The organism is Citrobacter sp. GW821-FHT07H02 (assembly GCF_059418505.1).
In genome coordinates this window covers 1-56023 of the sequence record NZ_JBWKPZ010000024.1, presented here as the reverse complement: position 1 = coordinate 56023, position 56023 = coordinate 1, and the positions used below count along the sequence as shown (strand labels likewise).

The 56023-nt window shown below is 54.7% G+C and carries 56 protein-coding genes (1 of these 56 cut by a window edge); 31 read left to right on the top strand and 25 right to left on the bottom strand.

What is annotated here, in order from left to right; genetic code table 11:
• From AC07NP_RS19665 to AC07NP_RS19645, 5 genes are all read right to left on the bottom strand, one after another.
• A protein-coding gene (locus AC07NP_RS19665) for an Ldh family oxidoreductase (protein ID WP_494661490.1) crosses the window boundary here: on the bottom strand, positions 1–811 show its 5' portion. It extends 197 nt beyond the left edge of the window; the window shows 811 of its 1008 coding nt (coding positions 1–811); the start codon lies at positions 809–811; its stop codon lies off the left edge, out of view.
• 11 nt (positions 812–822) lie between these two features.
• Entirely contained in the window at positions 823–2424 is a 1602-nt protein-coding gene (locus AC07NP_RS19660; protein ID WP_490468724.1) for an APC family permease, read from the bottom strand.
• A gap of 11 nt (positions 2425–2435) precedes the next feature.
• The gene (locus AC07NP_RS19655; protein WP_494661489.1) at positions 2436–4043 is read right to left on the bottom strand and encodes an aldehyde dehydrogenase (NADP(+)); all 1608 of its coding nucleotides are present in this window, start codon (positions 4041–4043) and stop codon (positions 2436–2438) included.
• Between the two features lie 14 nt (positions 4044–4057).
• Positions 4058–4978, bottom strand: coding sequence for a dihydrodipicolinate synthase family protein (locus AC07NP_RS19650; RefSeq protein ID WP_494661488.1), 921 nt, complete (start codon positions 4976–4978; stop codon positions 4058–4060).
• A 172-nt stretch (positions 4979–5150) separates the two neighbouring features.
• Positions 5151–5978: a helix-turn-helix domain-containing protein gene (locus AC07NP_RS19645; protein WP_370552280.1), complete on the bottom strand. Its 828-nt coding sequence runs from the start codon at positions 5976–5978 to the stop codon at positions 5151–5153.
• Positions 5979–6287: 309 nt separating this feature from the next.
• Between AC07NP_RS19645 and AC07NP_RS19640 the strand changes: the two genes are divergently transcribed.
• From AC07NP_RS19640 to AC07NP_RS19625, 4 genes are read left to right on the top strand one after another with little or no spacing between them, the layout of a single operon-like run.
• Entirely contained in the window at positions 6288–7235 is a 948-nt protein-coding gene (locus tag AC07NP_RS19640; RefSeq protein WP_494661487.1) for a 4-hydroxyproline epimerase, read from the top strand.
• Positions 7232–8341, top strand: a complete 1110-nt coding sequence (locus AC07NP_RS19635) for an NAD(P)/FAD-dependent oxidoreductase (RefSeq protein WP_494661486.1) — start codon at positions 7232–7234, stop codon at positions 8339–8341. The genes AC07NP_RS19640 and AC07NP_RS19635 overlap by 4 nt, the downstream gene beginning before the upstream one ends.
• Positions 8338–8598 carry a (2Fe-2S)-binding protein gene (locus tag AC07NP_RS19630; RefSeq protein ID WP_494661485.1) on the top strand — a complete coding sequence of 87 codons (261 nt, stop codon included), beginning with the start codon at positions 8338–8340 and terminating at the stop codon, positions 8596–8598. The genes AC07NP_RS19635 and AC07NP_RS19630 overlap by 4 nt, the downstream gene beginning before the upstream one ends.
• Complete coding sequence (locus AC07NP_RS19625; protein WP_494661484.1) at positions 8579–9835, top strand: FAD-dependent oxidoreductase; 1257 nt, start codon at positions 8579–8581, stop codon at positions 9833–9835. Before AC07NP_RS19630 ends, AC07NP_RS19625 begins: the two co-directional genes overlap by 20 nt.
• Here AC07NP_RS19625 and hpaR read toward each other — a convergent pair whose 3' ends face one another.
• Positions 9836–10279 (bottom strand): homoprotocatechuate degradation operon regulator HpaR, encoded by a 444-nt coding sequence (gene hpaR / locus AC07NP_RS19620; RefSeq protein ID WP_192610952.1) that lies wholly within the window; start codon positions 10277–10279, stop codon positions 9836–9838.
• 272 nt (positions 10280–10551) lie between these two features.
• On the opposite strand from hpaR, the gene hpaG reads away from it, so the two are divergent.
• Genes hpaG through AC07NP_RS19600 form a run of 4 tightly spaced genes read left to right on the top strand, consistent with a single transcriptional unit; the run spans position 10552 to position 14547 of the window.
• Positions 10552–11841, top strand: a complete 1290-nt coding sequence (hpaG, locus tag AC07NP_RS19615) for a 4-hydroxyphenylacetate degradation bifunctional isomerase/decarboxylase (protein ID WP_494661483.1) — start codon at positions 10552–10554, stop codon at positions 11839–11841.
• Complete coding sequence (gene hpaE, locus AC07NP_RS19610) at positions 11838–13304, top strand: 5-carboxymethyl-2-hydroxymuconate semialdehyde dehydrogenase (protein WP_494661482.1); 1467 nt, start codon at positions 11838–11840, stop codon at positions 13302–13304. Before hpaG ends, hpaE begins: the two co-directional genes overlap by 4 nt.
• Position 13305: 1 nt before the next feature.
• Positions 13306–14157, top strand: coding sequence for a 3,4-dihydroxyphenylacetate 2,3-dioxygenase (gene hpaD, locus AC07NP_RS19605; RefSeq protein ID WP_494661481.1), 852 nt, complete (start codon positions 13306–13308; stop codon positions 14155–14157).
• A 9-nt stretch (positions 14158–14166) separates the two neighbouring features.
• A complete protein-coding gene (locus tag AC07NP_RS19600) occupies positions 14167–14547 on the top strand; it encodes a 5-carboxymethyl-2-hydroxymuconate Delta-isomerase (protein WP_494661480.1) in 381 nt (126 codons plus the stop codon).
• On the opposite strand, the gene AC07NP_RS19595 is transcribed toward AC07NP_RS19600, so the two are convergent.
• A complete protein-coding gene (locus AC07NP_RS19595; protein WP_494661479.1) occupies positions 14511–14861 on the bottom strand; it encodes a hypothetical protein in 351 nt (116 codons plus the stop codon). The two genes, AC07NP_RS19600 and AC07NP_RS19595, sit on opposite strands and share 37 nt — an antisense overlap.
• Positions 14862–14890: 29 nt before the next feature.
• Here AC07NP_RS19595 and hpaH point away from each other — a divergent pair, with 29 nt between their 5' ends.
• Positions 14891–15694, top strand: a complete 804-nt coding sequence (gene hpaH, locus AC07NP_RS19590) for a 2-oxo-hept-4-ene-1,7-dioate hydratase (protein ID WP_494661478.1) — start codon at positions 14891–14893, stop codon at positions 15692–15694.
• 10 nt (positions 15695–15704) lie between these two features.
• On the top strand, positions 15705–16499 hold the full coding sequence (hpaI, locus tag AC07NP_RS19585; RefSeq protein ID WP_494661477.1) for a 4-hydroxy-2-oxoheptanedioate aldolase: 795 nt from the start codon (positions 15705–15707) through the stop codon (positions 16497–16499).
• 27 nt (positions 16500–16526) lie between these two features.
• On the opposite strand, the gene AC07NP_RS19580 is transcribed toward hpaI, so the two are convergent.
• Positions 16527–16667: a hypothetical protein gene (locus tag AC07NP_RS19580; RefSeq protein ID WP_494661476.1), complete on the bottom strand. Its 141-nt coding sequence runs from the start codon at positions 16665–16667 to the stop codon at positions 16527–16529.
• Positions 16668–16717: 50 nt separating this feature from the next.
• Here AC07NP_RS19580 and hpaX point away from each other — a divergent pair, with 50 nt between their 5' ends.
• The 7 genes from hpaX to yjiA all read left to right on the top strand — a co-directional run bounded on the left by hpaX (position 16718) and on the right by yjiA (position 24990).
• On the top strand, positions 16718–18094 hold the full coding sequence (hpaX, locus tag AC07NP_RS19575) for a 4-hydroxyphenylacetate permease (RefSeq protein ID WP_494661475.1): 1377 nt from the start codon (positions 16718–16720) through the stop codon (positions 18092–18094).
• 9 nt (positions 18095–18103) lie between these two features.
• Positions 18104–18994, top strand: coding sequence for a 4-hydroxyphenylacetate catabolism regulatory protein HpaA (gene hpaA, locus AC07NP_RS19570; protein WP_494661474.1), 891 nt, complete (start codon positions 18104–18106; stop codon positions 18992–18994).
• A 221-nt stretch (positions 18995–19215) separates the two neighbouring features.
• Positions 19216–20778 (top strand): 4-hydroxyphenylacetate 3-monooxygenase, oxygenase component, encoded by a 1563-nt coding sequence (gene hpaB / locus AC07NP_RS19565; protein WP_203359043.1) that lies wholly within the window; start codon positions 19216–19218, stop codon positions 20776–20778.
• A 17-nt stretch (positions 20779–20795) separates the two neighbouring features.
• Positions 20796–21308 (top strand): 4-hydroxyphenylacetate 3-monooxygenase reductase subunit, encoded by a 513-nt coding sequence (locus tag AC07NP_RS19560; protein ID WP_203359044.1) that lies wholly within the window; start codon positions 20796–20798, stop codon positions 21306–21308.
• 271 nt (positions 21309–21579) lie between these two features.
• On the top strand, positions 21580–23730 hold the full coding sequence (gene btsT, locus AC07NP_RS19555; RefSeq protein WP_203359045.1) for a carbon starvation CstA family protein: 2151 nt from the start codon (positions 21580–21582) through the stop codon (positions 23728–23730).
• Positions 23731–23826: 96 nt separating this feature from the next.
• Positions 23827–24021: a YbdD/YjiX family protein gene (locus AC07NP_RS19550; protein WP_192610940.1), complete on the top strand. Its 195-nt coding sequence runs from the start codon at positions 23827–23829 to the stop codon at positions 24019–24021.
• A gap of 12 nt (positions 24022–24033) precedes the next feature.
• Entirely contained in the window at positions 24034–24990 is a 957-nt protein-coding gene (yjiA, locus tag AC07NP_RS19545) for a GTPase (RefSeq protein WP_192610939.1), read from the top strand.
• 104 nt (positions 24991–25094) lie between these two features.
• Here the strand turns inward: yjiA and AC07NP_RS19540 are convergent, their stop codons facing one another.
• The 4 genes from AC07NP_RS19540 to AC07NP_RS19525 all read right to left on the bottom strand — a co-directional run bounded on the left by AC07NP_RS19540 (position 25095) and on the right by AC07NP_RS19525 (position 27114).
• Positions 25095–25397 (bottom strand): BrnA antitoxin family protein, encoded by a 303-nt coding sequence (locus tag AC07NP_RS19540; protein WP_494661473.1) that lies wholly within the window; start codon positions 25395–25397, stop codon positions 25095–25097.
• Positions 25384–25671 (bottom strand): BrnT family toxin, encoded by a 288-nt coding sequence (locus AC07NP_RS19535; RefSeq protein ID WP_494661472.1) that lies wholly within the window; start codon positions 25669–25671, stop codon positions 25384–25386. The genes AC07NP_RS19540 and AC07NP_RS19535 overlap by 14 nt, the downstream gene beginning before the upstream one ends.
• 378 nt (positions 25672–26049) lie before the next feature.
• Positions 26050–26634 (bottom strand): OmpA family protein, encoded by a 585-nt coding sequence (locus AC07NP_RS19530; protein WP_494661471.1) that lies wholly within the window; start codon positions 26632–26634, stop codon positions 26050–26052.
• A 3-nt stretch (positions 26635–26637) separates the two neighbouring features.
• A complete protein-coding gene (locus AC07NP_RS19525) occupies positions 26638–27114 on the bottom strand; it encodes a hypothetical protein (RefSeq protein WP_494661470.1) in 477 nt (158 codons plus the stop codon).
• A 420-nt stretch (positions 27115–27534) separates the two neighbouring features.
• On the opposite strand from AC07NP_RS19525, the gene xapA reads away from it, so the two are divergent.
• The 3 genes from xapA to AC07NP_RS19510 are packed head-to-tail and all read left to right on the top strand — an operon-like array spanning position 27535 to position 30587.
• Positions 27535–28368 (top strand): xanthosine phosphorylase, encoded by an 834-nt coding sequence (gene xapA, locus AC07NP_RS19520; protein ID WP_494661469.1) that lies wholly within the window; start codon positions 27535–27537, stop codon positions 28366–28368.
• A gap of 39 nt (positions 28369–28407) precedes the next feature.
• A complete protein-coding gene (gene tsgA, locus AC07NP_RS19515; protein ID WP_494661468.1) occupies positions 28408–29613 on the top strand; it encodes an MFS transporter TsgA in 1206 nt (401 codons plus the stop codon).
• Positions 29614–29633: 20 nt separating this feature from the next.
• A complete protein-coding gene (locus tag AC07NP_RS19510) occupies positions 29634–30587 on the top strand; it encodes a LysR family transcriptional regulator (protein WP_494661467.1) in 954 nt (317 codons plus the stop codon).
• A 42-nt stretch (positions 30588–30629) separates the two neighbouring features.
• Here the strand turns inward: AC07NP_RS19510 and AC07NP_RS19505 are convergent, their stop codons facing one another.
• On the bottom strand, positions 30630–30983 hold the full coding sequence (locus tag AC07NP_RS19505) for a hypothetical protein (protein WP_494661466.1): 354 nt from the start codon (positions 30981–30983) through the stop codon (positions 30630–30632).
• Between the two features lie 477 nt (positions 30984–31460).
• Here AC07NP_RS19505 and AC07NP_RS19500 point away from each other — a divergent pair, with 477 nt between their 5' ends.
• Positions 31461–31991, top strand: coding sequence for an NlpC/P60 family protein (locus AC07NP_RS19500; protein WP_494661465.1), 531 nt, complete (start codon positions 31461–31463; stop codon positions 31989–31991).
• A gap of 212 nt (positions 31992–32203) precedes the next feature.
• Positions 32204–33484 carry a DUF445 domain-containing protein gene (locus AC07NP_RS19495; protein ID WP_494661464.1) on the top strand — a complete coding sequence of 427 codons (1281 nt, stop codon included), beginning with the start codon at positions 32204–32206 and terminating at the stop codon, positions 33482–33484.
• 203 nt (positions 33485–33687) lie between these two features.
• Here the strand turns inward: AC07NP_RS19495 and bglB are convergent, their stop codons facing one another.
• From bglB to AC07NP_RS19480, 3 genes are all read right to left on the bottom strand, one after another.
• The gene (gene bglB, locus AC07NP_RS19490) at positions 33688–34770 is read right to left on the bottom strand and encodes a beta-galactosidase BglB (protein ID WP_203359055.1); all 1083 of its coding nucleotides are present in this window, start codon (positions 34768–34770) and stop codon (positions 33688–33690) included.
• Positions 34767–35924 (bottom strand): hypothetical protein, encoded by a 1158-nt coding sequence (locus tag AC07NP_RS19485; RefSeq protein ID WP_494661463.1) that lies wholly within the window; start codon positions 35922–35924, stop codon positions 34767–34769. Before AC07NP_RS19485 ends, bglB begins: the two co-directional genes overlap by 4 nt.
• Positions 35925–36165: 241 nt before the next feature.
• Positions 36166–37839 carry a hypothetical protein gene (locus AC07NP_RS19480; protein ID WP_494661462.1) on the bottom strand — a complete coding sequence of 558 codons (1674 nt, stop codon included), beginning with the start codon at positions 37837–37839 and terminating at the stop codon, positions 36166–36168.
• A 247-nt stretch (positions 37840–38086) separates the two neighbouring features.
• Between AC07NP_RS19480 and AC07NP_RS19475 the strand changes: the two genes are divergently transcribed.
• From AC07NP_RS19475 to hypT, 5 genes are all read left to right on the top strand, one after another.
• The gene (locus tag AC07NP_RS19475) at positions 38087–39250 is read left to right on the top strand and encodes an MFS transporter (protein ID WP_494661461.1); all 1164 of its coding nucleotides are present in this window, start codon (positions 38087–38089) and stop codon (positions 39248–39250) included.
• Positions 39251–39435: 185 nt separating this feature from the next.
• Positions 39436–40122: a nucleoside recognition domain-containing protein gene (locus tag AC07NP_RS19470; protein WP_494661460.1), complete on the top strand. Its 687-nt coding sequence runs from the start codon at positions 39436–39438 to the stop codon at positions 40120–40122.
• A complete protein-coding gene (locus AC07NP_RS19465) occupies positions 40119–40580 on the top strand; it encodes a YjiG family protein (RefSeq protein ID WP_162380735.1) in 462 nt (153 codons plus the stop codon). The genes AC07NP_RS19470 and AC07NP_RS19465 overlap by 4 nt, the downstream gene beginning before the upstream one ends.
• Positions 40581–40592: 12 nt before the next feature.
• On the top strand, positions 40593–41759 hold the full coding sequence (gene iadA / locus AC07NP_RS19460) for a beta-aspartyl-peptidase (protein WP_494661459.1): 1167 nt from the start codon (positions 40593–40595) through the stop codon (positions 41757–41759).
• 68 nt (positions 41760–41827) lie between these two features.
• The gene (gene hypT, locus AC07NP_RS19455; protein WP_203359061.1) at positions 41828–42736 is read left to right on the top strand and encodes a hypochlorite stress DNA-binding transcriptional regulator HypT; all 909 of its coding nucleotides are present in this window, start codon (positions 41828–41830) and stop codon (positions 42734–42736) included.
• Between the two features lie 7 nt (positions 42737–42743).
• Here the strand turns inward: hypT and cuyB are convergent, their stop codons facing one another.
• The 4 genes from cuyB to AC07NP_RS19435 all read right to left on the bottom strand — a co-directional run bounded on the left by cuyB (position 42744) and on the right by AC07NP_RS19435 (position 46792).
• Positions 42744–43478, bottom strand: a complete 735-nt coding sequence (cuyB, locus tag AC07NP_RS19450; protein ID WP_494661458.1) for a cysteate racemase — start codon at positions 43476–43478, stop codon at positions 42744–42746.
• Positions 43479–43813: 335 nt separating this feature from the next.
• A complete protein-coding gene (locus AC07NP_RS19445; RefSeq protein WP_255565705.1) occupies positions 43814–43948 on the bottom strand; it encodes a hypothetical protein in 135 nt (44 codons plus the stop codon).
• A gap of 25 nt (positions 43949–43973) precedes the next feature.
• Positions 43974–45236: an aromatic amino acid transporter gene (locus tag AC07NP_RS19440; RefSeq protein WP_494661457.1), complete on the bottom strand. Its 1263-nt coding sequence runs from the start codon at positions 45234–45236 to the stop codon at positions 43974–43976.
• 185 nt (positions 45237–45421) lie between these two features.
• Entirely contained in the window at positions 45422–46792 is a 1371-nt protein-coding gene (locus AC07NP_RS19435; RefSeq protein WP_203359064.1) for a tyrosine phenol-lyase, read from the bottom strand.
• Between the two features lie 1041 nt (positions 46793–47833).
• Between AC07NP_RS19435 and AC07NP_RS19430 the strand changes: the two genes are divergently transcribed.
• The 3 genes from AC07NP_RS19430 (at position 47834) to AC07NP_RS19420 (ending at position 50889) form a co-directional block, all read left to right on the top strand.
• Positions 47834–48538, top strand: a complete 705-nt coding sequence (locus AC07NP_RS19430; RefSeq protein ID WP_203359065.1) for a GntR family transcriptional regulator — start codon at positions 47834–47836, stop codon at positions 48536–48538.
• An 8-nt stretch (positions 48539–48546) separates the two neighbouring features.
• Positions 48547–49503 (top strand): sugar phosphate isomerase/epimerase family protein, encoded by a 957-nt coding sequence (locus tag AC07NP_RS19425; RefSeq protein WP_203359066.1) that lies wholly within the window; start codon positions 48547–48549, stop codon positions 49501–49503.
• A gap of 132 nt (positions 49504–49635) precedes the next feature.
• Positions 49636–50889 carry an MFS transporter gene (locus AC07NP_RS19420; protein WP_203359067.1) on the top strand — a complete coding sequence of 418 codons (1254 nt, stop codon included), beginning with the start codon at positions 49636–49638 and terminating at the stop codon, positions 50887–50889.
• A gap of 143 nt (positions 50890–51032) precedes the next feature.
• Here AC07NP_RS19420 and AC07NP_RS19415 read toward each other — a convergent pair whose 3' ends face one another.
• The 5 genes from AC07NP_RS19415 to AC07NP_RS19395 are packed head-to-tail and all read right to left on the bottom strand — an operon-like array spanning position 51033 to position 54479.
• Positions 51033–51653, bottom strand: coding sequence for an HvfX family Cu-binding RiPP maturation protein (locus tag AC07NP_RS19415; protein WP_494661456.1), 621 nt, complete (start codon positions 51651–51653; stop codon positions 51033–51035).
• A 4-nt stretch (positions 51654–51657) separates the two neighbouring features.
• Positions 51658–52389 (bottom strand): HvfC/BufC family peptide modification chaperone, encoded by a 732-nt coding sequence (locus AC07NP_RS19410; protein ID WP_494661455.1) that lies wholly within the window; start codon positions 52387–52389, stop codon positions 51658–51660.
• Between the two features lie 12 nt (positions 52390–52401).
• The gene (locus AC07NP_RS19405) at positions 52402–53217 is read right to left on the bottom strand and encodes an MbnB/TglH/ChrH family RiPP precursor modification enzyme (protein ID WP_494661454.1); all 816 of its coding nucleotides are present in this window, start codon (positions 53215–53217) and stop codon (positions 52402–52404) included.
• A complete protein-coding gene (locus AC07NP_RS19400) occupies positions 53205–53531 on the bottom strand; it encodes a hypothetical protein (protein ID WP_494661453.1) in 327 nt (108 codons plus the stop codon). Before AC07NP_RS19400 ends, AC07NP_RS19405 begins: the two co-directional genes overlap by 13 nt.
• A 3-nt stretch (positions 53532–53534) precedes the next feature.
• Positions 53535–54479, bottom strand: coding sequence for an MBL fold metallo-hydrolase (locus AC07NP_RS19395; protein ID WP_494661452.1), 945 nt, complete (start codon positions 54477–54479; stop codon positions 53535–53537).
• 426 nt (positions 54480–54905) lie between these two features.
• Here AC07NP_RS19395 and AC07NP_RS19390 point away from each other — a divergent pair, with 426 nt between their 5' ends.
• On the top strand, positions 54906–55967 hold the full coding sequence (locus AC07NP_RS19390; RefSeq protein ID WP_494661451.1) for an alpha/beta hydrolase: 1062 nt from the start codon (positions 54906–54908) through the stop codon (positions 55965–55967).
• The last annotated feature ends 56 nt before the right edge of the window (positions 55968–56023 follow it).

Below are 56023 nucleotides of genomic sequence, written 5' to 3'. Positions count from 1 at the left end.
GGATCAGTTCGCCGCCATAAGGCAGCCCTCCGGCCCCGTCATCCCAGGCCAGCGACTCCGCGCTGGTCATGTCGCCAATCAACGGTCCGGCCAACAGTTCAACCATCGCCGCAAACGCCGAGCCTTTATGCCCGCCAAAGGTCAGCATCGCGCCATCCAGCACCGCCTGCGGATCGGTTGACGGCTGCCCATCGCTGTCTACCCCCCAGCCTTCGGGGATTGGTTTTCCGGCGCGTAAGTGAAGCTGGATCTCTCCCCGTGCCGCCGCGCTGGTTGCCATATCAAAGATAAACGGTGGTCTTTCGCCACGCGGCCAGCCAAACGCAATGGGGTTAGTACCAAACAGCGGTAGTGTGCCACCGGCAGGCGCGACCCAGGCGTGACTTGGCGTGCAGGCGTAGCCCACCAGTCCGGCGTCCGTGAGCGGTTCAATATCGGCAAACAGCGCCGAAAAATGAACGCAGCGATTGATAGCCAGCGCCGCGATACCGCAATGCCGTGTTTTCTCAATCAATAACGGTAACGCCTGTTCAAATGCCAGCAGCGAAAACGCGCCGCCGGCATCCGCCTTCACAATCGCCGGGGCGCTGTCGGTCACCACCGGCATGGCGTCTGGCGACACTTTACCTTTGCGTAAGGTGTCGACAATCCCCAACAAACGCCATAAACCGTGGGAAGCGCAGCCATCGCGCTCCCCGTTGGTCACATTGCGCGCCACAACAGCGGCATGTTCTTCACTGAATCCATTCCCGCGTAGCACCTGATGTGCCAGCGAGTAAGCCTCTGTTAACGAGAGGTTTACCATTGTCATTACCTTCTCCTTTACTCTTCTTCGTCTCCAGTAAAGTTAGCTTGTGGTAGACAAGTCCGCTCGCCCCAGTAGTAAATTCCCAGCGACATCACCGCGACAATCACTGTATCCCACGGATGGCCAATCACCCCTGTACCGCCAAAACTGCCTAACCAGGAGAACAGCATAATCAGCGCGTAAAACCCTACCAGCCACAGCGAAGACTTCACCTGCTGAGCCAGACTGACGGTATGCACCGGCACTTTGGATTTACACAGCACATACACCACGAACATGACGATCTGCAGCCCCAACAACCACGACAGCGTTCCCCAGCCGGACCAAAAGACAATCAGCGCGGAGATAACAAACGACAATGGACCGATAATATGAAATGCGCGAACGCGGAACGGACGCGGAAGATCCGGCGAATTCCGGCGCAGCCCTGCCGCCGTCACCGGCGCAATGGCGTAACTGAGCACCAGCGCGGCGGAGACGACGCTGATCAACTGCTCCCACGACGGGAACGGCAGCGTCCAGAAAATCGATAAACCAAACGTCAGCCACAACGCCGGACGAGGAATACCGGACTCTTTATCAATGTGGGTAAACGCTTTAAAGAAAGTGCCCGCTTTTGCCCAACCGTAAATCACGCGCGGCGTCGCGTTCATATAAATATTGCCGGTCCCGCTCGGGGAGACAATCGCGTCACTGACCACCATAAACGCCAGCCAGCCCATCCCCAGCGTAATAGCAATATCGCGATACGGCAAAGAGAACTGCTTACTGACTTCCGCCCAGCCGCCGTTCAGCATCTCAGTCGGGATACTGCCCAGAAACGCCACCTGCAGCAGCACATAGATAATGGTCGAGAGCACGACCGACAAAATCAGCGCCACCGGAATGGTTCGCTGTGGGTTTTGCACTTCACTGGCAACCGAGATAATCGGCGTTAGCCCCAGATAGGCAAAGATTATCCCGCCTGCGCTTATCGCCGCCTCTACCCCCGACATGCCAAACGGCGCAATCCCCTGCGCGTGCAGGTTTTCGGGTTTAAAGAAGGCAAACAGGGTGATCACTACCACCAGCGGCACGAGGAATTTCAGTACGCTGATGATGTTGTTCGAGCGGGCGAACGTTTTAACGCTGTAGTAGTTCAGCGCAAAGAAAAAGCAGAGCAACAAAAATTGCACCACCCAGCCGAGCAACGTCGGGTCACTGGAACCGGGCTGCGTCAATGCCGGGAACCAGGCTGCGGCATACTGACGCGCCGCGACGATTTCGATGGAGATCAGGCTGGAAAACGCAATAAGCGTAATAAAACCCAGCAGATACCCCATCAGCTCGCCGTGAGAAAACACCGGGTACCGAATAATGCCCCCGGCACGCGGCAACGCCGCGCCCAGCTCACAATAAACAATGCCCAGCAGCAACACGGCGATACCGCCGATCACCCACGAGGCGATACCGGCAGGTCCGGCAATCGAGGCGACATGGCTGGCGGCAAACAGCCAGCCAGAGCCAAAAATCGCCCCCAGTCCAATAAACGTCAGATCCGTTAACGTCAGCTGCTTTTTAAATTTCCCCGACTCAACAACCCGGGTCTGAGATTGAGGTGTAGAGTGAATCGTCATGATTGTGCCCTTCAGTTAACAGAGGGGGAAATCGCTTCCCGGGTCCACTGCCCGTTCACCAGGCGCAGCAGGTTTAATGGATTGGCATCCTGCACGGCAGGCGGCAACAGCGCGCCAGGGACGTTTTGCAAACACACCGGGCGCAGGAAACGCTCGATGGCTTTGCTGCCGACCGACGTGCCGCGCGCATCGGTGGTCGCTGGCCACGGACCGCCATGCACCATCGCGTCACACACTTCCACGCCGGTTGGGTAGCCGTTAAACAGTACGCGCCCGGCTTTCTCACCCAGCATCGGCAACAGTCGCGCCGCCAGCTGTCGGTCATCCGCTTCGGCATGCACCGTGGCGGTGAGCTGTCCCTGGATCACCCGCAGAATGGCGCACAGTTCGGCCTCATCCGCCACGCTCACCAGCACCGCCAGCGGCCCGAACACTTCTTCTTGCAACAACGGATCTTTCGCCAGCAACAGCGAAGCGGGCGCTTTGTATAAGCGTGCCTGCGCACGTCCGAAGACGTTCTCATTACGGCCCGCAATACGTTGAATATTCGGATGGGCGTCCAGCGCGCGAACGCCTTGCTGGTAATGCGTAAGCGTTGTGGCATTGAGCATCACCTGCGCCGGGGCGCGCTCCACCGCTTCGACTAACGCGTTGGAGAAACGGCTCTCCCCTTCCCCCTGCATCACCAGAATCAGCCCGGGCTTGGTACAAAACTGACCGCTGCCCAGCGTGAACGAGGCCACCAGATCGTTGGCAAGCGTTACGGCATTTTTCGCCAGCGCCTGAGGCAGAACAATCAGCGGATTTATGGCGGACATCTCCGCAAACACCGGAATCGGCTGCGGGCGCTGCTGCGCCAGTTGTTGCAACGCTTTCCCGCCGCGCAGAGAACCGGTAAAACCGACCGCCTGAATCGCCGGATGGCTCACCAGTTCTGCGCCGATATCGGTGCCAAAAATCATATTGAACACGCCTGCGGGCATGCCACATGCCTCTGCCGCGCGCAACACCGCCAGTGCGGTGTATTCCGCCGTCGCCATATGACCTGGATGCGCCTTCACCACCACCGGACAGCCTGCCGCCAGCGCCGCAGCGGTGTCGCCTCCGGCGGTCGAAAAGGCGAGCGGAAAATTACTGGCGCCAAAGACGGCAACCGGCCCGAGCGCCATCAGATACTGGCGCAAATCCGGACGCGGCAACGGCTGGCGGTCAGGTAATGCCGTATCAATGCGCACGCCATGCGTATCGCCGCGACGCAGAACCCCGGCGAACATCCGCAACTGGCCGCTGGTACGTGCCCGCTCGCCCTGCAAACGCGCCAGCGGTAAGGCCGTTTCCTGATGCGCGATGGCAAAGAACGCCTCGCCCAGCGCGTCCAGTTCAGCGGCGATAGCTTCCAGAAAACGCGCCCGTGCTTCAGGCGAGGTCTGTGAATACACCGCAAATGCCTGTTCTGCCGCCAGCGCCGCCTGTGTGGCCTCCTCGCGGGTGGCCGACAGGAAACGATAACCGGTGGCTTCGCCATCTTCAGCACGCAGGCTGAGCAGGGTGGCATCGCCACCCCCAACCCGCTGACCGGCAATAAACTGCAAGCCCTGTTCAGGCTGTCGTAATGTCATGTTCACTCCTGCGTTCAGAGACCGACATCCGGCAGTTGAGGACGGGTTGCCAGCGCCTGTTCAACCACCGCCACCACCTGCGCGCGGGTTTCACCTTCCAGCGCCAGGCGCGGCGGACGCGTCACGGCGCTACCGCGACCCAGCAGCTCTTCGCACAGCTTGATGCACTGCACCAGATCCGGACGCGCATCGAGGTGCAGCACCGGCATAAACCAACGGTACAGCGCCATCGCCTCTTCGTAGCGTTGCTGTTTTGCCAGACGGAACAGCGTCTCGCCTTCACGCGGGAAGGCGTTCGACATCCCGGAGATCCAGCCTTCAGCGCCCACCGCAATGCTCTCGACCACCACATCGTCCAGCCCGGCGAACAGCACAAAGCGGTCGCCCACGGCATTACGCAGATCGATAAAGCGGCGGGTATCGCCGGAAGAATCTTTAAAACAGACGATGTTGTCGCAGTCGGCGAGGGTCGCCAGGATATCTGGCGTGACATCGTTTTTGTAAATTGGCGGGTTGTTGTAGACCATAATCGGCAGGTCGGTGGCAGTCGCGACGCTACGGAAGTGGGCGGCAGTTTCATGCGGTTTTGAAGAGTAGACCAGCGCAGGCATCACCATAATGCCATCGACGCCCACCTTCTCAGCCTCTTTCGCCATCTTCTGGGCAAACGCGGTGGTGAACTCCGCCACCCCGGCAATCACCGGGATCTGGCCGCCAGCAGCGTCTTTCGCCACTTCGATAATTTGTAATTTTTCCTGGGTGGTCAGTGAGGTGTTCTCCCCGACGCTGCCGCAAACCACCAGACCTGAAACACCATCCTTGACCAGGTTTTTCATCACCGTGTGGGTGGCGTCCAAATCCAGTGAGTAATCGCTGCGAAACTGTGTGCTGACGGCCGGAAATACGCCGCTCCAGTGAATAGCTTTTTTGCTCATTTTCGATTCCTTGTCGTCAATTTGTTAAACATTGGTGAATGAATGGTGAATATTCACTGACAGATTGACGGCTAAGGCGTTCGGCGGCTTGTGGGTTTTCCTTTGCAAGGATGACGAAATTAGCACAGTGGCATTTTCCCCCTCTTCCCTGGGGGAGGTCGCAAATGGAAGATCAACCTGCCAGCGTCAGGCGAAAATCCCGTGGCGTAGAGCCGGTCATCGCTTTGAACTGGCGGCTAAAAGCACTGTGATCGGTATAGCCGCATTGCAATGCGATATCGGTGATGGGTGTCGTACCTGCCAGTAATTCGGTGGCTTTTTCGAGGCGGACTTTGTGGATCATCTGACGCGGCGTCAGGTGGAAAATGCGTTTGCAGTAGCGTTCGATCTGCGCCACCGACATCCCGCTCAGCACGGTCAACTCTTCCATTGCGATCGGGCGGTGGTAGTGTTTGCGGATATGATCGTCGACGATCGCCAGCCGTTGCCATGCGGGATGACGCGCCTGCGTCTCCAGCAGATCGTGGGAGATCCCGGCCATCCCGATCACACGCCCATGAACATCACGCAACGCCAGCTTCTGGGTCAGGCACCAGCCCCGTTCGCGACCGTTATACAGATGCATCTCCAACTGATCGCGCAGCGTCACACCGTCGCGCAGAACCCGCAGATCCTGCTCGGTATAACCCTGACCCAGCGCAGAAGGAAACACATCCGCCGAGGTTTTCCCCAGCAACGAAACCACATTCTTGAACCCACATCGACGGGCAAGCGTCATATTCACCAGCAGGTATCTTGCCTGCACATCTTTGATAAAAAAGACAACGTTAGGAATGGCGTTGAGTAATGGCGCAATCAGCGCCATCGCATTCAGCAAGGTCTGGATGTTTTCCGGGCGCTGGCGGGCCAGCCCCTCACATATCTGGCTGAGTTCACCCACCTCCATCCCCACCTCTTGCGCCGGGGCTTTCCCCGACACCTCTTCATAAGCACAGGACATAACGCTTCCTCACAATAAGTGACGAGGGATATTTATTAACTTTTTGTTAACTCAGCAAGCGCCAGTGATGCGTTTTGCGATCCTGCCTGTGGTTTACGATTTCCCCTGTTTCACGCACTGGCGCAGAGGCGTTCTTTGGTTTACCACGGCGGTAATAAAATGATTAATAAGAAATAAATATGAAGATCATGCAAAAACACGCGTATGCACTGTGCTGATTTCGTCATCTCAGGTGGTGAAAGCAGTCAAGCCGGAACGTCAGGGTTGCGCCAGCATTTAGAAACAAACATTTAACGTTTCGGAGATCTCATGACAACGACACAGCAGGAAAGCGAACTCAGAGTGATTGACTCACATACCGGCGGCGAACCGACGCGCCTGGTGGTTGCGGGTTTTCCGGATCTCGGTAACGGCACGATGGCGCAGCGTCGGGAACGCTTTGCCAAAGACTACGATGCGTGGCGCAAAGCCATCATCCTCGAGCCTCGCGGAAATGACGTACTGGTTGGCGCGCTGCTGTGCGAACCCGTCTCCCCCGAGGCCACCGCCGGGGTTATCTTTTTCAACAACGCCGGATTCCTGAATATGTGCGGTCACGGCACGATAGGGCTGATTGCTTCTCTGGCCTGGCTTGGGCGCATCAAACCCGGTCAGCACCGCATTGAAACGCCGGTGGGCGATGTCACCGCCACCCTCCACGACGACGGTAGCGTGTCGGTTGAAAACGTGCCGTCGTATCGCTGGCGTAAACAGGTCAGCGTGGTCACGCAACACGGCACCGTCACTGGCGATATCGCCTGGGGCGGCAACTGGTTTTTCCTCGTTAACGATCATCCCTTCGATATCACGCCAGAGCAGATCCCCGCCCTCACCGATTTTGCGTGGGCCATCCGTGAAGGACTGGAAGCCGCAGGGATCCGCGGCGAAAATGACGGCGTTATCGATCATATCGAGCTGTTTGCCAGTGACGATCGTGCCGACAGTCGCAGCTTTGTCCTCTGTCCAGGAAAAGCGTGGGACCGTTCGCCGTGCGGCACTGGCACCAGCGCCAAACTGGCCTGTCTGGCCGATGACGGCAAACTGCAGCCCGGAGAAATCTGGCGACAGGCGAGCATTATCGGCAGTCAGTTTACGGCCAGTTTTATCCGCAAAGGCGCTCAGGTCATTCCGACGATCCGCGGTGAAGCGTGGGTGTGCGGCGACAACCGTTTGATCCTCAATGCAGACGATCCTTTCCGCTGGGGGATCACCCTGTGACAGAAAGCGACGTCATTGTCATCGGTGCCGGGATTATTGGCGCAGCCTGTGCCTGGCAACTGGCGAAGCGCGGGCAACGCGTCACCCTTATCGACGACGGGCACGCTGGAGCAACCGCCGCCGGAATGGGGCATCTGGTCTGTATGGATGACGATCCCGCCGAACTGGCGCTGTCGGCCTGGTCGCTGGCACGCTGGCGGGAACTCACGCCACGGATGCCGCACACCTGCGCCTGGCACGGCTGCGGAACCTTATGGCTGGCGGAAAACGAACAGGAACTGGCCCTCGCCGAGGAAAAACAACAGCGCATGGCGACGCACCAGGTCGCCAGCGAGATGCAGACCCGCGCACAGGTTGCCGCGCGCGAACCGCTGCTGACGCCGGATCTGGCGGGAGGTTTGTGGGTGCCGGGCGACGGCATTGTTTACGCCCCCAACGTGGCGCGCTGGTTTATTGACGATGCGGCGCAGGCCATCACCTGTGTCAACGAAGGGGCCGTTTCAATCGATGCGCCCCAAGTGGTGCTGGAGAGCGGGAAACGTCTGCGGGCGCGCGCGATTGTGGTCGCCTGCGGCCTGGGCGCCAATACGCTGTTGCAGGAAAACTGGCTGCGCCCCAAAAAAGGCCAACTGGCGATTACCGACCGTTACGGCGCAACGCTGAACCACCAACTGGTGGAACTGGGCTACGGCGCCAGCGCCCACGCCGGGGGAACGTCGGTGGCGTTTAATGTACAACCGCGCCCCACCGGACAATGGCTGATTGGTTCCTCGCGCCAGTTTGACACCCTCGACCGTGAGCTGGATCTGCCGCTGCTGGCGATGATGCTCAAGCGCGCGCACCATTTTTTACCGGCCATCGCCAGTCTGAATATCATCCGTTGCTGGAGCGGTTTTCGCGCCGCCTCCGAAGACGGCAATCCGCTTATCGGTCCGCATCCTTCGCGCCCCGGCGTCTGGCTGGCGCTCGGTCATGAGGGGCTGGGCGTGACCACCGCACCGGCGACCGCCGAGCTGCTCTGCGCGCAGATCCTCGGCGAGCGACCCGCGTTCGCACCGGACGCCTGGCTGCCCGCACGCCTGATACGCCAGGAGGCCAGTGCATGAAAATCATTACCCTGTTTATCGACGGTCTGCCCTGCCAGATTCCGGTGGGCATCAGCGTCGCCGCTGCGCTGGCGATGAGCGGCAACCCCGTGACGCGCCGCTCGGTTCACGACCGCCCACGCGCCCCGTTTTGCGGAATGGGTGTCTGTCAGGAGTGTCGCGTGACGGTGAATGGACGCCGGGTGCTGGCCTGCCAGACGGAATGCCAGCCGGAGATGAAAATAGAAAGGAGCTGCCATGCGCACACTGCATTGTGACATTCTGATCCTGGGCGCCGGGCCTGCCGGGCTGGCGGCCGCGCTAGCGGCGGCGCAAAGCGGCAAGCAGGTGGTAATCCTGGATGATAACCCCCGACCCGGCGGGCAAATCTGGCGCGACGGGCCACAGGTCGCGCTCCCGCCGCTCGCCAGACGCTACCGTGACGCCGTGGAACGCGAATCGCGGATCACGCATTTGTCCGCTGCCCGTCTGATTGCCCGTCCCTCCTCACACAGCGTGCTGTTTGAAACCGCAGAAAGCGGCGGGATTGTCCACTGGCAGCGATTAATTTTATGCTGCGGCGCGCGCGAGCTATCGCTGCCCTTTCCCGGCTGGACGCTGCCTGGTGTCACCGGCGCTGGCGGTTTACAGGCGCAAATCAAACATGGGTTGCCGCTTAACGGCGAACGGGTGGTCATTGCCGGTAGCGGCCCGCTGTTGCTGGCGGTTGCCGATACGGTGCGCAAAGCGGGCGGCAATGTAGTCGCTATCGTGGAACAGGCGCCGCGTAGCGCGCTGGTTCGCTTTGCGATGGGGTTATGGCGCTGGCCAGACAAACTACGTCAACTTTTCACCGTCGCGCCAGCAGGTTACGCCACCGCAAGCCAGGTCACGCAGGCGCTGGGCGATGACAGACTACGGGCGGTCACAGTGCGTCAACACGGTAAAATTCGGGAAATCGCCTGCGACCGCCTGGCCATTGGCTATGGGCTGGTGCCCAACCTTGAACCGGCGCTGATTTTTGGTTGTGCGACAGCAAACAATGCCATCACCGTGGATGCGCAGCAGCGCACCAGCCAGCCCGATATTTTCGCCGCCGGGGAGTGTACGGGGTTTGGCGGCAGCGAACTGGCGCTGGCAGAAGGGGAAGTTGCCGGATATATCGCGGCACAGCGTCCGGACAGCGCGAGCGAAGCGCTCAAAAAACGCGATCGCTGGCAACGTTTTGCCAACGCGCTCAATGCCACGTTCGCCCTGCCCGACGCTCTTAAAGAGGTCGTCACGCCGGAAACATTGCTCTGTCGCTGTGAAGATGTGCGCTGCGGCGACGTTGCCGACGCGAAAAACTGGCAAACCGCAAAGCTGGCCTCACGTTGCGGCATGGGTGCCTGTCAGGGAAAAACCTGCGCCACCAGCGCCCGCTGGCTCTATCACTGGCCGCTTCCCCAGCCGCGTGAACCGCTTTCCCCTGCCAGAACCGAAACGCTGATTCATCTGGTGAACCCGGACGCGTAGTTACTCTTCTTCCCCGCGTTCGGCAATATGGCGGTTGCCGAGCGCAATAAACTCACCCAGCAGCGCCGTCAGTTGTTGCATCTTCTCTGGCGTGTATTCCGCTTCAATTTGTCGGTACGCCTCTTCCACCTGCGACTGCGCATGTTCATACAGCGCATTTCCGGCTTTCGTCAGCGACACATACAGTTTTCTCTGGTCATTCACCGGTTTTAATCGCAACACCAGTCCATCGCGTTCCATTCGCGTCAGAATACCGGTCAGGCTCGGGCGCAAAATGCAGGTACGAAACGCCAGATCGTGGAAGTCGATAGACGGATGTTCCGCCAGTACGCGCACGATGCGCCACTGCTGTTCCGTCAGATTATGCTGCTTCACGATGGGCCGAAAGTAAGACATTGCCGCTTCTCGTGCCTGCAACAGTGCAATGGTTAAAGAGTCATGCATGGTCTTCCCCTGGAAAAATCATTAACAGATAAACAATTCAATAATGATGATTTTATAAACAACCCGTTTTAGGCAAAAAAGTCTAACAGAAATCACACCATTTTGTTAATCACATGATAAATATAGACATTAATTTTAATATGTAAATTTATTGTTATTATCATCACAATTATTTCACTTCTATTTGCCAAACGCGCAGCAAAAGCATACAACCGAATCATTAACATATTAATGAAATCACAGTGTGGTATTTCACCCTGAGGAGTTTGTGTATGAAAGGTACTGTTTTTGCCGTCGCGTTAAACCATCGCAGCCAGCTTGATGCCTGGCGCGACGCGTTTACGCAAGCCCCGTATAACGCACCGCCGAAGACGGCTGTCTGGTTTATCAAACCGCACAACACCGTGATTCGTCACGGCGACGCCATCCCCCATCCACAGGGCGAGAAGGTGCAAAGCGGCGCGACGGTCGCGCTGGTGGTCGGCAAAACAGCCCGTAACGTCCCGGTTGAAGAGGCGGCAAACTATATCGCCGGTTACGCACTGGCCAACGAGGTTAGCCTGCCGGAAGAGAGTTTCTACCGCCCGGCCATCAAAGCAAAATGCCGCGACGGTTTCTGCCCGATGGGCGAAACGGTGGCGCTGAAAAACGTCGATAACCTGACGATCATCACCGAAATCAACGGTCGCGAAGCCGATCGCTGGAACACCGCCGACCTGCAACGCAGCGCTGCCGAACTGCTCAGCGCGCTCAGCGAATTCGCCACCCTAAACCCGGGCGACGCCATCCTGATCGGCACCCCGCAGGCACGCGTGGAAATTCGCCCCGGCGACCAGGTGCGTATTCTGGCAGACGGTTTCCCGCCGCTGGAAAACCCGGTAGTGGACGCGCGCGACATCACGGAAATCAGAACGCGGCCTGCGCTTTCGCACCCGCACGGCACCCTGTTCGCGCTGGGCCTGAACTATGCCGACCACGCCAGCGAACTGGAATTTACGCCGCCGGAAGAGCCACTGGTGTTTATCAAAGCGCCAAACTCGTTTACCGGCGACGGACAAACCTCCGTGCGCCCGAACAATGTCGAGTACATGCACTACGAGGCGGAACTGGTGGTGGTAATTGGCAAAACGGCGCGCAACGTCGTCGAAGCCGACGCGATGGACTATGTCGCGGGCTATACGATCTGTAATGACTACGCCATCCGCGACTACCTGGAAAACTACTACCGCCCCAACCTGCGGGTGAAAAGCCGCGACGGTCTGACCCCGATTGCCCCCTGGATCGTCGATAAAGCGGCGATCCCGGATCCGCACAACTTAACCCTGCGCACCTTCGTCAACGGCGAATTGCGCCAGCAGGGCACCACCGCCGATCTGATCTTCAACATCCCGTTTTTGATCGCTTACCTGAGCGAATTCATGACCCTGCAACCGGGCGACATGATCGCCACCGGCACGCCAAAAGGGCTGTCCGACGTGGTGCCGGGCGATGAAGTCGTCGTGGAAGTGGAAGGCGTGGGCCGCCTGGTCAACCGAATTGTGAGTGAGGAAACCGCAAAATGAAAAAAATAAACCATTGGATCAACGGCAAAAACGTGGCAGGCACCGACTATTTCCACACCACCAACCCGGCCAGCGGAGACGTGCTGGCGGAAGTGGCTTCCGGCGGTGAAGCGGAGATAAGCCAGGCGGTAGCGGCCGCGAAAGAGGCGTTCCCGAAATGGGCGAACCTGCCGATGAAAGAGCGCGCGCGCCTGATGCGTCGCCTCGGCGACCTGATCGATCAGAACGTGCCGGAGATCGCGGCGATGGAAACCGCCGACACCGGTCTGCCTATCCATCAGACCAAAAACGTGCTGATCCCGCGCGCCTCCCACAACTTTGAATTTTTCGCCGAAGTCTGCCAGCAGATGAACGGCAAGACCTATCCGGTCGACGACAAGATGCTCAACTACACGCTGGTGCAGCCGGTGGGCGTTTGCGCGCTGGTGTCGCCGTGGAACGTGCCGTTTATGACCGCCACCTGGAAAGTCGCGCCGTGTCTGGCGCTGGGTAACACGGCGGTACTGAAAATGTCTGAACTCTCGCCGCTGACCGCCGATCGCCTGGGCGAGCTGGCGCTGGAAGCCGGCATTCCAGCAGGCGTGCTAAACGTGGTGCAGGGCTACGGCGCCACCGCGGGCGACGCGCTGGTACGTCATCACGATGTGCGTGCGGTTTCCTTTACCGGCGGCACCGCCACCGGGCGCAACATCATGAAAAACGCCGGGCTGAAGAAATATTCAATGGAGCTGGGCGGCAAATCGCCGGTGCTGATTTTTGAAGACGCCGACATCGAGCGCGCACTGGACGCCGCGCTGTTCACCATCTTCTCGATCAACGGCGAGCGTTGCACCGCAGGCTCCCGCATCTTTATTCAGCAGAGCATCTACCCGGAATTCGTCAAACGCTTTGCCGAACGCGCAAATCGTCTGCGCGTGGGCGATCCGAACGATCCCAACACCCAGGTCGGCGCGCTGATTAGCCAGCAGCACTGGGAAAAAGTCTCCGGCTATATCCGTCTCGGCATTGAAGAAGGGGCAACTCTGCTGGCGGGCGGTCCGGACAAACCGACCGATCTGCCTGCTCATCTGAGAAACGGCAACTTCCTGCGCCCGACGGTGCTGGCGGACGTCGACAACCGGATGCGCGTAGCCCAGGAAGAGATCTTCGGGCCGGTCGCCTGCCTGATGCCGTTCAAAGACGAGGCGGAAGGTCTGCGTCTGGCCAACGACGTGGAGTACGGCCTTGCGTCTTACATCTGGACCCAGGACGTCAGCAAAGTGCTGCGTCTGGCGCGCAATATCGAAGCGGGCATGGTGTTTGTGAATACCCAAAACGTGCGCGACCTGCGCCAGCCGTTTGGCGGCGTAAAAGCCTCCGGCACCGGACGTGAAGGCGGGGAATACAGCTTTGAGGTGTTCGCCGAAATGAAGAACGTCTGCATTTCCATGGGCGACCATCCGATCCCGAAATGGGGAGTCTGATATGGGCACATTAGCGTTAGCCGCAAAAATCACCCACGTCCCGTCGATGTACCTGTCTGAGCTGCCGGGGAAAAACCACGGCTGCCGCCAGGCGGCGATTGACGGACACAAAGAGATCAGCCATCGCTGCCGCGAAATGGACGTCGACACCATTATCGTGTTCGACACCCACTGGCTGGTGAACAGCGCCTACCACATCAACTGTGCGGACCATTTTTCCGGCATTTATACCAGTAACGAACTGCCGCATTTTATCCGCGACATGACCTACGACTACGACGGCAACCCGGAACTGGGTCAGCTGATTGCCGACGAAGCGGTAAAGCTGGGCGTACGCGCCAAAGCGCACAACATTCCGAGCCTCAAACTGGAGTACGGCACGCTGGTGCCGATGCGCTACATGAACAGCGACAAGCATTTCAAAGTGGTGTCGATATCCGCCTTTTGTACCGTTCATGACTTTGCCGACAGCCGCAAGCTTGGCGAGGCGATCGTCAGCGCGATTGAGCAATACGACGGCACCGTGGCGGTGCTCGCCAGCGGCTCGTTGTCGCACCGTTTCATCGACGACCAGCGCGCGGAAGAAGGGATGAACAGCTACACCCGCGAGTTTGATCGTCAGATGGACGAACGGGTAGTCAAGCTGTGGCGCGAAGGGCAGTTCAAAGAATTTTGCTGCATGCTGCCGGAGTACGCCGACTACTGTTACGGCGAAGGCAACATGCACGACACGGTGATGCTGCTGGGGATGCTCGGCTGGGACAAATACGACGGCAAGGTGGAGTTCCTCACCGAGTTATTCGCCAGTTCTGGCACCGGCCAGGTGAACGCCGTTTTCCCGCTGCCCGCCTGAGGAGAGAAAATGCCGCACTTTATCGCTGAATGTACCGACAACATCCGTGAACAGGCCGACTTACCGGGGCTGTTCGCCAAAGTTAACGCCGCGCTCGCTGCCACGGGTATTTTCCCGCTCGGTGGTATCCGCAGCCGCGCGCACTGGCTGGAAACCTGGCAGATGGCCGACGGTCAACACGACTACGCGTTTGTCCATATGACGCTAAAAATCGGCGCGGGGCGCAGTCTGGAGAGCCGTCAGGAGGTGGGAGAGATGTTGTTTGCGCTGATTAAAACCCATTTCGCCGACCTGATGGCAAACCGCTATCTGGCGTTGTCGTTTGAAATCGACGAGCTGCACCCGACGCTGAATTACAAACAGAACAATGTGCACGCGTTATTTAAGTAGCGCGCTTTTTGCCCGGTGGCGCTGTGCTTACCGGGCCTACAACAGCACCAAACCGTAGGCTGGATAAGGCGCAACACCGAACCGTAGGCCGGATAAGGCTCAGCCGCCATCCGGCAAAAAAACAGCACCGAGCCGTAGGCCGGATAAGGCGAAACCGCCATCCGGCAAAAAAACAGCACCGAGCCGTAGGCCGGATAAGGCGAAGCCGCCATCCGGCAAAAAAACAGCACCGAGCCGTAGGCCGGATAAGGCGCAACCGCCATCCGGCAAAAAAACAGCACCGAGCCGTAGGCCGGATAAGGCTCAGCCGCCATCCGGCAACAGCAGCACAAAGGAAACTATCATGCTCGATAAACACACTCATACCCTGATTGCGCAGCGCCTGCATCAGGCGGAACAATCCCGCGAGCAGATCCGCCAGATCTCGCTGGATTATCCGGCGATCACCATCGACGACGCCTACGCCGTTCAGCGCGAATGGGTCAGCCTGAAAATCGCCGAAGGCCGCGTGCTGAAAGGCCACAAAATCGGCCTGACCTCGAAAGCAATGCAGGCCAGCTCGCAGATAAGCGAACCGGACTACGGCGCATTACTCGACGACATGTTTTTCCATGACGGCAGCGATATCCCGACCGATCGCTTTATCGTGCCGCGCATTGAAGTCGAACTGGCTTTCGTGCTGGCAAAACCGCTGCGCGGCCCGAACTGCACCTTATTCGACGTCTACAACGCGACAGATTACGTGATCCCGGCGCTGGAGCTGATCGACGCCCGCTGCCACAACATCGATCCGGAAACGCAGCGTCCGCGCAAAGTGTTCGACACCATCTCGGATAACGCCGCCAATGCGGGGGTGATCCTCGGTGGGCGTCCGATTAAACCCGATGCGCTGGATCTACGCTGGATCTCCGCCCTGCTCTATCGCAACGGCGTGATCGAAGAAACTGGCGTTGCGGCGGGCGTACTGAATCATCCGGCCAACGGCGTGGCATGGCTGGCGAACAAGCTGGCGCCATACGATGTGCAACTGGAGCCAGGGCAGATTATTCTCGGCGGCTCGTTCACCCGCCCGGTCACGGCCAGCAAGGGCGATACCTTCCATGTGGACTACGGCAACATGGGTTCGATCAGCTGCCGCTTTGTGTAAGGAGACGACCATGCAAAATGTATTCAAAGAGGCGCTGAAAGCGGGCCGTCCGCAAATCGGCCTGTGGCTGGGACTGTGCAGCAACTACAGCGCGGAACTGCTGGCGGGCGCGGGTTTCGACTGGCTGCTTATTGACGGTGAACATGCGCCGAATAACGTGCAAACGGTACTGACGCAACTGCAGGCGATTGCCCCCTACGCCAGCCAGCCGATCGTTCGCCCTTCGTGGAACGATCCGGTGCAGATCAAACAGTTGCTGGACGTGGGCGCGCAAACGCTGCTCGTTCCGATGGTACAAAACGCCGATGAAGCCCGTCTGGCGGTGAGCGCGACACGTTATCCCCCCGCCGGTATTCGCGGTGTCGGCAGCGCTCTGGCGCGCGCCTCGCGCTGGAATCGCATCCCGGATTATCTGCAAAAGGCGAACGATGAAATGTGCGTGTTGGTGCAGATAGAAACCCGCGAAGCGTTGAAGAATTTGCCACAGATTCTGGACGTTGAAGGGGTCGATGGGGTGTTTATCGGCCCGGCGGATCTGAGCGCCGATATGGGCTTTGCCGGTAATCCACAGCACCCGGACGTGCAGGCCGCCATTGAGCACGCCATTACGCAGATTCGGGCAGCGGGTAAAGCACCGGGCATTCTGATGGCTAATGAACAGCTGGCGAAACGCTATCTTGAACTGGGCGCGCTGTTTGTCGCCGTCGGCGTCGACACCACCCTGCTCGCCCGCGCCGCCGAAGCGTTAGCCGCACGGTTTGGCGCACACGCCAACACCAAACCGGCAGCGCCCGGCGTGTATTAACGCCGGATGGCGCTGCGCTTATCCGGCCTACAATGCATCCCGCTGGCCGGATAAGGCATCGCCGCCATCCGGCAGACAGCAGTACCAAACCGCAGGCCGGATAAGGCATCGCTGCCATCCGGCAAACAGCAGTAACGAACCGTAGGCCGGATAAGGCATCGCTGCCATCCGGCATAACCTATGTCGTACCCTACAAAATTCCCATTAGAGGAAAAACAATGAGCGACACCTCATCTGCAATCCCTGAGAAACAAAACCCTGCCAGTCAGCATAAACAACTGACGGCGCAGCAACAGTCGGTGATCAACAAACTGTTCCGCCGTCTGATCGTGTTTCTGTTCGTGCTGTTTATTTTTTCATTCCTCGATCGCATCAACATCGGCTTTGCCGGATTAACGATGGGCCGCGATCTGGGGCTAAACGCCACCATGTTCGGCCTGGCGACCACCCTGTTTTACGCCGCGTACGTTATTTTCGGTATTCCCAGCAACATCATGCTCAGTATTGTCGGCGCTCGCCGCTGGATTGCGACCATTATGGTGCTGTGGGGAATTGCCTCCACCGCGACCCTGTTTGCCACCGGGCCGAACAGCCTGTACATCCTGCGTATTCTGGTCGGCATCACCGAGGCCGGTTTTTTACCGGGCATTCTGCTCTATTTAACCTACTGGTTTCCGGCGTTTTTCCGCGCCCGCGCCAACGCCCTGTTTATGATCGCCATGCCCGTCACGACGGCGCTCGGCTCGATTGTCTCCGGCTATATTCTGGCTATGGACGGCCTGTTTGACCTTCGCGGCTGGCAGTGGTTATTCCTGCTGGAAGGGTTCCCGTCGGTTCTGCTGGGCGTCCTGGTCTGGTTCTGGCTGGACGACTCCCCGTCGAAGGCCAAATGGCTAACCGCAGAAGACAAAAAATGTCTGCAAGAGATGATGGACAACGACCGTCTGACGCTGGTGCAGCCGGAAGGCGCTGTCAGTCATCACGCCATGCAGCAGCGCAGCCTGTGGCGCGAAATCTTCACTCCGATTGTGATGATGTACACGCTGGCTTACTTCTGCCTGACCAATACCCTCAGCGCCATCGGCATCTGGACGCCGCAGATCCTGCAAAGTTTTAATCAGGGCAGCAGTAACATCACTATCGGGCTGCTGGCCGCCATTCCGCAGGTGTGTACTATTTTCGGGATGATCTTCTGGAGCCGCCATTCGGACAGCCGTCAGGAGCGTAAGCACCACACCGCCCTGCCGTATCTCTTCGCTGCCGCGGGCTGGCTACTGGCCTCCGCCACCGATAACAATCTGCTCCAGATGCTGGGGATCGTCATGGCCTCTACCGGATCGTTCTGCGCGATGGCCATTTTCTGGACCACGCCGGATCAGTCGATCAGCCTGCGGGCGAGAGCGATCGGGATTGCGGTGATCAACGCCACGGGCAATATTGGATCGGCGCTCAGCCCCTTTATGATCGGCTGGCTGAAAGATATCACCGGCAGTTTTAACAGCGGATTGTGGTTTGTGGCCTCGCTGCTGGTTGTCGGCGCCGTCATTGTCTGGTTAATTCCCATGCAGTCATCGCGCCCGCGCGCCACACCGTAAGGAGCGAGTATGTGCCAGAGTTCGATCACCAATATCGACATCAGCAAAGAGTATGACGAAAGCCTCGGCAGCGACGATGTGCATTACCAGTCATTCGCCCGCATGGCGGCGTTTTTTGGCCGGGATATGCAGGCGCATCGCCACGACCAGTTCTTTCAGATGCACTTTCTTGATACCGGGCAGATCGAACTCCAGCTCGACGATCACCGCTATTCGGTGCAGGCGCCGCTGTTTGTCCTGACGCCGCCCTCCGTACCGCATGCGTTTATTACCGAATCAGACAGCGACGGTCACGTGCTAACGGTGCGGGAAGCGCTGATCTGGCCGCTGTTAGAGGTGCTCTACCCTGGCACACGGGAGACGTTCGGCCTGCCGGGGATTTGCCTTTCGCTGGCGGATAAACCGGACGAACTCGCGGCGTTAGCCCATTACTGGCGGCTGATTGAGCGGGAATCGACTGAACAACTGCCCGGGTGCGAACACACGCTGGTACTTTTGGCGCAAGCGGTCTTCACCCTGCTGCTGCGTAACGCCAAACTCGACGACCATGCGGCAAGCGGGATGCGCGGTGAACTGAAGCTGTTCCAGCGTTTCACCCAGTTGATCGACACCCACTTCCACCAGCACTGGAGCGTGCCGGACTATGCCAGCGAGCTGCATCTGACGGAGTCCCGTCTGACCGATATCTGTCGCCGTTTCGCCAATCGGCCCCCTAAACGCCTGATCTTCGACCGGCAACTGCGCGAGGCCAAACGGCTGCTGCTCTTTTCTGACAGCGCGGTCAATGAGATCGCCTGGCAACTGGGGTTTAAAGATCCCGCCTATTTCGCCCGCTTCTTTAATCGGCTGGTGGGATGTTCGCCGAGTGCGTACCGGGCAAGTAAAGTACCCGTATCATGAATTTCCGGCGGGTAAGCGCAGCGCTGCCCGCCAAAAAGCCGCCTGGATCACAAAACACAATCCCGTCCGAAAAGTACCTGCCGTTGTCGCAATCGTCCCTTCACGCCGTTGCCTTATCACGCTTCAATTAAACAACAAAAACAAAACATAAATTTAACATTAAAGCCTGAAACGCCCACTGGCGCAGGCTTTCCATCCGATGACGAAAAGAGAGTCTGACTATGAAACCTGAAGATTTCCGCGCTGACGCCAAACGCCCATTAACCGGTGAAGAGTACTTAAAAAGTCTGCAGGACGGGCGCGAGATCTACATCTACGGTGAACGCGTGAAAGACGTCACCACGCATCCGGCGTTTCGCAACGCGGCGGCTTCCGTTGCCCAACTCTACGACGCACTGCACAAACCAGAGATGCAGGACGCCCTCTGCTGGGGCACCGACACCGGCAGCGGCGGCTACACCCACAAATTCTTTCGCGTGGCGAAAAGCGCCAACGACCTGCGCCAGCAGCGTGACGCCATCGCTGAGTGGTCCCGTCTGAGCTACGGCTGGATGGGACGTACACCGGATTACAAAGCCGCTTTTGGCTGCGCGCTGGGGGCGAATCCGGCGTTTTACGGCCAGTTTGAGCAGAACGCCCGCAACTGGTACACCCGCATTCAGGAAACCGGACTTTACTTTAACCACGCCATCGTCAACCCGCCGATTGACCGCCACAAACCGGCCGACGAAGTGAAAGACGTCTACATCAAACTGGAAAAAGAGACCGACGCCGGGATAATCGTCAGCGGCGCGAAAGTGGTGGCAACCAACTCAGCGCTGACCCACTACAACATGATCGGCTTTGGCTCTGCGCAGGTAATGGGCGAAAACCCGGACTTCGCGCTGATGTTCGTCGCCCCAATGGACGCCGACGGGGTGAAACTGATTTCCCGCGCCTCTTATGAATTGGTGGCAGGCGCAACCGGTTCTCCGTATGACTACCCGCTCTCCAGCCGTTTTGACGAGAACGATGCCATTCTGGTGATGGATAAGGTGCTGATCCCGTGGGAAAACGTGCTGATCTACCGCGACTTTGATCGCTGCCGTCGCTGGACGATGGAAGGCGGTTTCGCCCGCATGTATCCGCTGCAGGCGTGCGTGCGCCTGGCGGTCAAACTCGACTTCATCACCGCGTTGCTGAAAAAATCGCTCGAATGTACCGGCACGGCGGAGTTCCGTGGCGTGCAGGCCGATCTGGGGGAAGTCGTGGCCTGGCGTAACATGTTCTGGGCGCTGAGCGACTCCATGTGTTCTGAAGCGACGCCGTGGGTCAATGGCGCCTGGCTGCCGGATCACGCGGCGCTGCAAACCTATCGAGTGATGGCGCCGATGGCCTATGCGAAGATCAAAAACATTATTGAGCGTAACGTCACCAGCGGTCTGATCTATCTGCCTTCCAGCGCGCGTGATCTGAATAATCCACAGATCGATCAGTATCTGGCAAAATACGTGCGCGGCTCCAACGGGATGGATCACGTTGAACGCATTAAGATTTTAAAACTGATGTGGGACGCCATCGGCAGCGAATTTGGTGGACGCCACGAGTTATATGAAATCAACTACTCCGGTAGCCAGGACGAGATCCGCCTGCAGTGTCTGCGCCAGGCGCAGACCTCCGGCAACATGGACAAAATGATGGCGATGGTTGACCGCTGCCTGTCTGAATACGACCAGAACGGCTGGACGGTGCCACACCTGCACAACAACAACGATATCAACCTGCTGGATAAGCTGCTGAAATAACGCAGTCGGAGGTCAAAATGCAATTAGATGAACAACGTCTGCGTTTTCGTGATGCGATGGCCAGCCTGTCAGCGGCGGTCAATATTGTGACCACCGAAGGCGACGGCGGACGCTGCGGGATCACCGCCACCGCCGTGTGCTCGGTGACCGATACGCCACCGTCAGTGATGGTCTGCATTAACGCCAACAGCGCCATGAATCCGGTGTTTCAGGACAACGGGAAGCTGTGCGTCAACGTGCTGAACCACGAGCAGGAACTGATGGCGCGCCACTTCGCCGGCATGACCGGGATGGCGATGGACGAACGTTTCAACCTCTCCTGCTGGCAAAAAGGGCCGCTGGCGCAACCGGTGCTGAAAGGCGCGCTGGCCAGCCTCGAAGGGGAGATCCGCGATGTGCAGGCGATTGGCACGCATCTGGTTTATCTGGTTGAGATCAAAAATATTATCCTGGGCGAGGACGGTCACGGTCTGATCTACTTCAAGCGTCGTTTCCATCCAGTGATGACGGAAATGGAAACCACCGTCTAATCCTGTGAAGCCCAACGGGCGGCAGCACTGCCGCCCGCTTTCATTGTGACCCAAATCACACAATTTCCACCGCTTACGCCCTCTCTTTACCGCTCGCTGACACTCCTGACCGCTTAAGCTGACATATAACCACTCGCCTATTTACCTTACTTTACGCGCGCGTTTCTCTGGCAAGATCGTCCCCAGCATAACAGTCATATACCTCCTCAAACACACACTTGAACCCAAACGGCTTCGGCCAATTATTAATCTAAAGAAACCAGGTTTTACTATGGATACCAAAAAGATATTCAAGCACATACCCTGGGTGATTCTCGGAATCATCGGGGCACTCTGCCTCTCGGTAGTGGCATTACGTCGGGGCGAGCACATCAGCGCCCTGTGGATTGTGGCCGCTTCCGTCTCTGTATATCTGGTAGCGTACCGCTACTACAGTCTGTACATCGCTCAAAAGGTGATGAAACTTGACCCGACGCGTTCCACGCCAGCGGTCATCAATAACGACGGCCTGAACTACGTGCCGACCAACCGCTACGTGCTGTTCGGTCACCACTTTGCCGCCATCGCCGGTGCGGGTCCGCTGGTGGGTCCGGTTCTGGCCGCCCAGATGGGTTATCTGCCGGGTACGCTGTGGCTGCTGGCGGGTGTGGTGCTGGCCGGTGCGGTGCAGGACTTCATGGTACTGTTCATCTCGACCCGCCGTAACGGCGCATCTCTTGGTGAGATGATCAAAGGTGAGATGGGCCGCGTGCCGGGCACCATTGCCCTGTTCGGTTGCTTCTTAATCATGATCATCATCCTCGCGGTACTGGCGTTGATCGTGGTAAAAGCGCTGGCGGAAAGCCCGTGGGGCGTCTTCACCGTGTGCTCTACTGTGCCTATCGCGCTGTTCATGGGGATCTACATGCGATTCCTGCGTCCGGGTCGTGTGGGTGAAGTGTCGGTGATTGGTATCGTTCTGCTGGTTGCTTCTATTTACTTCGGCGGCGTGATTGCCCACGACCCGTACTGGGGCCCGGCGCTGACCTTTAAAGACACCACCATTACCTTCGCACTGATCGGCTACGCGTTTATCTCCGCGCTGCTGCCGGTATGGCTGATTCTGGCCCCGCGTGACTACCTGGCAACGTTCCTGAAAATCGGTGTTATCGTCGGTCTGGCGATCGGTATCGTTATCATCAACCCGGAACTGAAAATGCCCGCCATAACCCAGTACATTGACGGTACCGGGCCACTGTGGAAAGGCGCGCTGTTCCCGTTCCTGTTTATCACCATCGCCTGTGGTGCCGTCTCTGGCTTCCACGCGCTGATCGCCTCCGGCACCACGCCGAAGCTGATGGCCAACGAAACCGACGCTCGCTTTATCGGTTACGGCGCGATGCTGATGGAATCCTTCGTTGCGATTATGGCGCTGGTTGCTGCGTCCATCATCGAACCGGGTCTCTACTTCGCGATGAACACCCCGCCAGCAGGCCTTGGCATCACCATGCCGAACCTGCATGAAATGGGTGGCGAGAACGCGCCGCTGATTATGGCACAGTTGAAAGACGTGACGGCACACGCCGCTGCGACCGTCAGCTCCTGGGGCTTCGTGATTTCGCCTGAGCAGATCCTGCAAACCGCGAAAGACATCGGCGAACCGTCCGTTCTGAACCGCGCAGGTGGCGCACCGACGCTGGCCGTTGGTATTGCACACGTATTCCACAAAGTGCTGCCGATGGCGGATATGGGCTTCTGGTACCACTTCGGGATCCTGTTCGAAGCGCTGTTCATCCTGACCGCGCTGGACGCCGGTACCCGTGCTGGCCGCTTTATGCTGCAAGATTTGCTCGGTAACTTCGTGCCGTTCCTGAAGAAAACCGACTCTCTGGTGGCGGGCGTTGTGGCAACCGCGGGCTGTGTTGGTCTGTGGGGCTACCTGCTGTATCAGGGCGTGGTTGATCCGCTGGGCGGCGTTAAGAGCCTGTGGCCGCTGTTCGGTATCTCTAACCAGATGTTGGCCGCTGTGGCGCTGGTTCTGGGTACCGTAGTGCTGATTAAAATGCAGCGCACCAAATACATCTGGGTGACTGTTGTTCCGGCATCATGGTTGCTTCTCTGCACCACCTGGGCGCTGGGTCTGAAACTGTTCAGCACCAACCCACAGATGGAAGGCTTCTTCTACATGGCCAGCCAGTACAAAGAGAAGATTGCGAATGGCGGTGAACTGACTGCACAGCAGATTGCCAACATGAACCATATCGTGGTGAACAACTACACCAACGCAGGTTTGAGTATTCTGTTCCTGATTGTGGTGTACAGCATCATCTTCTACGCCATCAAAACCTGGATGAACGTGCGTAACGTCAACGGTCGTACCGACAAAGAAACTCCGTACGTGCCGATTCCGGAAGGCGGCGTGAAGACCTCTTCACACCACTAAAAACCTGGCGGGTGGCGCTACGCTAACCCGCCCTACACAGATCCTGTAGGCCCGGTAAGCGTAGCGCCACCGGGCTTTTTCTATCTGGACGGTATAATGTTTGGTACTTTAGGTCAGGCAAAAAAATATCTCGGTCAGGCGGCAAAGATGTTGATTGGCATTCCGGACTACGACAACTACGTCGAGCACATGAAGACCAACCATCCCGACCAGCCCTATATGACTTACGAAGAATTCTTCCGCGAGCGCCAGGAAGCCCGCTACGGTAGCGGCGGAAGCAGTTGCTGTTAGAAGGAGAAATGAATGACCCCGATTGCAGTTACCCTACTCACCGGTTTTCTTGGCGCCGGTAAAACCACGCTGCTTCGCCATATTCTCAACGAACAGCACGGCTATAAAATTGCCGTTATCGAAAACGAATTCGGTGAAGTTTCCGTTGACGATCAGCTGATTGGCGATCGCGCCACCCAGATCAAAACCCTCACCAACGGCTGCATCTGCTGCACCCGCTCCAGCGAGCTGGAAGACGCGCTGTTAGACCTGCTCGACAACCTCGACAAGGGCAACATCCAGTTCGACCGTCTGGTGATTGAATGCACCGGCATGGCCGATCCCGGCCCGATTATTCAGACCTTTTTCTCGCATGAGGTGCTCTGCGAACGCTATCTACTGGACGGCGTGATTGCGCTGGTCGATGCGGTACATGCCGATGAGCAGATGAACCAGTTCACCATCGCCCAGTCGCAGATTGGCTACGCCGACCGCATCCTGCTGACCAAAACCGATGTGGCGGGGGAAAGCGAAAAACTGCGTGAACGCCTGGCGCGTATCAACGCCCGCGCACCGGTTTACACTGTCACCCATGGCGATATCGATCTCGCCCTGCTGTTCAACACCAACGGCTTTATGCTGGAAGAGAACGTGGTCAGCGCCACACCGCGTTTCCACTTTATCGCCGACAAGCAGAACGATATTTCATCGATCGTGGTGGAGCTGGATTACCCGGTCGACATCGGTGACGTTTCCCGCGTGATGGAAAACCTGCTGCTGGAATCCGCAGACAAACTCCTGCGCTACAAAGGAATGCTGTGGATCGACGGCGAGCCAAACCGCCTGCTATTCCAGGGTGTTCAACGCCTCTACAGCGCCGACTGGGACCGCCCGTGGGGCGACGAACAGCCGCACAGCACGCTGGTATTTATCGGGATTCAACTCCCCGAAGACGAGATCCGCGCCGCATTTGCGGGGTTGAAGAAGTAATCTATCCTGATGCCCGATGGCGCTGTGCTTATCGGGCCTATGCCGATTTACAGGCCGGATAAGGCGTAGCCGCCATCCGGCATCTACACGCGAGCAGATACTCGCTATTTCTTGTTTTGCTCTCGCAGCATGGCTTCGCGCAAAATAGCATTAAGCCGCGTCTGATACCCTTTCCCCGGACGTTTCAGCCACTCCATGACATCGGCATCAATGCGCACAGAGGCTTGCGTTTTCAATGGGCGAAAAAACTTACCCCGCGCCGCCTCAGACCACTGTTCATCCTCCGAAGAAGGAATGTCGCTGTAATCAATATCCGCATCGGATTTCTTCGCCAGCGCCTTAAGTTCAGCCTCATGCTGAGCACTCAGCGCGGTTACGCTGCCGCGTTTATGTTTAACCATGCTCATAACGATTCCTCTCTTTACTGTCTGCCTTGCGGGCGCTAATGATCCGAATGACTTCGCAGCCACTTTCAAAACGAACGGTGTGGGCAACAAGAATGACAATAATCCCATGCACAAGCCCGAGGGTTTGCCAGCGGTGCTCACCGTTCTCTATGCGATCCTGACGCGACAGATGTCGGGGATCGTCAAATACCAGAACAGCATCCTCAAACCGAACGCCATGCTTTATCTGGTTGCTTCTGGCCTTATTAGCATCCCATTCATACTCCATCGGCATCGTATCTATCCCTGATTGTATATACAAAAATGTATATACAATTATCTTACGAGTATAGCGATATTGCTGGAAATAGCATCACATTTTGCATAAATGGATATGAGTGACAAAAAGCCCCAGAGCGGTCAAAACGATACTCTACGCCCGCCAGCGAGAAATGCAGAATCTCACCCAGCAGCTGTGTAAGATGAAGATTAAGGTGCAATGGAATCCCTGTTTTGGGTAATACAGAAACTGCCAGTGGATCAACTGCGTGTAGCCGAGGATGACAGTGAAGGTGGCGATGGAATCTACTACAGAGATCCAGTAGCCAGACTGAGACTCCGGAGCCATTCCCAGCAGGGCTACAGGTTTACAGCCATAGATCGGGTGGTGAACTCACGCTTTCTTCTTCGGCAATACGAAATCGACGCGACGGTTTTTCGCCCTTCCGGCGTCGCTATCGTTACTCGCCACCGGCTGGCTTTCGCCTTTGCCCTTCTCGCTTAAACGTGATGAATCCACGCCGTGTGCCGTCAGCCATTTGGCGACCGAGCGGGCGCGACGCTGCGAAAGATCGAGATTGTACTTATCGCTACCCACCGAATCGGTATGCCCTTCAATCGTGACTACGCCGTCAGGATCGTCGACGATTAACTGCGCCACCTGTTTCAGCGTTGGCTCGGCTTTTTTGGCGATCGCATCGCTATCAAAAGCAAACAACACGTCGCTACGAATAGACAACGTCACCGCGTCTTTATCATCGCGAAAAGTGATATCCGCCGACTGCTTCGCCAGATCCGCCGCCTTGCTCTGTAAATCCAGCACCGCGCCGCCGGTATCCGACGGGAAGCCCACCAGATCCAGCGTTGTCGCTTTAAGGTCGAGGATCACTGGCGGCGCATGCGCTGGCGCATCTTCCGCACCAGCGGCAGAACACAGCGCCAGAGCGCTGGCGAACAGGAGTTTATGCAGGCCGCTCATCGCTTAACGATCCGTAATGGCGATGGGCCCGAGCGGCTCAACGTTTTCGATAGTCAAATACACTTCTTTGACGTCTTTCGGCGGTGCCGGGAAACTGCCGTACCACGAACCGACGTACGGAACACCGCGGCGCGAGCTAAACATCACGCTATTCGGCGCCAAAGGTACGCCATTCGAGTCGGTCAGCAGCAGATATTTCTTGTTACCCACTAACAAATAGAAGGAATTAGCGAGCGCCTCTTTATCTATTCCGGTATACAGAGATTGCGCAGTCAGGTTATCCGCAAGGCCCTTAAAGCGTACCTTGACGGTCAGGATGTCGCCGTGGCGCACTGCTTCCACCACCTGCGCTTCCGCCGTCCCCGCGCTCACCATACCGGTGGCCAGCGGTGCGGCTGGCGCTTCCTCTGCCAGCGCGACGCCCGGGAAAACCAGCGCGGTCAACAGACAGGAGGCAACGAAGTTTTTCATTCGCTTCATGTTGAGGTCCTTATTCTGTAGGGCGCTGTCTTTGTTATCTTATATTTTCAATAACATAGAAAAGTCGCCGGGAGAGTAATGCCCCCGAAGTATAGTAAAACACCCCGGTATCACCCCCATAGCGTGCAAAAACGTTAGCGTGATCACGTTTAATAGGGCGTGACGGCACGCCAGTCCGGACAGGTGTGCTGCGCCGACAAAGACCGTCAGTGAACCTCATCACACTTCAACCCTCCCATTTTCCCTGCTCAGTCGCGGGAGCTGCGCTTCCTTCTGTATAACTCCTTGAAATTCCGTCAGTAAAATAATTTCCCCACATCATCCATTCATAAAACCGAATCAATAAGCGCATTTATCCAATTGGATTAGCAATCGTCCGCTTCGCAGAATGTGCATAAACCTACGCATTCAGGAGTTTTTATGTCTCATTCCGTGATTAACGATACCCCGTTCGACGCCGTTAACATCCTCCGTAAAGCGAAGCCGGGCTTTACGCCGCGCATCGCCTTTATTCTCGGATCGGGCCTTGGGGCACTGGCCGATAAACTCGAAAACAAAACCGTTATCTCTTATGAAAAACTGCCGGGTTTCCCCGTCAGCTCCGTGATTGGTCATGCGGGCGAAGTGGTGATGGGTGCGCTGCACGGCGTGGACATTATCTGCATGAAAGGGCGCGGCCATTTTTACGAGGGCGTCGGGATGGGCATCATGACCCACGCGGTGCGCACCTTTAAACTGCTCGGCTGCGAATTTATGTTCTGCACCAACGCTGCGGGATCGCTCAATCCGGCTATTCCGGCGGGCAGCCTGGTGGCGCTTAACGATCACATCAACACCATGCCGTCGACGCCGCTGGTTGGGCCGAACGATGACCGCTTTGGTCCGCGCTTCTTTAGCCTTGCCAACGCCTACGACAAAGACCTGCGCGAAAAACTGCATCACACCGCCCGCGATCTGGGCCTGAAACTCCACGAAGGGGTGTTCGTCTCCTACCCTGGCCCGAACTTCGAAACGGCGGCGGAGATCCGCATGATGCAGAAAATCGGCGGCGACGTAGTGGGCATGTCGGTGGTGCCGGAAGTGATTGTCGCCCGCCACTGTGGCCTGAAAGTGCTGGCGGTGTCGGCCATCACCAATATGGCGGAAGGCTTAAGCGACGTGGAGCTCTCCCACGAGCAAACCCTGAAATGCGCGGCGATGGTGACCGACGATTTCATTCGCCTGATTAGCCAGTTCGTGAAGAACTACCGCTAATTTCCCGTCCAGCGGCGGGCGTATTGCCCGCCAGGAGAAATGCAGATGTCAGAACATTATTCTCGCGGCAGTCTGAATGCGATTTCGTATCTGAGCTATTACTTTGTCGGCGCGCTGGTGTCGACGCTGGGTATCGTTCTCGGGCCGCTGTGTGCGGCGTTCAACAAGGACCCGAGCTTTATCGGCCAGGTGTTTACGCTGATGAATATCGGCATGTTCGTACCGATCATGCTCGGCGGGATCCTGATGAAGAAATGGGGCTTGCAAAAGCCGCTGGTGATCGCCGCCGCGCTGACCATTCTCATCAGCGCCCTGCTGTTCGCCACCCCGACGCTGACCATGTTCAGCGTGGCCGTCGCCATTATCGGCGCCTGCGGCGGGATTTTTATGACCATCGGCAGCTATCTGGTGGTGCGCATTAACCCGGACGAAAAGAGCCGTTCTTCAAGCCTGATTTTCACCGACTTTTTCTTCAGCCTGGCGGGCGCGACGCTCTCGTTTCTGTTGGCGTGGCTGTTTAAGCTGGGCGCGAGCTGGATGGCGATGTACGCCATTATGGGTGCGCTGGGGGTGATTATGCTGATCCTCACCCTGCGCAGCCGCTACCCGACGACCGAATCACCGGAACCGACGCATCAGGAAACCGCCAACAAGGAGCCGTGGGGTCGCTCGGTGTGGCTGCTGTGCGGGGCGCTATTCCTGTTCCTGCTCGCCGAACCGATTTTCACTATGTGGACGCCGGGCTATCTGCAATGGCGCTTCCAGTTGCTGCCGGAGCAGGCGGCGCTGTACACCACCGTGTACTGGGTGACGAAGGCGACAGGGCTATTCCTCAACCAGTTCACCGTCAAGTGGATGAAGCTGCGCACCTTCCTGCTCATTTGTACCGCCGTCGGCCTGGTGTCGATTGCGCTTATCAGTAACAGCAGCAACACCACGCTGATTCTGATTGCCTGCGGCGCGTTTGGCTTCTTCAACTCCGGGCTGTTCTCCGGGTTGATGAGCTACGGTTCGTTGCAGGTCAGCCGCAGTTCGCCGACGCTGATTTCCGCGCTGCTCACCTGCGGCACTGTCGGCACGCTGCTGTTCGCGACGGTTTCTTCGCTGGTGAACAGTCACTTCGGCCTGCACGGTGCGGTGAATGCGTCTACCGTTGCCTACGCGCTGCTGATGGTAACCCTGCTTATGGCGGTCGCCTGTAGCAAAGCCGAACGCCTGCATCAGGGCGAGGCGGTCGCGGTTTGACAGCCTTTCAGGAGGGTTGCATGATACCGCCACCCTCCTCCTTCACGGTGCCCTGCATGCTCGATCCTCAGGCCAACAGCCGCATTCGCTTTCGGATGCTGCGCTATTTTCAAACCCTTGCCGACGAACTGCATTTTGGTCGCGCCGCGGCGCGGCTGAACATCTCTCAGCCTCCGCTCAGCGTACAAATCAAAGAGCTGGAAGAGATCCTCGGCGTAGAGTTGTTCGAACGATCCAGCCGCAAAGTCGCGTTGACCCACGCCGGAAAAGTACTGAAATCCGAAGTCGACCGCCTCCTCAACGCCACCGAACAGTCGCTGAACTATGTGCGTCAGATCGGTCGCAGCGAAAAGCAGCATATCAATATTGGGGTGATTGGCAGCGCGATGTGGGGTCCGTTGCTGGAAAGGATGAAAGCGTTTCGGGAAACCAACCCCGATGTGAACTGGACGCTGCATGAACTGGGGCAGCACGAGCAAACCGAAGCGCTGCGCGCCCGCACCATTGATATCGCCATCAACCGCAATGTGATCCCGCATCCGGGAGCGAAGATTCGCTGTCAGTTGATCGCCCGTGAAAGGGTGCATGTCGCCGTGCATGAAAGCGATCCGTTGTGCCGGCGCGGAAAAGTCTCGCTGGTCGATCTGGCGGATCGGGCGTTTATTTCACTCTCCTTCACCCGCAGCGATTTTGCCCATCAGGTGTACGAGCGCTGCCTCGAACTGGGTGTCTCGCCGCTGATCACCCATCAGGTTTTCGAGCCGCAAACCGCGCTGGCGCTGGTCAGCACCGGCAGCGGCGTGGCGCTGTTGCCGGAAACCTGCGGGCTGATCTACTGGCCCGGTGTGGCCTTTCTCCCGCTTGAAGAGACGATCCCGGCCGACCTGTATGCGTTGTGGTACGACGAGCCGTTACCTGAACTGTTCACGCGTTTCCTGGAGGCGCTGCGCCCACGGGCCAACGCCGATTTGTAGGCCGGATAAGGCAAAGCCGCCATCCGGCAGAGACACGGCACGCTACGCCTTACGTTCATTAATAAAGTAGTGCGCCAGCAACCCACCGCCCAGACCGGAACTGACCATCAGCATCACCTGGAAGAAAGTCTCAATGACCAGTTCCTCGCTGCTGACATCCCCACTCACGGAATACAGGGCAACACATTTTTTCCCGATAACCGCAACGGCGGCGCCTAAATAAATAATGCTGGCCCCTTTCACGTAGGTCTTCTCTTTATTCGCCTTTCGGGTAAACCAGTAAATGACAAAGACATACAATAAAAGCCACAGTACCGAAAGCGGGGTGACGTTAATCAGAAAAATAAGCGGGATAAAAAGCATGACACACAGAAAAAGAGCGGCGGGTTTATGCATAGTGCCTCCTGTTAGCGAAACTGAAATGTTAAGCATATGGGATGACAATGCAATATGACGCAATAAACTCAGTGAGTAATAAACAAATCTGACTAAAAATTCAGGATAAAACACGATAATTTATCGTGAGTTCGTTTCATCTTCCTTCGGTTGCTCACTTCAACATTCTCCCTTTACCCTTATGAATAAAATCGGTGAACTCAAACGCGCCAAACCACGTTTCCCGCGTGATGGAGAACCTGCTAGTGGAATCCCTGCACTGCCGTGATCGACAGTGAACAGCTTGTCAGCCTGGAACAATTTAAAAACAATGAGTTATCGCCCAGTCCATTTATGGACTGACTAGTGAAAGATGTATTCATTCATCAGTGTTATTATTCCTGGCGTCGTTAAAACTATAATTTAAAACCATCATGGTTGATGGGGTTCTTTTGCGCAAAATGTAAGGATGTGATCATATAAATTAATTTTTGAGTTATGCTTCGTTTAATTTTATTTATTGTTTTTGTACTTTCCTCTTCAACCACCTTTGCTTTCGAAAAAATCATTCCTGAAGAGTGGGGAGTCGAGACTGTTTTTGCTTTTAAATCATCGACTCTACCAATACACACTCTAAAAGAAGGGAATTTACAGCAACGTATTATGGATGAATATGCCCAATGGAAAGGAACCCGTTATCGCTGGGGCGGAAATAGCCATAATGGCATTGACTGTTCGGCGTTCACCCGAAGAGTGATACAGACCGTCGCTCATCTGAATTTACCGAGAACAGCAGCGGAGCAAAGTCATACTGGCTACCCCGTTCAACAGGAACAACTGAAACCCGGAGATCTGGTCTTTTTTATGACAAAACCCAATGTTCGCCATGTTGGTGTCTTTGTCGGTAACGATCAATTTATCCATGCGTCGAGTTCCCAGGGCGTGATGCTCTCTCATTTGTCAGGCAGTTACTGGCAAGAGCATTATCTGACCGCCAGGAGAATGGCCCCGGTACGGGGAATGTCGTAGCGTTCACGTTTGTCACTGTCTGGCCGGGAACACATCAATCGGACGGGTAAACATCTCTGGCGAAGCAACCGGACACCTGCTTTAGGTGGGTTCCGGTGACGACAGCCAGCTAACGTCGGAAAGTCCAAAAATAGGCTTAACGTACAGTGAGTTTCGATATCCAGACTGTCCACCTTTGCACGATCGTCCCGTCTGGCTCTATCCTTAACCTTATGAATAAAATCGCTGAACTCAAACGCGCCAAGCTGTTGGCGCTCTCTTTGCTGCTGATGGCTGCGGCAACGTTTGTCATTACGCTCTTTTTGCCGCCCAACTTTTGGGTGCTGGGCATTAAGGCGATTGCCGAAGCCGCGATGGTCGGCGCGCTGGCCGACTGGTTTGCAGTGGTGGCGCTGTTTCGTCGGGTGCCGATTCCGTTTATTTCTCGCCATACGGCGATTATCCCGCGCAATAAAGACCGGATAGGCGAAAATCTCGGCCAGTTCGTCCAGGAGAAGTTTCTCGATACCCAGTCACTGGTGGCGCTGATCCGCCGCCACGAACCGGCCAGCCTTCTCGGTAACTGGTTCAGCCAGCCGGAAAACGCCCAGCGGATAGGGCAACATCTGTTGCAAATCATGAGCGGCTTTCTGGAGCTGACCGACGACGCCCGTATTCAACGGCTGATCAAACGCGCGGTGCATAAAGCCATTGATAAGGTGGATCTTTCCGGCGCCAGTGCATTAATGCTGGAGAGTATGACCAAAAACGATCGCCATCAGGTGTTGCTCGACACGCTAATTGCCCAGCTCATTTCCCTGCTACAGCGCGACAGCTCGCGGGCGTTTATCGCCCACCAGATCGTGCGCTGGCTGGAGGCGGAGCACCCGCTTAAAGCAAAGATTTTGCCGACCGAATGGCTGGGGGAACACAGCGCCGAACTGGTTTCGGAGGCCGTCAACTCGCTACTTGATGATATCAGCCACGATCGCGCCCATCAGATCCGCCATGCCTTTGATCGCGCGACGTTTACGTTGATCAACAAGCTCAAACACGATCCGGAAATGGCGTTGCGGGCAGAGAACATCAAAGCGTATCTGAAAGAAGATGAGGCGTTTAACCGTTATCTCGGCGAACTGTGGGGGGATGTCCGTCAGTGGCTGAAAGCGGATATTAATGCCGCGGATTCCCGCGTGAAGCAGCGGATCGCACATGCCGGGCAGTGGTTTGGTGAAACGCTGGTCGCCGACGAAGCGCTGCGCGCATCGCTGAATGGTCATCTGGAACAGGCCGCGCGTAAGGTCGCGCCAGAGTTCGCCGCGTTCCTGACGCGCCACATTAGCGACACGGTCAAAAGCTGGGATGCGCGGGATATGTCGCAGCAAATTGAGCTGAATATCGGCAAAGATTTGCAGTTTATCCGCGTCAACGGCACGCTGGTCGGTGGCTCCATCGGACTGGTGCTGTATCTGCTCTCGCAAATTCCGTCTCTGCTGACGCTGCCGAACCTTTAACGCGGATGTGAAGCACAGGCACGCCGGATGGCGCTGCGCTTATCCGGCCTACAGACTGCCGAACCTTTAACGCAGATGTGAAGCACAAGCACGCCGGATGGCGGCTTCGCCTTATCCGGCCTACAGGCTGCGCCCTACCCTGCCAAACGGTGCAGGGTTTTGTATGCCGGATAAGGCATTCATGCCGTCATCCGGCAAAAACGCTATCGCGTTGCCTCGAGCCAGTTACCCTGGTCCATTTCCAGCAACAGCAGCATGGTGAGCGCCTGCGCATAAGGCACCGGGGCTATCGCGATGTCACAGTAATACTGGATATCCCAGCCGAGCATCGTCCCGCGTGAAGCTTCCAGCACCAGACCGCCGTCGTCGATCCGCGCCATCACGGCGTCGAACGCACGCAGCGCACTGGCGCTGACTGAATCATCCAGAATCCCCATCCGCACACCGCGCAGCATACCGTAGGCAATGCCTGCCGTTGCTGATGATTCCTGCGGTGACAGCGGATCATCGAGCACCGTATGCCACATGCCGTTGTCGGCCTGCAGTTCGCAGAGTGTACGTACCTGGCGCGCCACCACCTGCGACAGAAAACGCCGCACGCTGGTGTCGAGATGCTCGCCCATCAGCTCGATAAACTCCGGGATCGCCACGGTGATCCACGCATTGCCCCGCGCCCAGAACGCCCCGGCGTAATGGTGTTTATCCACAAACGTCCAGCCGTGATACCACAGCCCGCTCGCCGGATCGCTGAGATAGCGCGTGTGCAGCAGGAACTGATATCCCGCTTCATCAATCAGATCCTGGCGTTTCAGCGCAATGCCCGCGACACCCAGAAACAGACAGGTCATAAACAGCGTGTCATCCCACAGCTGGCCGGTATTGGCCTGCTCTTTCACCACATGCTGAAAACCGCCTTCTTCCGTTTTCGGCAAATCACGCAGGAGCGCATCCGCCCAGTCGTTGACGACGGCCAACAGGTCCTGACGCTGATGATGTTTCGCCACCAGCGCCAGCGCGATCATCGGCGCCGTGGTGTTGATCTGCATCTCCGGCAAACCTTTGCCGATCTGTGTTTCATACCAGGTGAGGATCGACTGTTGCAGCGCCGTGTCCTGCTGGAAATCCGCAAAACGCCAGAAACCGTACAGCCCCACGCCGATCTCCCACTCCCACTCTTCGAAGTGGATCGAAAATCCGTCGCTGGTGCCTACTTCATCAAGGTTTTTCAGACGGCAAAATCCGCGAACCACCTGATCCAACGTTCCCATCAGTGCATCACGATTCATGCCTGGACTCCTTTAATCAGTTTACCCGCACGATCGCGCAGACTCGCATCGTCAGCCATGAGGGCGAGAGCAGACAGCCCTCGATAATCAACGGGATAGCTTACGATTGCATTCAATTCAGCCAGCCCCTGCGCTTCAACCACGCTCAGCCAGTTTTCCAACCGCGCTTTGGCGATCGCCTGCTGCTCGCGCCCTTTGCGGCACGAAGCGATAAACAACTCGTCCGGGAAGCACTGCCCCGCCAGATACTGCGCCGCATGGAAAGCCAGCGCGTGATTCTCCGTGTCGAAACGCATGGCGTCGCATCCGCGCTCATCCCGCCAGTAGCGGTAACCCATCAGCGTGGATTTTATGCGGCGGAACAGCACCTCGGAAAAGTATTCTCCCTGGTGGCAACGCCAGATTTGCAGCAGCGGCAGCACGGAGAACACTGAAGCCTCTTCGCGCGCGCTGATGTGCTTGAGGGCGCTGTACAGCAGCGCTTCCGCCTGTGGTCCGTATTCGCGCTGTTGCATCAGCGCTAACAGGTGGCTGGCGCAGACGTTGGTATGGGAAACCACCGGATGCTGCGACGCGCATTGATGTTCAGCCAGCACCTGGGTGTGGGGAAACGCCGCGCTCAGCGCTTCCGCGCCCAGATAGACCATCTGCAGAGAGCAGTTCAATTCGCGCTCCGCCAGCTCATCCAGATGGATCAGCAGACTGTTTTTGCCTGCGCGTAACGGGATTTCAACGTCGGTATGCTGCATAAGATTGCGCGTAAACGGCGTGAAGCAAGCGACCTGAGCGCCCTCACACCAGACTCGCACCCCGCCGCAGGTGCCCAGACGAAACGCGAAGGTCCCGGTGGACGGCGCGTAAAGATCAATCGCCAGCCAGCGCTGAACGTGAAACGGCAGCGGGCGGAAGTCAGGGAAAGAGACCACGCCAAGTTCGTCGGCAATAACGGCTTCATTGCAGGTCAGGGCCACAGCGGGATCGACCGCGCGTTGGGCCAGGTTTTGGCGAAACACGTCGCGACAAAATGATTCACTGGTCGCCGGGTCTGCCCCTTCGCCCGTGTAAAACTCGGCAAAGCGTTCTGTTTTTGCCGCTGAAAACAGGAAACGCGTCAGTGCGTCTCCCTGTACCAATTTCCAGTCACCCTGTGACATATTTGCTCAACTCCAGCAGGATTCATGCGATGGGCGATATTTTCAGCGGGTTTGATTTTTGAGGCGAGCAACCATTTTTGGCAAATATCGGGATATGCCTGACAACTCACAATCCGGAGGATACCAGGGGATGTAGAGTGATTCAGATCACACTTTATTGAGGGTGATGGCAATGCAGCGTGATGTAGATCACGCTAAATTTGAGGTTCACCCCATTTGCGTGATCTGTATCACATAAAAATTACCCTTTCAGGATTTTAAGTTCTTCGCTCAGGCTGTCAGCCAGCGACCGCACCCGCGAAGCGTCAAACAAAACGTGTAGACCAGGCGACGCATCAGCATGTTTCGCACAGTAATCTTCCAGCTCAGCCGCGCTACGGTACAGCTCCTGAATGTTGATCTGGCAGATCTCGCGCATGCTCCAGCTGTTCTCCGCTTCGTGGGCAAAACGCAGGGTGAAAAAGGCTTTCTGAGCATGTAAAAACAGGTGGCAGTAGAGTGCAAACCCTTGCCATTCCTCCAGCCAGCGGCGTTTTAGCGCGTAAGGGAAGGCCGCCGTTTGCGCAAAACTCAGCGCCTGCTCGCGCAGAGCTGTCGCGGCCTCCCGGGCTTCGTCTTTTTCGCTGGCAATACGGGAGAGGCAGGCGGCTGATGTTTCTACATCGCTGCGATCGAAGGTGATGTCCCGCTCCGAGCCAGGTAACCAGTGGTTACGGTTAAGCTGCCCGTACAAACTCCAGACCGCCTGACCGTAGCTTTCCGGCACCTGGCTGTGGCGGTGAAAAACATGGTCACGCACGTAGGTGGCCTTGTACAGCACCTGCCCGGCCTGCTCCATCAGCGAACAGAACGTTTCAAACGTTTTCTCGTCGGGACGCCAGCCGTAGGTTTCATCCAGCCACCAGGTCATCAGTTGCGCTTCGCTATAGTGTGTTCCGCTACTGGCCAGCATCCGGCTACATGCCACCAGATTACAGGCGCTCAGGGTGCCCATAATCCAGTGGTTATCGACGCCTTCCCAGCTGGCTTTACATACCGCACCGCGAATAGCCGGGTTGCTGCGACACCACAACAATCTCCCCTGCAACTCATTGATACGCGGGAACGGGAAAACGCCCCAGCCGACTTCTTCGCCGACCAGATCGATGTCGGCCCACACTTCACGCTCGCGGACCTGCAACAGCGCCGGGTTGTTAGGAAAAGAGGGCCAGAACCGCTCTGGCGTGAGTTTGATGGAGACACTGACGCTTTCCGGCAACGGGCGGATCGCCGCCAGCACATTGCCGAGATCGTGGTTTCCGGCAGGGAATACGCGCAGCACCAGATGTTTGTTTTCTGCCTGCATCACGCGGGATAACGTATTGAAGCAGCGGCTATAAATGGCAAAACTGCGCTCGTCACGCTGGGGCTGCGTTGTGTCGTCTTCCGACGGTAGTTCCCAGTTAGGACGCGAAACCGGTAACAGGCCGTCGGTGTTGGAAATCGCCACCAGTAAGCCTGTGAGCGCCGGAATACGCTGGCAAATCAGCGAGACTTTGTCGGCGAGATACCCGCACCAGAAATCGACGTCAAACCGGACGCCACGGCCAGGTTCAAACAGTTGCGGGTGCGCCAGCAGCAGGTCGGTCGGAAAGTTAAACTCTTTGGCTTGCAGATAAAAGCGCAGCCCTTTTTGCTGACAGAGTTTTCCCAGCCGGTTGAGGTAGACGCAACGGGCGCGCTGCTGGCTGGAAAGGCGGTCGTTATACTGATGCGGCGTGTAGCCTTTCGGGGAAACCAGTTTGTCGAACAGATCGACCTGCCCAACAATAAGGGTATTAAAATCATGCGCTACGGCCCATTCGACCAGTTCGCAGGCTTTTTCCCAGTTCCAGTACGCCTGATTGTTAAGTTCCAGCGCTCGCGTTTGCCACATCTTTGTTTACCTCTACCACACGTTTTCGCCCGTATAGATAGCATAGAACAAAGCGTTTGTGCTCTGGCACCGCACGATATCACCCTTCATTCAGTAACGGCATTTATCGTGGGCGACCCAATCTGTTGTATCGCTTTACGAAAATGCCGCCACGCTGAGGTAGCACGCGTTAATTATTTTACTTTTTATTATCATTTACCTATGTATGATAACAAAACGGTCATGAGAGAAGGAAAGAGAAGACGGCATGATTCAGGGGAACACAGATTCGGATCGCTATTCCATCAGGACGTCGCTTTTTGGCCTGCTGGTGCTGGCGCTGGGCATGGGGATTGGCCGCTTTCTGTATACCCCGATGTTGGCACTGCTGCTGACGGAAGGTCATTTCTCTTTCAGCCAACTGTCGTGGATTGCCAGCGCTAACTATGCTGGCTATCTGGCGGGAAGCCTGCTGTTCTCCTTCGGCCTGTTCCATCTCCCCTCACGTTTACGCCCCATGCTATTGACCTCGGCCATTGCGACCGGAGGGCTGATCGTCGCCATGTCGGTATTCACGCAACCCGCCCTGGTGATGCTGATACGTTTTCTGGCAGGGGTCGCCAGTGCCGGAATGATGATTTTCGGCACCATGATCGTGCTGCACCATACGCGCCATCCGTTTGTTATTGCGTCTCTTTTTTCCGGCGTTGGCGCAGGCATTATTCTGGGTAATGAGTATGTCATCGCCGGGATCCAGATGTCGTTGGCCTCTCACGCACTCTGGCTTGGCGCGGGCGCGCTCTCCGGCCTGTTACTGCTGTTGCTGGCCTGGCTGATGCCCGGTCGCGCTCACGCCCTGCCCCCTGCGCCACTGGCGACCGCACGAAATCCCGTCATGCGTTGGTGGCAACTGGCGCTACTGTATGGCCTTGCCGGATTCGGCTATATCATTGTCGCCACCTATTTACCGCTGATGGCGCGTGACGCAGGCTCGCCGCAAATCGCCTTGCATCTCTGGTCACTGGTGGGTCTGGCGATTATTCCGGGCTGTTTCGGTTGGTTATGGGCGGCAAAACGATGGGGGGTGTTGCAATGCCTGACGGCGAATCTGATTATCCAGGGCGTCTGCGTTATGCTGACCCTCGCTAGCGACGCGCCGCTACTGCTCATTGTGAGCAGCATCGGCTTTGGCGCCACCTTTATGGGCACCACCTCTCTGGTGATGCCTCTGGCGCGCCAGTTGAGCGTTCCGGGCAACATCAATCTGTTAGGCGTCGTGACGCTGACCTACGGCATCGGCCAGATCGTCGGTCCGATGTTAACCAGCATGCTGGGCAGCGGTTCAGAGGCGCTGACTTACGCCACTCTGTGGGGCGCCGCTGCGTTGTTTCTCGCGGCCACCATCAGCGCAATACAGCTGTATAAACGTTAGCGCCCGCCACAGCGTAAACGGATCAATACCCTCCCCCTCTCCCTAAGCTATGCAAGAAACGCATAGCTCGAAACATACTTGCATTTTCCCCTTTTCCCTATGACTGATAAGGTCATTCAGTTTCAGGCCCGACGTGGCCTGTCGCAGCAAACACATATTATCAAAAAAATAAAACGGGGTTCACTATGGCGCAACAAGGGGAACAAGCGGCCATACCGCTTGCAACGGAACGGGTTGGAATTAAAGGCTATCTGGCATTTTTTCTGACCATCATTTTCTTTTCGGGTGTTTTTTCCGGGAGTGAGGGATGGTGGCGCGTTTTTGATTTTAGCGTGCTGAATGGCGCGTTTGGTCAACTTCCTGGCAGTGCCGGGCACGCCACCACGTCATTTCGCGGTGCGGGTGGCACCGGGGCAAAAGATGGCTTTCTGTTCGCACTGGAACTCGCCCCGTCGGTGATTCTCTCTCTGGGTATCATTGCCGTCACCGACGGTCTGGGCGGGCTGCGTGCGGCTCAACAGCTGATGACCCCGATTCTCAAACCGTTGCTGGGTATTCCCGGTATTTGCTCACTGGCGCTGATCGCTAACCTGCAAAACACCGATGCGGCAGCCGGTATGACTAAAGAGCTTGCCCAGGAAGGGGAAATTACCGAACGGGATAAAGTCATTTTTGCGGCGTACCAGACCAGCGGCAGCGCCATTATCACCAACTATTTTTCCTCCGGCGTCGCCGTATTCGCGTTTCTCGGCACCTCCGTTATCGTCCCGCTGGCGGTGATCCTGGTCTTTAAATTTGTCGGCGCTAACCTGCTGCGTCTCTGGATTAACTTCGAAGAACGTCGTCACCCTCTGCAAGGAGCGCAATCATGACCACTCAGGTACGCAAAAACGTCATGGATATGTTTATCGATGGCGCACGTCGCGGTTTTACCATCGCCACCACCAACCTGCTACCTAACGTCGTCATGGCGTTCGTGATCATTCAGGCCTTAAAAATTACGGGCCTACTCGACTGGGTGGGACACATCTGTCAGCCGATCATGGCGCTGTGGGGACTTCCCGGCGAAGCGGCAACCGTTCTGTTAGCCTCGCTGATGAGTATGGGCGGCGCCGTCGGCGTCTCTGCAAGCCTGCTCACGGCCGGAGCCTTAACCGGCCACGACGTCACAGTACTGCTCCCGGCCATCTATCTGATGGGTAACCCGGTACAGAACGTTGGTCGCTGTCTCGGGACTGCCGAAGTGAATGCCAAATACTATCCCCATATCATCGCGGTGTGCGCAATCAACGCATTACTTTCTATTTGGGTTATGCAGCTTATTGTTTAGTAAGGAGTCATCATGTCTGATTTATCCGCTGCAGATTTTACTCTGCTGCAGGGGGCGCATCTGTTTGCGCCAGAAGACCGGGGAATTTGCGACGTGCTGCTGGCCAACGGCAAGGTCATTGCCGTTGATAGCGCTATCCCGGCAGACATTGTGCCGGACTGTACGGTCATTGATTTACGCGGGCGCATTCTGTGCCCGGGTTTTATCGATCAGCACGTCCATTTGATTGGCGGCGGCGGTGAAGCCGGCCCTACCACACGGACGCCGGAAGTCACGCTGAGCCGCCTCACCGAAGCGGGGATCACCACGGTGATAGGCTTGCTGGGCACCGACTCCGTCACCCGTCATCCGGAATCCTTGCTGGCGAAAACCCGGGCGCTGAATGAAGAAGGGATCACCGCCTGGATGCTGACCGGCGCTTATCATGTTCCTTCGCCGACCATCACCGGTTCCGTAGAGAAAGATGTGGCGCTCATCGATCGCGTTATCGGCGTGAAATGCGCGGTCTCCGATCACCGTTCTGCCGCGCCAGGTGATTATCAACTGGCCAGTATGGCGGCGGAATCTCGTGTTGGCGGACTGCTCGGCGGGAAGCCCGGCGTCAGCGTGTTCCATATGGGCAGCAGCAAAAAAGGGCTGCAACCGCTGTATGACATTCTGGAAAACAGCGATGTGCCGATGGGCAAACTGCTCCCGACCCACGTAAACCGCAGCGAATTCCTGTTCGATCAGGCGCTGACCTTCGCGCTCAAAGGCGGCACTATCGATATCACCAGCGGCATTCCCGGCCCGGTGACGCCACCAGAGGGTATTGCGCGCGCGGTGAAAGCGGGCGTACCGCTTGCCCAGGTCACGCTCAGCTCTGATGGCAACGGCAGCCAACCGCTGTTTGACGCGGCGGGCAATCTGACGGGCATTGGCGTTGCCGGTTTCGACAGTTTGCTGCAAACCCTGCACGCACTGGTTAACGACTACGGTTTTACGCTGACGGATGCGCTGCGCCCTCTTACCACCAGTGTGGCGACGTTTCTGAGTCTTTCCGGTAAAGGTGAAATCCTCCCCGGTCACGATGCCGACCTGCTGGTGATGACGCCGGAACTGCGCATCGAGCAGGTTTACGCGCGTGGGAAACGGATGGTCGTGGACGGTAAGGCTTGCGTAAAAGGAACGTTTGAGTAGGTCGAAAGGTTGTCAGCCGTTCGAATGAACGTAGAATGCGCAAACGAGCGGCTGACAGGTAAACAGGAATGGACGAGAGTGGTGCAGGTTTGCATAACATTGAAACGAAATGGCTTTATGATTTTCTGACCCTGGAAAAGTGCCGAAACTTTTCTCAGGCAGCGATCATCCGTAATGTCTCACAGCCTGCGTTCAGTCGTCGGATTCGCGCGCTGGAAAGTGCCGTGGGCGTCGAACTGTTTAATCGCCAGATCTCTCCGCTACAGCTCTCTGAGCAGGGGAAAATCTTTCATTCTCAAATTCGTCATCTGCTACAACAACTGGAAAGTAACCTGACGGAACTGCGGGGCGGCAGCGATTTTACGCTGCGTAAAATCAAAGTTGCCGCGGCGCACTCGCTTTCCCTCGGCCTGTTGCCGGGCGTTGTCAGAGCGATGCCAACGCAGTTTACCTGGTCGGTTGAGGCGATCGATGTCGATCAGGCTGTCGATATGCTGCGGGAAGGCCAAAGCGATTTTATCTTTTCTTATCACGACGAAAATCTGTTGCAGGCGCCGTTTGCCAACATTCGTTTGTTTGAGTCGCAACTCTTTCCCGTCTGCGCCAGCAACGAACAGGGGCAACCACGCTATACCCTTGACCAGCCTCACTTCCCCTTGCTGAACTATAGCCGCAACTCCTATATGGGCAGGCTGATAAACCGCACGCTGACCCGTCACGCCGAGCTCAGTTTCAGCACGTTTTTTGTCTCTTCAATGAGTGAGTTGTTAAAGCAGGTTGCACTGGACGGCTGCGGGATCGCCTGGCTGCCGGAGTATGCCATTCGCCAGGAGCTCAGCAGCGGACAGTTGATCGTGCTGGACAATGACGCGCTGGTGATTCCAATCCAGGCATACGCGTACCGCATGGACACGCGCATGAATCCCTTAGCGGAACGTTTCTGGCGGGAACTGCACAACCTTCACGCCGCCCCCTGAACGCCATTCAGGCATGCGCAAACTGTTCCGGCACCCGCGCTGTCTGCGTATCCGGCCAGGACTCATACCAACGAATGGCAGCACGCACCAGTGACGCAGTGGAGTCGATAAAGCGGCAACCAGACGCGTCCTCGTGCCCGGACACGATAAGTGGAATTTCGGTACACCCCATGATTATCCTCTGCGCACCACGGGAAATCAGCCGTTCGATTTGTGGCAACAGCAGCTTTTCCGCCGCCGGTTTATCGCCGCTTTTCAGGGCATAAATAGCCTGCATCACCTGCTCCTGCCCCGCATCTTCCGGCGGGATCAGGGTGAGTCCCTGCGCTGTTGCTTTCTTTTGATACAGCCCTGTCGCCAGCGTGGCGTTCGTCGCCAACAGACCCACGCGTTTGACCGACGGAGGAATTTCGCCAAGAGTCGCATCCAGAATGCTAATCATCTCAACCTTTGCCACGGCCCGCAGATCCTCAAACCAGTAATGTGCGGTATTACAGGGGATCACAATACATTCCGCCCCCGCCTCTTCCAGCATATGCAGATAACGCTCAAGATAGTGATAGGGTGAAGGACCGCCGGATAATAAACAGGCCGTGCGATCGGGGATATCCGGGATAGAGCTCACAATCAGCGGGATATGCTGCTGATCGCAGCTGGCGTCGCGTAAGTAAACAAACTTTTCCAGCATATCCGCCGTCGCTGCTGGCCCCATTCCACCTAAGATCCCAATCGTATGTTTCATCACTTTCTCACTGCTTAGCTTGAGTTCAGAAACACACTATCAGCATGATGTTTAGGTAAAAAATGCCGTTTTATTAGCGGCTATGCGTAAAAATCATAGCCCCCTCTTCCCGGCGGCGACCGGTTGCCACTGTGAACAAAAAGCTTTACACCCTCACAAAAGAGAGAACGCTTAGGCTATCTTTTAAGCACCTCCAGAGCAGCATAAAATAGCGCCGATGTTTCAAGTAGAGGATTGTTGTTATGTTGTTCTGGAAAAAGATGGTGAGAAAAATCGACGCGTTCGCAATATTGCTCCCACCAGGCTACTTCCGGGTGTAAAACCAGGCAGGCCTGTCACCGACAGGCCTGATTCCCTTTCCCTTCTTTGCTTTTACGCAATCCGGATGTTCTTAACACCACCACCCACATCCGTAGCCAGGTATATCGATACACCAGCGGATGCTGCCACCTGAGTAATGTCAGAAACATAGCGACTCCTTTCTTGCCTCAAGACCTAACGGAATGTCGGCAGCAAGCCAAACACATCCAGAACGACAGTCAGATAGACAATCCCCCCTCCCACAATCACCAGGTTCAGCACCGTGTTGTTACAAGGAGAGGTGTAATGCGCCGTCGCAAAACGTTTACGCGCGGCTTTGACCAGAATAGGCGGTAAGATCACGCTCCAGATGGTAAACGCCAGACCCGCGTAACCAATCGCGTGCACGAAGCCATTCGGGAAGAAGAAACACACGGCCGCAGGTGGGAAATAGGTCACCAGCGCGGTTTTCAAACGCCCCATATTGTCATCCGAGAAGTGAAACAGATCGGCAATATAATCAAACAGACCCAACGTGGCCGCCAACAATGAACTGGCTACCGCGAAATTACCGAAGAATGTCAGGATCAAGTCCATATACCGACTGGTAAATAACCCGCTAATGGCTTCCACAAACACATCGATGTTCCCCCCTTTGGCAATGATCGGAGGAAAGTCCGCACGACTGATATTCCCCATCGTGACCGCCAGCCAAAAGACATACAGCAGCACAGCAAAGAGCGTACCGATGATAATGGAGCGCGTAATGTGCGGGATACCTCGCGTTCCGTAGAGTTTAACCAGGCTCGGAACGTTGCCATGAAAACCAAAAGAGATAATGCAAAATGGCAGCGTCATCAGAATGTACGGAAGGTATTGTGCATTCGGTAGCGCGATCTCAGCACTATCGGCCAGTTTAGCCACTTCAATATGACCGACCAGCCCGGAGAAGGTGGCAAAAAACGCCAAAAATTTGCCGATGATAAGAACGGTCGTAATTCTCCCGACCAGCAACGAACTGTACCAGGCAATCACGCCGACCAGCATGCTGACAAGAACCACTGAAATATTTGCAGGGAAACGAATACCGCTATATTTGAACACGGTCTGCGCCATCACCGCCGAGGAGCCGGAGATATAAGCGTAGGTTAAGATATACAGCACAAAGCCAAAGGCAATCCCAACGACTATATTCCACTTTTGCCCCAGCAAATCCTGAGTAAACGTATTAAAACTGGCTCCAGCACCATAGTGAAGGTTAACCTCAACCAACATCAGACCGGTTAACAACATCATGATGGCAATAACAATCAGAATGACAGAAGCGCCGGGAAACCATACGCCAGCCATCGCAATAGGAAGAGAAAACATCCCCCCTCCCACAACGGTCGCAATGACAAGCATTGTCCCGCTAATTAATCCGGGGGTACTCTGTCGTTCAATGGCATTAATATCCATAGTAAATGTTCCTGTTGACTATTATTTATAATTACGGCTGTCATTTGTACATCTTCGGATAATGAACGTGTTGAAGTCAGGTTTGCATTTTTATTAGTCAGCAAAGAATCGCCGATACAGTAAAGGCTTCCTGTTCTGTGAAAATAAAAACAAAAAGGCCCCAGTTACCTGGGGCCACGAAAAAATTAAATATAGTCAAAACGCGCGGTGAAGAAGCGTAACTGCTTAGGCTCATAAATGAACTTAAGCCCACGAATATCTTCTTTATGCTGATACAGTTTGATAATACCGTCTGCCACCACATCCATATGTGCATAGGTGTATACGCGGCGTGGGATCGTCAGACGCACCGTTTCCAGTTTTGGACGGTGGTTCTCACCGGTCTCTTTGCTGCGACCGGCAGAGATAATACCGCGCTCCATACTGCGAACGCCGGTTTCCACGAAAATGCTGGCTGCCAAACTTTGCGCCGGGAACTCATCCTGCGTCAGATGCTCACAGAAACGACGCGCGTCCAGGAACACCGCATGACCGCCGATCGGCTCAACAATGGGTACACCCGCCGCCTTCAGCTTATCGCCCAGGTAGCGAACCTGCTTAACACGGTGCTCAATGTATTCGAACTGCATGGATTCACGCAGACCAATGGCCATGGCCTCCATATCACGGCCCGCAAGGCCGCCGTAGGATGGCATCCCTTCGTAAACCACCACCAGTTCTTTGGCCTCAGAGAACATTTCATCGTCGTTCATGCACAGGAAACCGCCGATATTCACCAGACAGTCTTTTTTGCCGCTCATGGTACAACCATCAGCATAACTGAACATTTCATGCACGATATCTTTGATGCTGGTATTCTCGAACCCTTGCTCCTGCTCTTTAATGAAATAGGCGTTCTCTACGCAACGGGTCGCATCGTAGAACACTTTAATACCATGAGCCTGAGTTAATTCTCTGACGGCGCGCATATTCGCCATAGAAACAGGTTGACCGCCCGCGAGGTTAACCGTGACCGCAAGACAAATATAGGCAATATTTTCTGCGCCTTTTTCATCAATCAGTTTTTGCAGTTTATTAAGATCAATATCACCTTTAAATGCGATATTCAGACCTGCATCGTGCGCTTCGTCACGTACGATATCGACAAAGATCGCACCATTTTTTTCCTGGTGATAACGCGTCGTGGTGAAATACATGTTCCCGGCGACATACTGTCCCGGTTTAATTGCCAGTATTGACAGCAGGTTTTCTGCGCCACGCCCCTGGTGAGTAGGCACAATATGTTTAAAACCAAACAGTTCCCGAACTGTTCTTTCCAGGTGATAGAAGTTTTCGCTCCCCGCATAAGCTTCATCACCGATCATCATACCGGCCCACTGTTTATCGCTCATCGCGTTGGTGCCACTGTCTGTCAGCAGGTCGATATAGATATCTTTCGAGTTTAACAGGAAAGTATTGTAACCCGCTTCCTGCATTTTCTGAATGCGCTCATCACGCGAGATCATAGATACAGTTTCAACGCTTTTAATACGGAAGGGTTCTGCCGGATAATTCATTTTGTTTCTCCAGTAAACAGTGATCATGTTCGTATTAATGTGAAGTAAAGCACCCTTATCTCATCAATAGGCCCTGAGGAGATATAACTATTCACCACCTGAACCAGGGGGTGGAAATAATGTGATGGCACTATGCAAGATTTAATTACTGAAGAAAATAGTCCTCGCACCATTAATCATTTCAAATGATAAAGAAAAGTGTAAATGCACGTGATATAAATCACACGTTCTTTTCTTAGCTTTTCATATTCAACAAGTTATTTACCACGCAGTGAATTGCAACGTCCCTTCAGACACTGTAAAAGCAAGAACGAACTGAAAACATAACTTTCCAGCCCCTTTTCAGCTCACAATCTCTATTTTTGAGAGTGGATATTGTGGGATTACGATCACCCTCCACCGTTAATTTCGTGATTAACATCACTAAAAGCGTAAAGTAATTTGTACAAAACAACGTACTTTCAGAAAACATGATTTACTTCAGAGATCTACTTCACGTTTTTCTGCAATGGTTTTGCAATACCAGATCTGACGCGTGAGACAATTAGCGGGAATGGGTTTTAATGACGTGCAATGTCTATTTTCCGACAATCTTATTTTCTGGAAATATATTTAAAGGTGCCGATTATATTTTATATCCGTCCTGACTTTATTGCTTTTTCCTGATGATGCATACAGTTACTTATCATTGTACGAGCGTGTCGTGACTCTTCCACTCCACAAATCTCTGTACGCTAAATAATCCCACTCTCCGAATAATTTACTATTTCATAACAATCCCTCTTTATCCGACCACCTGACTTTAGAAAAACAAAATAATTAACAAAATAACAACAACCAAAATCCACCTGCGTGAAACCAAAGATCGTCGTTTTATTTTGAATGCCACCGATATCACCAATAAGACGTATTTCAAATGAATGCGCATCGCATTATTTGCGATAAAGGACACAAAATTTAACCACCATTGGCGAAAAAACTTGCTGTTTAACCTAAAACCCTTAACGTAGCGAAAAATTGGTTTATACCAGATTGGTGAGAATGAAAGACAAAAGCTATGTAGATATCATCCGGGAGCGCCTGGAAAGGTGGTTGTCTGAGACAAATCTGGCTGCGGGTTCACGACTTCCTTCAGAGCGGGAACTCTGTGAATTGCTCGATACCCGCAGGATGACGCTGAGACAAGTGTTACTGGAGCTGGAGGTGGCATCCATCATCTTCAGGAAAAATCGTAGCGGCTGGTTTATTGCGCCCAAGCGTTTCATCTATAACCCAAAAGCGCAGTCCAGCTTTAATGCCGAAGCCCGCGCCCAGGGGCGACTTCCGTTTTGGGGGTATCTGGAAGAAGAATTGTGCGAAGCGCCGCCTTCCAGTGTGGTGAAGGCGTTCTCTGAAAATACCAGCAGTTATCTCATCACTGGCTGGTGTGGTCTTGACGGGCATAAGGTTTTTTATCATGAGTCCTACATTGACGCCGACTTCGCCCCTGATTTTGTTAATAAAATCAACAACCAGTCATTTGCCGAAGTCTGGGAAAGAGAATTCAGTCAGTTCCTGAGTATAAAGAGCATGGTATTTAAACCCGTAAAAATACCTGATCAGGCATGCAAAGAGTTGGGTGTTGCACCAAATTCTTTCGTCATTCTGGTCGAAAAACATCGGGCAACACGAGAGAAAAGAGTGGTTCAGGTTGACTTTGAGTACTGGAGACTGGAGTCCGTTGAACTCTATATCAAAGATGAATGAGGGTGAAAATGAAAACAACAGACAGGGTGTGCCTCGCTGAGCGAGCCAGCAATATCCCCCTATATTTGCATGCCTATGCATTTCATTTAAATATGCGGTACGAACGGATTCTGCCAGGTGATCTACTGGATATTGCACATCAGCATCAATTACAGGGTGTGAAGATTCATGTTGAGGATGGTGAAACTCAGGCCTTACAAATGTTGAGTGACCATCAGTTATTTGATTTCAGGAAAAAAGCAGAAGACTACGGTCTGGATGTTAACATTGAAACCAGCGCATCAGATAAAAAAACGCTGGACGATGCGATCAGGATTGCCCGTGCGACAGGCGCTTCATCCGTCCGTTTTTACCCTCGCTATGAGGGGCATCTGCAAGACGTCATGGAAAAGATAGCGTTAGATATACAATATTTATCTCAGTTTGATGATTGCGGCTTAACATTCACAATAGAGCAGCATGAAGATCTGAAAGGAGAAGAACTGGTCAGCTTAGTAAAACAGAGCGGGATGAAGAACCTTTCAATACTTTTTGACTTCGGCAATATGATTAATGCCAATGAAAAGCCGCTCGACGCCCTGAAAGTCATGGCACCGTACATAACGCAAGTGCATGTAAAAGATGCCAAAATCATCCAGGATGGTTCCGGCTGGGCACATGAAGCGTGCCGCTCCGGGCATGGGGATTTACCCATGGAGGCGATGCTGAGAGAATTATTGCTGCTGGGAGAAGACAAGCCGCAGGTAATATCTTTCGGCCTTGAGGAAGAAGTCGATTACTTTGCTCCCGCTTTCCGCTTCGACGATGAGGGAGATAACCCGTGGATCCCCTGGAGAACCGCGAGTTATACACCATTACCTGATGCTGATAAGGTTGATGCGCGCCTTGCTCAGGAATCAGAGCACGCAATAGAACAAATTCACTATGTCAGAAACATATGCAATAAGTTTATTAACGAGAATTAATTTAAATATTATAAATTAATCTAACACAACGATAATTACATCAACTTTCTTATCGCTTTGATATTTATCAATAGCAGATATGGAAGGTTATTCCCTCTATGCTTTTGAGTAAGTGAAGGTATAACTATGTTCATGAACAAGTGGGCACGACTGTGCTTTTTAGTCCTCGGTGGTGGAACAATATTTAAGCTTTCCAGCATGAAGGACGTATTTTACGTCCCGATGCAAAATGACTGGGGTTTAACCAATACACAAATTGGTCTCGGCTTCACTGTATATACTATTATCCAGACAACAGGGCTGTTTCTTTCCCTTTATATTGCTGACCGTTATTCCAAGAAAATACTCTTACCCTTTGGGTTGATTGGCGTTGGACTCTGTGGATTGTATTTATCCACACTGCCTTCATTCACCGGTTATCTGCTCTGTTTTGCGGCAATGGCCTTCTTTGGCGATGTCATTTTCTGGCCCGTATTGTTGAAAGCCGTACGCCTGCTGGGGAAACAGGAAGAACAGGGACGCATGTTTGGTTTCCTGGAAGCCGGCCGTGGTGTTGTCGATGTGATTGTCGCCTCCGGTGCCTTGTTTATTTTTGTGCAGTTCGGCGAAGGTAAAGCAGGTATGCAGGCGGGTCTGCTTTTCTACACGTTAATCACGCTCACCGTCGGTGTTATTACCTATTTCATTGTGGGGGATGATGACAAAGTCACCGCTCGCGATAATAGCAGTGCAAATCTGGAAGTTCTCAAGGGCATCAAACATGTTCTGACCTGCGCTAACGTGTGGCTGGCCGCATTTGGTATCTTCTTTGTGTACGCCGCTTACTGTGGATTAACCTACTTCATCCCTTTCTTAAAGGATATCTATATGTTACCGGTAGCCCTTGTTGGGGCGTACGGTATCATCAACCAGTATGCGTTAAAAATGGTCGGCGGCCCGATTGGCGGATTCCTTGCCGATAAAGTCACTAAATCGCCAACGGTCTACCTGAAATGGACGTTCCTGATCGCGGCGATTGCCATGATCCTCTTCATTCAGTTGCCTCACGAGTCTATGAATGTGTATGTCGGGATGGCGGTGACGTTAGGCTTTGGCGCCATTATCTTCTCCCAGCGCGCGATTTTCTTTGCGCCGATGGATGAGATCGGTATCTCACGCCAGTACAGTGGTTCTGCGATGGCATTTGGTTGCATCATCGGCTACATGCCAGCCATGTTTGCCTACACCCTGTATGGCTCGCTTCTGGATAACTTCAAAGGCATTACCGGCTATAACTATGTCTTCAGCGTGATGGTGGTATTCAGCCTGCTGGGCTTCGTGTGCTCCACTCTTCTGGCCAGAAGGATTAAGCAACAAAAAATGGCGTTAGAAGCAACGTCAGCATAATGGAATGATCGATGCGTTATCTTCCCCGACCGTCAATACACCGACAACGGGGAAAAGAAAATAAGCGTCGTCAGTTTTAACCATTAAAAATGGCAGCCGGGTCATCCTGCTGCCATTTTTCCTCTCAGAAATACGGCGTCGTTTTAGGATTTCAGCTCGGTATTACTGTTCTGATTGCGCCAGACGGGTGTCGCTTTTGTCAGCCAATAGTCCACACTGACATATTTTCCGCCACCGTAGATCAGCAGAACTAACAGCATGATGAAATAAGTGGCAGAGAATTCAATACCGTTATTCAGGATAATCGGATCGCCCAGTTGCGTAATATAGTTATACCGACCGGGGAAGTTTTCCATCAACCACTGGAGAAACGCTGTCATTCGCTGACTGGATTCCATGCTGTTACTGGCGATAGCCAGCCAACCGTGCGACCAGTGAACCATCAGGCTGGCGACGCTCATCACGACGATCATTGGGATGGCGATGATCCGCGTGAAAAGCCCAAGCGTAATACAAATCAACCCCAGCACTTCAGTAGACGTTGCCAGAAATGCCAGCAGCCAGGGAAACGGTAGTCCCAGTCCGCCTTCTGCTGTCGGTTGTGCAAACCAGGCCACCGTGCCGCTAAATCCCATGACCTTGGAGTGTGCGCCAGCAAAAATCACCGGAATTAAAAAAAGGCGGATAAGCAGCAGCGCAATAAAGTCTGCTTTCTTTATTTTTGATATAACGAGCTTGTACCACGAAATTACGTTTATCCACATAGCATCACCCTTTGTATTTTAAAGACAAAAGTTCGTCGTTATTGTTGGTTTCCAGCCACGAGCGCAAAGAAAAATCAGCTAAAAAAAGTGAGGCACTATTTAGCAAGCGTTCGGCTGAAATGATCTGATGATTAATCGCTGACAATAGCTGCACATCAACCTGGCTGAGTCTCTTCTGGTACAGCGCATTATTATGCTTTCGATAGAGCGCAAAATAATTCAGGCGCCCTTCATCCTCATAACAGGGTTCTCCCTCGTGGATCTGAAACGGTAAAGCCACCATCTTCAGCGTGGGATTTCGCACCACGTCCACATCGCCTGTCTGTACCAACCGTAACGACGTTTTCTGAGGAGGTGGAACGTGACTGTCATCGATCTCCACGGCGTACATCAGCCATTCATATTCGATCAGCGCCAAATCATGAGGCGACAACTGACGTTGCTGACGCATAAAAAGCAGCAACTCTGTCGCCACCTGATGAAATTCCGGTTGGCTGGCCTGATGCTGATGGAGAAAAGCATCCGTCAGATCCTGAATATCTGCGTCTTTGACACGCTGGCAAAATAAAGGAAAAACACGTTGCAACACGCCGCCAATATTTTCTCTGACGATTTTCCGGTACAGCGACATACCGCGAGAACAGGTTTCGCCCGACGTTGTTCTGGCCCGAAGTTGAGCAGAAAACATTGCCTCCATCTCGACTAATAATGCAGGTACTAAATCATGTGTCGTCACAGGCACTCGCTTTTATAAAAGATATTCCCTGATTTGCGTTAATTCATCACATAACACCGCCAGGGGCGGAATGTTGTTATCACGTTCCAGTAGCAAAGGTTTCGCGCCATGAAACTGCACGGTCTGTTTTGCCAGTGTTAATACATCCTCCGGTACTGGCATTCCATGGGTGTCGAGGCGAAACTCTTCATACTCCAGATGACCTGCGATGTGGTAATAGATAATCGACGACGACGGAATGCTGCGAATATACTCAAAGGCATCAAACCCATGATTACAGGCATTCACAAAGACGTTATTAATATCTAGCAGCATTCCACAACCGCTAAGGTTGAGCAATTCGCCCCAAAATTCCACCTCCGGCATTTCACCTGCGTAGCGGTGATAGGTGGAGATATTTTCAAGAACCAACTGCCGTCCCATCATATTTTGAACCTGGTCAATACGTGCGGCTAAATAAGGCAACACATCGGTAAAACCGGGTACGGGCAGCAAGTCGTAGAGATACCCCTGGCGATCGCGAGAAAAGCATAAATGATCGCTGTAAATATCAATATGGTATTCGTCGAGAAAACGGCGAACATCATTAATATATTCTTCATTTAATGGGCAACTATCGCCAATGGATAAACTCAGTCCGTGCGCAATTAACGGATATTTTTTACTGATGTCTGCTAACTGTTCTTTCCTCGCACCGCCGATATTCATCCAGTTATCTGGGGCCAGTTCGAGAAAGTCGATATCCTGACGGCGGGGTTGTTGCAGCAGTGCCGTAATATGCTCGCCGCGCAGCCCGATTCCTGCCCCCTCTGAGGTTATTTCCCGCATACGCCACTAACACATTTTTCGGCACTCGCCAGCTGGGAGGATTCGGATTCAGGCTTATTTATGCCTTCCCCCGTCAGGCCACATTTACCGTCTCTGGCGCGCACCAGTTGATCCTGAGGGTCATGCTTTAGCGCGGCCTGACTATAGATTTTCTCCGTACCGCATTTACCACTGGCACATTTACCGCTACTGGTCGGCGCTTTATTCTGCACCTGACTGGCGCTGCCGCTCGCCTCTGTTGCACTGGCGGGGTTAACCATTCCAGCGGTCATCAGGGAACCCACGACGATTGAAAGGACAATATCTTTTTTCATCGGTTATTCCTTCGCATTGGTTAATGAAATCGGGAAACAGGAGAGATCGCGACTGCTATAGACCGGACCGTGGTAATACTGTTTCACAATGTCGATGGACTGATCTTTGAGACGCAACCCTTTGCCCATAAAGTGATTTAGCACCAGCACTTTGGGATTGATTTCAGCTGCCACCTTGCCCACCACATCCGGGGCGGCATGAATAAATTTCGATGTTTCGTCAGTATCTTCATCAATGGCTAACGGCATCACCAGCATGTCTGCGCCTTTGGCAAAGCGGGCAAACGCTTTATTACTGCCATTCTGATCGGCTGACACAACAATAGTGCCTTTCGCCGTTTCAATACGGAACGCCAGGCAAGGAACATCGCCGTGAGGAATACCCAGCGCGGTCACTTTCATTTCATCGTCCTGATACACCAATTGTGGGTCAGTGGCGGTGTAATTAATATCTTTAATGTGACTCGCAAGTTGTAAACCATCTGTCGCGTTATACAACCCATTCAGATAGGAATAAGCGCCATTTTCTTTTTTAAAGAGCGCATTAAAATATTGCGTCATTGACGGGAATACGCCGCCACTTTCTGGCCCCGCAAGGTTAATGGTCTCCTTCTCCTTCAGGAAATAGCCGCCTTTTAAAATCGGTGCCAGATCCGAGACATGGTCAGTGTGGAAATGGCTGATGGCAATGAGTTTTAAATCCTCCAGACGGGCGCCCGATTGGCCAAAACGTAAAAAAATACCGCCACCAGCATCAATAAGAATGGCCGACTTCCCATTTAGCCAAATAACCTCTCCCGATGAAGCACGCTGATCGTCTGTAATCGGTCCGCCAGTACCCAGCGTTTGCAGAGTGAAATCCTTATTTTCGCACTGCAACCCGGCAGCCAACACATTGACAGAAAAAAACAGCGAAAGTGTCAGCAATGACGCTTTTCTTAAATACATTAATTTTTTATTTCCTTCCATATATATTGAACCCTGTGTATTAGGTGCTGAAATTTCTATTCCTGCCAGACAGTTAAAAATGTAAAGGAAATGTAATTCAAGTTTTAAATATGATGAAATCCATAATTTAACTTATCGATATCTGTTTTCTTGATAAGCAATGCCGTATGCAATGACTTCGGGAATAACTTGTATTAATTCACATTGTTACCCCAAATAACATTTAAAAAAGTAAGGGTTAATTTCGTAAATCATGAGCACGATAAAAAAGAAAATAAGCAAGAATAGCTAAAAATCAATTTAACGATAAAAGTGTTTTACTAAACCTGGCTACCCGATAAGCAATAATATTTACCTCGATAAAACACATTTTTACTCTGGGTTATATGCTTAACGAAGCGACACTATTGTACGCCTGGAGAAAAAATGAACGTCATACCCAGATTAGGATTATCCATAAAGCAATTACTATTACCCTTCGCCGCAATAACCACTGCCAGTATGCTCAGTCCTTCCGTAAGTGCGGAGTCGCTACAGGAACAACAGCGGCGTTACCAGCAGGCGTGGCAGCACGCTAACGGTCCTCTGGTACAAACACCACCCGACCGGCTTGCCGCATTTCTGGATAAACAGGCCAGCAATCCTCCCGGAGCTTACGATACGTTAAGCGCAAGAGAGGGACTGGCGGCGCTGACCAAAGCGAACGTCACCACGTCCGACCCGATGGCAGCGGTGCTCAATGCTGAAGTGGATACCGGCGAACGGCGCATTCCGGTTCGTATTTACCGCCCCACTTTGCAGGGAAAACAGGATGTTGTGCTCTTTATTCATGGTGGCGGGCATCTGAGTGGCTCGGTGGAGGTGTACGATCCCATTGCCCGCCATCTGGCGACAGCAACCGGAAACACGGTCATCTCTGTTGACTACCGCCGGGCACCGGAAAGTCCCTATCCGCAAGGGCTTTCTGATGTTTGGGCGGTAACAGAACAGGTCTGGACGCTGCTGGATCGTCTGCATATCCCATATCAGCGTCAGCTAACGGTGGCCGGAGACAGCGGTGGCGGTGCCTTCAGCGCCACGCTTGCGCAAGCATTCTCACGCACTCATCCGGGGTTGATAAATCGACTGGTGCTTATCTATCCGAGCCTGGATTACACCCTGACCTGGCCGTCAGTAAAAGAAAATGGCACGGGAAAGCTGTTAGATGAAAGTAAGATCCGCTGGTATTTTCACCAGTACTTCCAGCATGATGAAGATCGTCAATTGGCGTCACCACTCTACCTACCTGTGAGCAACGATTTCCCGGAAACACTGGTGTTTAGCGCGGGACTTGACCCTCTACGTGATGAAGGATTCGCTTTTGTTGCCCGGCTGAAAGCCGCGGGAGTACCGGTAATGCACCGCCATTTCCCCGGCATGGTCCACGCCTGGCTCATGCTCGAAGACAAAGTACCGGAAGAAGCCAGGACTGATCTTACCCGCGAATAGTGGACACGCGACTAAGTGAGTAAACTCTCAATCAGAGGTGACTCATGACAAAACCA

What these genes read in the sequence shown, in the direction of transcription:
- AC07NP_RS19660 (WP_490468724.1), bottom strand. Translation starts at nt 2,424, where the DNA reads ATGACGATTCACTCTACACCTCAATCTCAGACCCGGGTTGTTGAGTCG.
- AC07NP_RS19655 (WP_494661489.1), bottom strand. Translation starts at nt 4,043, where the DNA reads ATGACATTACGACAGCCTGAACAGGGCTTGCAGTTTATTGCCGGTCAG.
- AC07NP_RS19650 (WP_494661488.1), bottom strand. Translation starts at nt 4,978, where the DNA reads ATGAGCAAAAAAGCTATTCACTGGAGCGGCGTATTTCCGGCCGTCAGC.
- AC07NP_RS19645 (WP_370552280.1), bottom strand. Translation starts at nt 5,978, where the DNA reads ATGTCCTGTGCTTATGAAGAGGTGTCGGGGAAAGCCCCGGCGCAAGAG.
- AC07NP_RS19640 (WP_494661487.1), top strand. Translation starts at nt 6,288, where the DNA reads ATGACAACGACACAGCAGGAAAGCGAACTCAGAGTGATTGACTCACAT.
- AC07NP_RS19630 (WP_494661485.1), top strand. Translation starts at nt 8,338, where the DNA reads ATGAAAATCATTACCCTGTTTATCGACGGTCTGCCCTGCCAGATTCCG.
- AC07NP_RS19625 (WP_494661484.1), top strand. Translation starts at nt 8,579, where the DNA reads ATGCGCACACTGCATTGTGACATTCTGATCCTGGGCGCCGGGCCTGCC.
- hpaR (WP_192610952.1), bottom strand. Translation starts at nt 10,279, where the DNA reads ATGCATGACTCTTTAACCATTGCACTGTTGCAGGCACGAGAAGCGGCA.
- hpaG (WP_494661483.1), top strand. Translation starts at nt 10,552, where the DNA reads ATGAAAGGTACTGTTTTTGCCGTCGCGTTAAACCATCGCAGCCAGCTT.
- hpaE (WP_494661482.1), top strand. Translation starts at nt 11,838, where the DNA reads ATGAAAAAAATAAACCATTGGATCAACGGCAAAAACGTGGCAGGCACC.
- hpaD (WP_494661481.1), top strand. Translation starts at nt 13,306, where the DNA reads ATGGGCACATTAGCGTTAGCCGCAAAAATCACCCACGTCCCGTCGATG.
- AC07NP_RS19600 (WP_494661480.1), top strand. Translation starts at nt 14,167, where the DNA reads ATGCCGCACTTTATCGCTGAATGTACCGACAACATCCGTGAACAGGCC.
- AC07NP_RS19595 (WP_494661479.1), bottom strand. Translation starts at nt 14,861, where the DNA reads ATGGCGGCTGAGCCTTATCCGGCCTACGGCTCGGTGCTGTTTTTTTGC.
- hpaH (WP_494661478.1), top strand. Translation starts at nt 14,891, where the DNA reads ATGCTCGATAAACACACTCATACCCTGATTGCGCAGCGCCTGCATCAG.
- hpaI (WP_494661477.1), top strand. Translation starts at nt 15,705, where the DNA reads ATGCAAAATGTATTCAAAGAGGCGCTGAAAGCGGGCCGTCCGCAAATC.
- AC07NP_RS19580 (WP_494661476.1), bottom strand. Translation starts at nt 16,667, where the DNA reads ATGGCAGCGATGCCTTATCCGGCCTACGGTTCGTTACTGCTGTTTGCC.
- hpaX (WP_494661475.1), top strand. Translation starts at nt 16,718, where the DNA reads ATGAGCGACACCTCATCTGCAATCCCTGAGAAACAAAACCCTGCCAGT.
- hpaA (WP_494661474.1), top strand. Translation starts at nt 18,104, where the DNA reads ATGTGCCAGAGTTCGATCACCAATATCGACATCAGCAAAGAGTATGAC.
- hpaB (WP_203359043.1), top strand. Translation starts at nt 19,216, where the DNA reads ATGAAACCTGAAGATTTCCGCGCTGACGCCAAACGCCCATTAACCGGT.
- AC07NP_RS19560 (WP_203359044.1), top strand. Translation starts at nt 20,796, where the DNA reads ATGCAATTAGATGAACAACGTCTGCGTTTTCGTGATGCGATGGCCAGC.
- btsT (WP_203359045.1), top strand. Translation starts at nt 21,580, where the DNA reads ATGGATACCAAAAAGATATTCAAGCACATACCCTGGGTGATTCTCGGA.
- AC07NP_RS19550 (WP_192610940.1), top strand. Translation starts at nt 23,827, where the DNA reads ATGTTTGGTACTTTAGGTCAGGCAAAAAAATATCTCGGTCAGGCGGCA.
- yjiA (WP_192610939.1), top strand. Translation starts at nt 24,034, where the DNA reads ATGACCCCGATTGCAGTTACCCTACTCACCGGTTTTCTTGGCGCCGGT.
- AC07NP_RS19540 (WP_494661473.1), bottom strand. Translation starts at nt 25,397, where the DNA reads ATGAGCATGGTTAAACATAAACGCGGCAGCGTAACCGCGCTGAGTGCT.
- AC07NP_RS19535 (WP_494661472.1), bottom strand. Translation starts at nt 25,671, where the DNA reads ATGCCGATGGAGTATGAATGGGATGCTAATAAGGCCAGAAGCAACCAG.
- AC07NP_RS19530 (WP_494661471.1), bottom strand. Translation starts at nt 26,634, where the DNA reads ATGAGCGGCCTGCATAAACTCCTGTTCGCCAGCGCTCTGGCGCTGTGT.
- AC07NP_RS19525 (WP_494661470.1), bottom strand. Translation starts at nt 27,114, where the DNA reads ATGAAGCGAATGAAAAACTTCGTTGCCTCCTGTCTGTTGACCGCGCTG.
- xapA (WP_494661469.1), top strand. Translation starts at nt 27,535, where the DNA reads ATGTCTCATTCCGTGATTAACGATACCCCGTTCGACGCCGTTAACATC.
- tsgA (WP_494661468.1), top strand. Translation starts at nt 28,408, where the DNA reads ATGCAGATGTCAGAACATTATTCTCGCGGCAGTCTGAATGCGATTTCG.
- AC07NP_RS19510 (WP_494661467.1), top strand. Translation starts at nt 29,634, where the DNA reads ATGATACCGCCACCCTCCTCCTTCACGGTGCCCTGCATGCTCGATCCT.
- AC07NP_RS19505 (WP_494661466.1), bottom strand. Translation starts at nt 30,983, where the DNA reads ATGCATAAACCCGCCGCTCTTTTTCTGTGTGTCATGCTTTTTATCCCG.
- AC07NP_RS19500 (WP_494661465.1), top strand. Translation starts at nt 31,461, where the DNA reads ATGCTTCGTTTAATTTTATTTATTGTTTTTGTACTTTCCTCTTCAACC.
- AC07NP_RS19495 (WP_494661464.1), top strand. Translation starts at nt 32,204, where the DNA reads ATGAATAAAATCGCTGAACTCAAACGCGCCAAGCTGTTGGCGCTCTCT.
- bglB (WP_203359055.1), bottom strand. Translation starts at nt 34,770, where the DNA reads ATGAATCGTGATGCACTGATGGGAACGTTGGATCAGGTGGTTCGCGGA.
- AC07NP_RS19485 (WP_494661463.1), bottom strand. Translation starts at nt 35,924, where the DNA reads ATGTCACAGGGTGACTGGAAATTGGTACAGGGAGACGCACTGACGCGT.
- AC07NP_RS19480 (WP_494661462.1), bottom strand. Translation starts at nt 37,839, where the DNA reads ATGTGGCAAACGCGAGCGCTGGAACTTAACAATCAGGCGTACTGGAAC.
- AC07NP_RS19475 (WP_494661461.1), top strand. Translation starts at nt 38,087, where the DNA reads ATGATTCAGGGGAACACAGATTCGGATCGCTATTCCATCAGGACGTCG.
- AC07NP_RS19470 (WP_494661460.1), top strand. Translation starts at nt 39,436, where the DNA reads ATGGCGCAACAAGGGGAACAAGCGGCCATACCGCTTGCAACGGAACGG.
- AC07NP_RS19465 (WP_162380735.1), top strand. Translation starts at nt 40,119, where the DNA reads ATGACCACTCAGGTACGCAAAAACGTCATGGATATGTTTATCGATGGC.
- iadA (WP_494661459.1), top strand. Translation starts at nt 40,593, where the DNA reads ATGTCTGATTTATCCGCTGCAGATTTTACTCTGCTGCAGGGGGCGCAT.
- hypT (WP_203359061.1), top strand. Translation starts at nt 41,828, where the DNA reads ATGGACGAGAGTGGTGCAGGTTTGCATAACATTGAAACGAAATGGCTT.
- cuyB (WP_494661458.1), bottom strand. Translation starts at nt 43,478, where the DNA reads ATGAAACATACGATTGGGATCTTAGGTGGAATGGGGCCAGCAGCGACG.
- AC07NP_RS19445 (WP_255565705.1), bottom strand. Translation starts at nt 43,948, where the DNA reads ATGTTTCTGACATTACTCAGGTGGCAGCATCCGCTGGTGTATCGATAT.
- AC07NP_RS19440 (WP_494661457.1), bottom strand. Translation starts at nt 45,236, where the DNA reads ATGGATATTAATGCCATTGAACGACAGAGTACCCCCGGATTAATTAGC.
- AC07NP_RS19435 (WP_203359064.1), bottom strand. Translation starts at nt 46,792, where the DNA reads ATGAATTATCCGGCAGAACCCTTCCGTATTAAAAGCGTTGAAACTGTA.
- AC07NP_RS19430 (WP_203359065.1), top strand. Translation starts at nt 47,834, where the DNA reads ATGAAAGACAAAAGCTATGTAGATATCATCCGGGAGCGCCTGGAAAGG.
- AC07NP_RS19425 (WP_203359066.1), top strand. Translation starts at nt 48,547, where the DNA reads ATGAAAACAACAGACAGGGTGTGCCTCGCTGAGCGAGCCAGCAATATC.
- AC07NP_RS19420 (WP_203359067.1), top strand. Translation starts at nt 49,636, where the DNA reads ATGAACAAGTGGGCACGACTGTGCTTTTTAGTCCTCGGTGGTGGAACA.
- AC07NP_RS19415 (WP_494661456.1), bottom strand. Translation starts at nt 51,653, where the DNA reads ATGTGGATAAACGTAATTTCGTGGTACAAGCTCGTTATATCAAAAATA.
- AC07NP_RS19405 (WP_494661454.1), bottom strand. Translation starts at nt 53,217, where the DNA reads ATGCGGGAAATAACCTCAGAGGGGGCAGGAATCGGGCTGCGCGGCGAG.
- AC07NP_RS19400 (WP_494661453.1), bottom strand. Translation starts at nt 53,531, where the DNA reads ATGAAAAAAGATATTGTCCTTTCAATCGTCGTGGGTTCCCTGATGACC.
- AC07NP_RS19395 (WP_494661452.1), bottom strand. Translation starts at nt 54,479, where the DNA reads ATGTATTTAAGAAAAGCGTCATTGCTGACACTTTCGCTGTTTTTTTCT.
- AC07NP_RS19390 (WP_494661451.1), top strand. Translation starts at nt 54,906, where the DNA reads ATGAACGTCATACCCAGATTAGGATTATCCATAAAGCAATTACTATTA.